Raw genomic sequence first — 57,671 nt, forward strand, 5'->3', positions numbered from 1 at the left:
CTTGCCGATCGGCGGCCCATGCAGAAGGTGCGGAGCCAGGGGCAGGAACAGGAGGAACCAAAGAGCAGACTCCAAAGGAATGCTGGGATCTTAACTTTTATTCATCTGTATAGTAACAGGGATCGGGAGGGTTTTCCATTGCTAATATGGAAAGGAGCATGTATAATGTGGAAAAAGATAAGTTTGTGTGTGGAGGGGTTTTTTATGGGGGTATTGCTTAAGCTGATGGATGAGCGGAGAATCAGTACTGCTAACTATATTACTTTTGTTAATCCGGCGCCTCATCCTGACAGGATTATGTCTGAACATGATTTTCTTTATATGATTGATGGGAGCTGGCGGATACGGGAGGAGGAGGAGGCTTTTGAGATGCATTCGGATGATCTTTTGATTCTTCCTGCGGGGAGGCATCATTATGGGGACGGGCTCAGTACGCCTCATAATAAGCACATGTATATTCATGTAATTCCTTTGGGGAGTGAACGGGCGGCGAATGTGAATGGTTCCGGCTTTGAGGAAGGTGAGCCGGGATGTTTGGCGGTGGCTGAGCCGGCTGAGGAGTTTGCAGAGTTCCATTCTTTGATACATTGTCAGAGCAATCCTCATATTAAGGAGCTTTTTCAGGAGATTATTGCGGAGTGCTGGGCTGTTTCTTCTTTCCGGGAGCAGAAGCTTTCTCTTTTATTGAATCTGCTTATGCTTGAGCTGAAGGAGCAGCAGGAGAAGCCTTATTGTTCTTCCTCCAACAGTATATTGGAAGAGGCTTCCCGGCTGATTCAGACTACGCCTCAGACTTTTTTTACAGGAAAAGAACTGGCGGAAAGATTTTATGTGTGCGAGCGCACACTTTCCAACCAGTTCAAAAAAGTTTATGGGAAAACGCTTTATGCTTATCAGATGGATGTGAAGCTGGAAATGGTCCGGCAGTTTCTTTTAAGCCAGCCGGAGGTGAAGCTTCATGAAACGGCTCTGAATTTCGGTTTCTGTGATGAATTCCATCTCAGCAGGACGTTTAAGAAAAAATATGGGGTGTCCCCCAGCAGATACCGGGAAATCAGCGTGGATTAGGCTGCATTTTTTCCAGCAGCTGTACCAGGTTATAGAGGGAATGGACTACCGCCAGGGGCTGTACCGTATGTTTCCCATCCTGCGTGTGGGTTCTCCTTCTGTCGATTAATATGGAAGGGATGCCGGCTGACGCCGGCCCTTCCACATCCTCATGATAGGAATTTCCTATGTAAATGGTATTCTCAGCTTCACCGCCGCAGCTGTGAAGCATTTTTTGATAGAAACGTCTGTCGGGCTTATATATTTTCAAATCTTCTGAGGAATAAATTCCATCAGGCTCCATTCCGTTTCTCCGGATATTCAGCCGCAAAGGCTCCGTGTCGGAATCGGCCCCGATGATGACCCGGTATTTTTTCTTAAGCTGGTTCACCGCATCTGCCGCTCCTTCAAAAGCCTTGCTCACTCCCAACGCTGTCCGCATATAATCCGCATCTTTGTTTCTGTTTCCTGTGATTCCATAGCGGGAATACAATACAGACAGATCCTTCCTGAAGATTTCCGCTTCTGTCAGATAACCGTTTCCATTGGCTTCTTCCTTATGCTGTCTGTGTAAAATCTTCCATTCCTCACAGAACAATTCAGGATTCACTCCGCATTCCGTCAGCTCCGGAATCCTCCGTACCGCTTCCCGATAACCGGCGCCGGCGGCAATCAATGTACCATAGGCATCAAAAATAATCAGCTTTTTCATGACAGCTCCTGTAACCATGCAGTCTTTTGGCTTAAATCAGGCCTTTCAGTTCAGGCAGCTTATCATCCCTTAAGAATACCGGGATCACATCCAGCGCGGCCTGTACCTGAATTGTCTGTCCTCCTTCATAAACGCTGCCGTCATGGACAGAAGTCCATTTGGAGCCTTCCGGAAGATAAACCTCTCTTTCATAAGAATCCTCATATAAAACGGGAGCCACCAGCATATCGCTGCCGTACATATACTGCTCCTTCATATCCCAGCAGCATTTCTGTTCCGGGAATTCATAGAACATCGGTCTCATTACCGGACGTCCCAGCGTATGGGCTTCTTCCATGAGTTTTCTGGTATAAGGTCTCATGGCTTCCCGGAATTGGATATATTTTACAAGGGTGGTGCAGTTCTCTTCACCAAAGCTCCATACTTCATTGTTCGCACCTGTGGGCTGCATGATCTCTCCTGCTTTGTTAACCACTGTTTCGGAAGGGGTACGATCGCCATGCAGACGCATTACCGGGCAGAAGGTTCCCCATTCAAACCAGCGGACAAGCAGTCTGCGGAAGGCATCGTCTTCCGGGTTTCCGCCGGAAAAGCCGCCGATATCCGTGGTCCACCAGGGGATTCCTGCGATTCCCATGTTCAGGCCTGCGCATACCTGTCTGCGGAAGGTCTGCCAGTCGGAATGAATGTCGCCGGACCATACAAGGGCGCCGTAACGCTGGCTTCCCGCCCATGCGCAGCGCAGCAGGTTCACTACATTTTCCTGCCCTGCTTCCGTCTGTCCTTCATAGAAGGTTCTGGCGTAGGCCTGAGGATAAATATTGCCAATCTGGGCATTGGTTCCCTGGTAGTACCGGTAATTATCAAAATCGTATCCGCTGTATTCCGGCTCCGCTTCATCCAGCCAGAATACCTTAATTCCGTAATCATAATAATTTTTCTTACATTTTTCCCATACATAGGAACGGGAACGGGGATTCGTGGCATCATAGAAGGTGCTGTTTCCATTATAAAGCATGGCGATATCCACGCCCTTTTCCGCCTTCACCAGCAGGCCCTTCTGCTTCATTTCCTCATAGTTTTCACTCTTCCAGTCAATCTGGGGCCAGATGGAAACCATGAGTTCGATTCCCATGTCCTTCAGTTCCTTCACCATCGCTTCCGGATCCGGGAAAAATTCTTCATCAAACCGGAAATCCCCCATCTTGGGCCAATGGAAGAAGTCACATACAATGACATCGATAGGAATCTTTCTTTCCTTATACTCTCTCGCCACCTTCAGCAGCTGTTCCTGATTCCAGTAACGCAGCTTGCACTGCCAGAAGCCCATGCCATATTCCGGCATCATGGGAACCTTACCCGTCGCATCGCCATAGGCCTGTTCGATTTCATCCGGGGTATCTCCGGCCGTGATCCAGTAATCCATCTGTTTGGTGCTTTCAGCATACCATTCCGTGGTGTTGGAAGCGAAGCTCACGCGGCCGACCGCCGGATTGTGCCATAGGAAGCCATAGCCCTGATCGGAAAGGACAAAGGGAACGCTCGCCTGGGAATTCCTGTGGGCCAGCTCCAGATTACAGTTCTTCACATTCAGGATATCCTGCTGATACTGTCCCATGCCGAACAGCTTTTCAGCCGGTTCCGAGGCAAAGGTAACCGTCAGATGGAAATCCCCGCCTATGATGGGCTTGAAGAAACGGTTTCTTTTATTCAATGCGCCGCCTTCTCCCGCCTCTTTCAGGAGCAGTTTTCCATTCTGGTTGTAAAAAGAGATATCACATTTTTTGGACCATCCGCTAACCTCCAGCACCGCCGTAATTTTGCCGTTTGTTATGACTCCCTTGTATTCCTCCACCTTGATTTCGGCTTTCACCGGTTCCTGGGGAAGGAGGGCATAATCCGTATCCTCCAGTTCTCCCAACACAGTGGAGCGCACACGGAAGCTGTTGGCTCCCCAGGGTTCTACGGAAAGCACTTCCCCGTCCCAGCGGTAAACCAGTGCATTTCCTTCCTGACTCATCGTATACATAAGCAAATCCTCCTATACAAAAAATGGCAAACCGGCTTGTCCGGTTCCGCCTCCTTTGAGGTTGGAACACACGGTTCACCTGTCTGCCATCATTATATTCATTCTTTTTGGATGATTCATTATATATTTTGACCGTTTTTTTAAGTATCCTGACCTTTTCTGTATTTCTGCGGAGTTGTGTGATAAAGTTTTCCAAACTCCGTGGTAAAATAATTTCCGCTTCCGAATCCTACATCCAGCGCGATCTTTCCCACCGGGTCATCCGTTTCCCTCAGAAGCCGTTCCGCTTTCTGCAGCCTGACTCTCTGCACATACTCCACAAAGGTCATATGGAAATTATCTTTAAAAAAACGGCAGAGATAACCTTCGCTCACGGACAGATACGCCGCAAGGGAGTTCAGCACAATACGCTGGGTATGGTTTTCTTCCACAAAACCTACGATTTTTCTTATCATCTCACTTTTTCTCGTATTTGTTTTTACCGGCTTGATTTCCCCCTTCTGCAGCATGAGAATATCATAAACCACCTGAAGAAGGTATGCACGGACTAGGACTTCATAGCCCTTTTCCTTTTCATCAAATACAAAAAATGTTTTATTGAGCATCTCAAACAAAGCTTTCTGTATGGAATTTTTTTCACGCAGAAGTATGAAATGTCCCTGTTCCTCTGAAAAAAGTGGATTCAGATACTTCTGTTCAATCCGGTCATTTGCCATGCCGGAAAGAAAGCTGTAATCAAATACCACCGCTCTGAACTCCAGCTGAGTGCCGAAGCAGTCATGGGAACCATGCAGCGCGTTAGGCTTTATGAGAAGTACATCTCCCTCTTCAATAATAAAGGGTTCCGCCTCCACCTGAAAATTAGCCTTTCCGGAGGTGATAAAAAAAATTTCAATTTCCGGATGCCAATGATAGCTCAGAGGCATCTCAAAATCTTGTTCCATTTTAGTTTCGTAGGCGCTCACCGGAAAAAGCAAATCCCCATGCTGCCTGTTTTCCCGTAACGGTCTGGATATCTTCATGTTTTTCTCTACTTGTAGTCCTCCACGTCAAATTCACGGTCTTTAAAATAATACTTCCGATCTTCCTCAGTAATTTTACGCAGAACCCGGCAGGGATTTCCCACGGCTATCACATCATCCGGCAAATCCTTGGTAACCACGCTTCCTGCGCCAATCACCACATTATTGCCAATGGTTACACCGGGATTGATCACCGTATTCCCGCCCAGCCATACATTGTCTCCGATAGTGACGCCGATACCGTACTCATAACCGGTGTTTCTGGAATCCGGATGCACCGGATGACCTGCCGTATAAATAGATACATTCGGGGCAATCTGCGCATTTTTCCCGATTACCACTTTTCCCACATCCAGAATTGTCAGATTGTAATTGGCAAAAAAGTTTTCTCCAACTTCTATGTTCCAGCCATAATCACAATGAAAGGGGGTCTCTATCCAGATATTTTCCCCGCATTTTCCTATGATTTCCTTTATAAGTGCCGCCTGTTCTTCCCCCTGTTCCGGGGACAGGCTGTTATAGCGGTATATCCTTTTCTTATTTTCCATCCTCTCCTCTGAGAGGCCGTCCAGCCACGCCTTATAGGGCAGCCCCGCAAGCATTCGTTCCTTCTGATTCATTCCATTCCTCATTTCCGCAGCGCATCCCCTTTTTCTGCCCATGGGATAATGCCGCTTATTTCTGCCTTTATACCTGCGAAGGAGTATTCGTCTCCGTTCTTTCTTCCATAAGCTGCAGCATCCGATTCTGTGCAAGGCATATCATCCCTGTTTCATAGTCCTCCTCCAGACAGGAAGAGACCTCCACCTGCACCCGGAATTTTCCGGAAAGGCGTCTGCACACATACTGCTCCAATCTTTCCGCCATTCCATCCGTCAGAAAATCTCCATACAGGACAAAACGGGAAGGGGCCACGATACAGGCAAACGTTGCCAGCAGGGCTTCCAGCTGGCATAAAACCTGGTTTTCCTTGTAATAATCCAGCTCTTCCCAGGGAACAGGAACGTAAACATCCCCCATCTCTCCCGCGAAATGGGAATTCCCGTAGTAAATACTTCCATCCAGAATCAGTCCTGCTCCCGGCAGAAAGGAGCGAGGAAAATAAATCCCTACCAGGGAGGTAACATCCATACCGCAATGCTTTCTGTAATAGCCATAGGCCATGGCATTGATATCATTTTCAAACAGGACGGGAACTCCGTACTTTTCCCGGATACGGGGCAGGAAATCGAGTCCCTCCAACCCGGAAAAATCATTTATGGTTACTACATCATCAATGGCTTCCCCGGGCAGTCCGAAAGCGATAAGCCCGATATTGCCAAAACCGGCAAAGACTTCATCTAGACAGCCGTCAAAGCTTTCTACACCGATTTCTTCCATATACCCCTGACGTTCCCACAGCTTCTGCCCTTTCAGATCCACAACAAGCGTATGAATATAATTCCTGCCCTCCAGCTGATGCCCATAGATAATCACCATAGTCCGGTATCCGTAACAATAGCCATACTGCATGGAAGGACGGCCTCCGCCGGAGGGTACCATTCCCAGTTCCTGAACCTCACCCTGCTCAAGCATTTCGGTAATCAGCGCATTAACTGTCACAACACTTAACCCCGTCAGCCTGGAAAGCTGCGGCTTTGTAGCCTTCCCTTCCCCTGATAAAACACGGCGCAGAGTGCTAATATTCAATTGTTTCATCAGTCTGGTATCTGCTTTCATCCTGTCACTCCCGGTAATATCTGGTGAACCTCCTGCTGCTTACGAAAGAAACTTTATAAAGGTCATTTATAATGTAATGGAAAATGAATGATTTGTCAATCTCAGAATATCCTGTGCATTTTAAGAAGATAATCAAGCAGGGAGAGACTCTTTTCTTCCTTTTGGTCTCCGCCGGTTCCTCCGGGGATAACGGAAGGCTTTGTTTTCCCGTGGAAATCGCTCCCCATTGTTTCCAGCATACCCAGTTCCTCCGCCAGCTTATGGAACCACTCTACGTCCTCTTTTTTATGATAACTGCTGTAAACCTCCAGGCCCGCCGCCCCCTTTTCTTTCATGGCGCTGATTCTTTCCCTGCTGCGGCCCACCGTATTGATCGGATGGGCGATTACCGAAATTCCCCCGGTATCCGCAATCAGCTTCTGCGCTTCTTCAAAAGAAGGATAGGACACCGGCAGATAAGCCGGTTTTCCCTGGGAGCAATAATCCCAGAAAAAATTCACATAGGGATTATCTGATCGTTCCCCGCCCTCTCTGTAAGGTGCCAGAAGAGGATTTTCTGAATTTCTGTCATCCGCCAGAGCCGCCTCCGCAATTGTTTCCCCTACCACAACCCCATCGCGGGACATGGCCAGGACCTTTTCCTCCTCAAAAAAAATACCTGTGTCTTTGAGAATTTTCATAACCTCGGACGAATTTTTCTTTTTCTGTGACAGAATATCTTCTTCCAGCTCCCTGTATCTGGGATCCTGAAAATCGATCCCATATCCCAGCAGGTGCAGATCCACTCCCTCAAAAATACAGTCAAGCTCTACAGCGGGAATTTCCCGGATTCCAAAACGGGAACAGGCCGTCATCATCCGTTCCACCCCTCTGACCGAATTGTGGTCGGAAAGAGCAACTACCTTAAGCCCGCTGTCGTGACATATTTCCGCCAGCCTCTCCGGAGAAAACTCTCCGTCCAGGCTAATCTGTGAATGCATGTGCAAATCCAGCCAGCTCATAGACTGCCTCTCTTCTGCCTGTCCAGCAATTCCTGCAGCGCTTCATCGCTGTCTTCGATCCAAACGTCTTCCTCCTCCGCATTCAGGCCCAGATATTCCCGTAAGGAGCAGGGCTCATCGCTGTTATTCCATGTGTCCACGTAATCGTCAATTTCTTCAAAGGTTATTTCTCCGTCCAGGTAACGTTCTTTAAATTTTTTCTCCATCTCTTCCTCTCTCTATCCTTTAAATTTGCTTTACTGCAACAAAGGTCACCACCTGTGTGACAAGTTCCACGGGGCCATATTCGCTTTATTATCTATCATCAGAAAAACTATACCTCTATCTGTTTAAATTCCGGTGCCTGGTTATTAGTATAACTGACTGCTGCAGTGCCTGTCAAACAAGAGAACTTATCCAGGGACTTATACCGACTGTAATGATTTTTACGGCTGATAATATCTTTTATATATCTCTACCTGGATTTTTCTAATCATCGACCAGATATTGCTGTCCTGATTGGACAGTACTGTCAGAGTGATATCTTCCTTCGGATAATATAAAAATTTTGCGGTCACTCCGTCATTGCTTCCGTCCTTATAGATGCAGAAAGGCATGTCCTCCTCCTCCAGCAAATAGAATTCGAATCCATATCCATTTTTCTTATATAATCCGGGAATAGACAGCCATTCCACCGTATTGGAGAACTCACAGTGAGGGCTAAGAAGCATCTCCGCATATTTTTCATTCAGAATGATGTGCTTACGGACTGCATCCAGAAAAAGATTCAGATCGCCGGCCGTTGTATAAACGCCTCCGTCAGGAGTCCCTACCGGAGGATAACAATAAATATTTTTTTTGTACCCCTTAAACCGCCCTTCTTCATCCAATATGCTTTTATAGCCCTCCGCCGTGTTTTCGTTAATCCCGTCCATTGAAAAAAATCCGGTTCTGTCCATACCCGCACGCTCGAAAATATTGCGGGTGAAATATTCCCTGTAATTAAGGCCGCTTGCTTTTTCAACCGCCATGCCCAGCAGGACAAAAGAGCAGTTGCAGTATCTGACATTTGTCCCTGCCCTGAAGTTCGGCTCTTTATAGGCAAAATTCTTCAAAAAGTCCCTGCATTCCCGGATCGCATAATTGGGGCTGTCCACAAACAGGGCCGAATAATCTTCTCCGGCCTCTTCGTCCGCGTCATCCGCTATACCGGAGGTATGATTCAGCAGATGCTCAATCGTCACGTCTTCGGGGATTTTAGTTCCGGATAAGTCAACGATATTTACTATCCTGTCCTCAAGCTTCAGCTTCCCTTCCTCCACAAGCTGCAGTACTGCTGCCGCCGTGAATATTTTGGTTATGGACGCCACATCAAACCTGGTCTCCGTATTATTAGGGATCCGGAAGGGACGGCTTGCATAACCATACGCTTCGTTAAAGATAGTTATTCCTTTTCTTTTCAGCATACACACGCCGCTGAAATTATGATTCTGAACGTATTCTTCGCAAATCTTTTCAAGATAATCTTTCATTTTTCATTCTCTTTTCTGTCTTTATTCTATTCTTTTTATCAACCGGGCTTTCTGCATACGAAACCGAGGCACTGCGGCAAAGCCGCACAAGGATTTTTGTGCCAGTCATATTTGTCCGGTTCGTCATAATTATCTGACAGATAATTATGATTTGGCAGATCTTCCGGGATACTGTGAAATTCCTCCATCCTCAGGATTGAAAAACCTGAGGATACAAGGGCATTTACATAATCCTGAATGCGCCAGTCATAAGTAACATCATCAGGAAACGGTCCGGTCTCTTCATAGGGCTTCCGTATAACAAATTTCCCCTCCTCCAAACTGCCTTTATCAAACGGCCTGCTCCACGGATGCGTATCAAACATGATATAAATGCCGCCTTTCTTCAAAATGCGGCTGAAATTTTTATACATGGCTGTCAAATCCCGGATCCATACATGTACGCCGTTAGAAGTGTATACCAAATCAAAAAAATCATTGTTCAACTCATTCAGACTCATGCTGTCACTATGTAAAAATTTGATATTATAATTTTTACCTTCTGCTCTTTTTCTCGCATTTTCAATCTGTCCGCAGGAGATATCCGCAGCAAAAACCTCCGCTCCCATTTCGCAAAAAGCGAAAGCCGCCACGCAGTCACCACAGGATGGGACACATACTTTCTTTCCCCTCAAATCCGGAAAATATTCCGCCAGTAATTCTGCCACGGCTTTCGGGAATCCCCTGTAAGGATCTTTGCCTATTTCCATAAAAATTTCAGCATAGTCAAGCTTTCCGAAGTGTTCATCTGAATAACTGTCCCATGTCTGTTCAATTTCGTTATGTTCCTGCATATAAAGCCTCCTTTTTCGGCTTCTGCCTTTCCCATCGCAAACAACTTTCTATACCAGGAAAAACTTCTTCTTCGTCCGTATCTCTTCCTTCCAGCGGAAGCAATCGTTTAAATGCAGCATGACATGACGGGTGGGCGGCATCAGCAGCAGACCGGCAACATCCTTCTTTCCCCAGAAATCAAGCAGCCAGAAGGACTCCTCCTGTCTTGTTACCCCTCCCTCATTCAGGATCCTGTCCAAATCATCACCGAATACCTTGCGCCGCATATCTTCCGGAGTGAGACTCTGCACCAGTTCCCTTGTCTGCCTGCCCACTTCGTTACGGTACTTCAGAAGCTCCTGTATATCCGCTTCTTTGCTTAACATCATTATTTCCTCATCCTGTAAGGCATTCCCAGTGTCCGTTATGGATACGTGAAGACGCTTTTTCCAATCTTCATTAAAGATTTGATTTCTTCTCCCAACCAATATATTCATGGTAAGATCTTCGATACGGGCAATATGCCATACCACCCAGCCAATCGTCTCATCCTTGGATTTCGGCATAACGGCATATTCCTGATCCGTCAAATCCCGGAATAAACCGTCCACTTCATTCTCACTTCCGCCTGCCATTTCCGAAGGAAACAGATTTTCATGGATTTCCAGAAATAATTTCTTTGCTTCCGGGAGTTTTTCCCTGTTACGTATCATGCGGTTTAAATCCTTATGCTTTTCACTAAGGCCTTCTCCAAAATATTTCATATTCTTCTCCCTTTTGCCAAACCACTGTGATGACTGAATTATATTTTGATTTTCGTCCATTTCCCGGAGCGGAACCTCAGGCTCGTGAGAATAAACCGAACCAGCTGATCGGCGCAGACACCAAACCAGATACCGATGATTCCCAGTCCTGCCGTATAGCATAACAGGTAGCTGGCGATAGGACGCACGATGGTTACGCTGACTGTGGACGCTATGGTAGTATAAATCACATCCCCCGCACCTCTCAGGCAGCCCATATAAATAACCTGCGCTATCTGCAGCAGCACTACGACAACGATAACCCGCATGATTTCCACGCCCATGGCGATGATCTCCGGTTCGGAAAAGAACAGATTATATAAGTATCCGCCGCAGGTCAGATATACCACGGCCAGGACAGCGGCTATCATCCGTCCGATATTCTGGCATATGCTTCCGTAGGTTTTAGCCATATCCACATTTTTGGCCCCCAGGCTCTGCCCGATCAGCGCTACGGCCGCCACCTGCATGCCGTCCCCGAAGGAGAAGGACAGGCTCATGACATTCATTCCCACCTGATGGGCAGCAAATGCCGCGGTTCCCATTTTCGCCGCCATGACCGCAACGGACAAAAATCCCACCCGGACAAGAAGCTGCTCCGCAAGGACGCTGGCCCCCAGCTTGACCATACTCTTCCCAACCTCCAGGGTGGGGCGTATTTTTTCTCTCCACATATACGGGAAGCTGATAAAATCATTTTTCCAGGCCGCCACGATACTCATGATACAGCCGACCATACTGCCGATTACCGTAGCGATGGCCGCTCCCGATACGCCCAGCGCAGGGAATCCGAAATGCCCTTCAATCAGCAGATAGTTGAAAATAACATTGACCACATTTGCCGCCACATTGGTTTTCATGGCGATTTTCGTATTGCCAGCCCCTCTCTGCGCGGCATTCACCGTCAGGGAAATTACCGTAAATATAATGAATCCCATGATAATTCGGAAATACTGTACCGCTTCCGTGTGGGACGCTTCCTCCGAACCGCACATGCGGATTATCGGATCCGCAAATATCACACAGGCCAGACTGACGATCACCGACATAATCAATACAAAAAAACAGGCCGCACACAGAACCTCATTAGCTCCTTTCTGATTTTCCTGGCCCTTACGCCGTGCGACCAGCGCCGAGACGGATACATTCACCGCGATAAAAACAGCCAGTCCGATAAACTTAGGCTGTGTAGTCAGGCCTACCGCCGCCACGGCATGGGCTCCCACCCTGCTGACCATCAGGGAATCCACCATTCCCACCAAGGCTACAAAAAATGATTCCAGTACAGACGGCCACGCCATCTTCAGCACCGTCTGTATGTTTTCTCTGCTGTACTTTTTCATGTCCTCCCCTTTCAGGCATTTTTTTACTATCCTGCCTTTCACTTATTTTATTGTACGTTACATTTCCGGGGCTGTCCATAAGCGAACCGTCAATTTTGCAGAGTGTTTTTCGGCAAAAAGCCGATTGACTGGCGATTCCCGGCGGATTATGATAAGCAGTGGCATAAAATAAGTTTTCAGGAAGGGCTTACTCCTATGGAAAAAATACGCTGCATTATAAAAAAAGATCCCGTTCTTATAATCTCGGGACTGCTGGCTGTCATCTCGGCATTCTTCATTCCGCCGGATGCCGCTTATCTTTCCTATATTGATTTCCGTGTGCTCGCTCTTTTGTACTGTCTCATGTGTGTCATGAACGGTTTTCAGGAAATAGGGCTGTTTCAAAAGCTGGCTGTTTTTATCCTTTCCCGGACAAAAAATACAAGGCAGCTGACAGCCGTCCTTGTATTCCTGTGTTTTTTCCTGAGTATGTTCATCACTAATGATGTATCACTGATCACCTTTGTTCCCTTTACGGTCCTGATACTGACTATTATCGGACAGACAAAGCTGATGATATATGTAATTGTCCTGCAGACCATCGCCGCCAATCTGGGCAGTATGCTGACTCCTGTGGGAAATCCCCAGAATCTTTATCTGTACAGCCTTTCCGGCATGGATATTTCTCTTTTTCTGAAAACCATGCTGCCCTATACCCTGCTTTCCGGGCTGATGCTCCTTCTCGCTCTTTTCTTAAAACCCGGAGAAGAGGTTTCCCTTCAGGCTGTTTTCACGGAAACGAAGGCTATGGCACGCAGGCCTCTGGCAGCTTATACCCTGCTTTTTCTTCTGTGCCTCGGCTGCGTACTCCGCCTGATTCCCTGGCAGGCCGTTCTTCTTATCCTTCTCGCTGTCCTGTTTTTCTTTAACCGCAGATTATTATTAAAGGCTGACTTCGGCCTGTTGTTTACTTTTGTCTTTTTCTTCCTGTTTATAGGAAACATGGGGAGAATACCGGCGATTGTGGGTTTTCTCCGCTCTGTTTTATCCGGGCATGAGCTTTTCCTGTCCATAGCCGCCAGCCAGGTTATCAGCAACGTGCCCGCGGCAATTCTTCTTTCCGGCTTTACCGGGAATTATCTGCCCCTGCTCGTCGGTGTGAATATCGGCGGCCTGGGCACACTCATCGCTTCGCTGGCCAGCCTGATTTCCTACAAACAGTATGCAGGGACCGCCGGCTGCCATAAGGGACGCTATATGCTGTATTTTACCGTGATGAATCTGCTTTTTCTGGCGGCTCTCGCCATTCTTGCCGCCCTGCTTTTATAGAGGATGCTTATCTCCGTGCTGCAGCCGCCATATATATCATGCTTCCGCCATGCCCTTCAGTATAGCCGCAGCCTGCCTGAAAAAGGCCTCCTCACGGAGGAAATCTTCTTTTCCCGCAGTCATGGTCAGATTGAGAACCCCTTCCTCCCCCAGCGTAGCCGCTCCGAAAAGCCTTTTTGCATTGGGGACAAGGGGCGGTGCAAAGATGAACTCCTTAAGCCGGTAAGCGCCGTATACGGATGGAATCGGCAGCTTTCCCAGATTGGTCACGCTGATGCCTTTGGGATTTCCATGATAGCCGAACATATCCCTCACCATGCCCGCCGCTTTGTTCTCATAACCGGCATAGCCGGAAAAGTAAGCCGCGTCTACCAGCGAAGGCCGCAGTTCTCCCATAAACCGGAGAAGAAAATATTTGTCCGATTCCCGATCCAGTTTTTTATAAATAAGCCGGTGTACCCTGCGCGCATTTTCCCAGAAATCCAGTGACGGATTGTAGGCATAGGTTATGGAAATTCCCGTGGCATAGTTTCCCATCCCCTCATACCCGTCCGGGCGCACGCTGGCCGCCAGGCCGATGCTTCTTTTTTCTTCTGAGGCCCGGGCTAAAGCTGTGACAAGAAGGCTGTTCAGGGTAACCTGATGCTCCCGGGCCCCGGTGAGCAGATTTTCGCATTCTTCTTTAGGAAAGGTTTCCAGTGAAATCCGGATATCTCTGTTTTCCCAATATTTCCGATGCAGCTCTTCATAATCTGCCCAGCCGAATACCCGTCCGCTCTTATCCCAGCTGCTGTTAAGCCGCCTCATCAGGAACTTCAGAGGCGGATTCAGCTTTCCTTTTGCTTCCTGTCCAGGGAACGGATACAGCTGTAAGGGACGGTACGGGATCTCTTTTCCCGCCAGCGCCGTCATAATGTCCCTGGTCAGACAGGCAAAGGACATGCCGTCCCCGGCCAGATGATGGCCGATTATAAGGAGCCGGCATTCCTCTTCCATAAACCAGGCGAAAAACCGAAGCAACTCTCCATCTTTCAGTGCAAAAGGAATGGATGCCTGGCTTTGGATCACCTCTTTCCAGTCTTCTTTTACGTCCATTTTCCGGATATGGATTTCCTTTTCCTCTCCGGTTTCATAGAAGGCACGGCCATCCTCTTCTAACAGTATCCTGCTCCGCAGCATCTCGTTCCTGGAACAGGCCTTCTTTACTGCTGTCTCCAGAGCCTGTATTTCCACCTTTCCTCCGATCACTGCCATGACAGAAACCTGGATACTCGGTGAAAACAGATGCGTTCTTTCTTTTTTGATTTCAGCCTTCATGGGCAAACTCCTTATATACTTCTGTTAACAGTTCCCTGATTTCTTCACGAGGCAGACTGGTGGTGTTCGTAGCGGCAATGGAGGCAATACCGTGGGTGAAAACCCATACCTTCACAAATAACCTGGCGTCTGCCTGCTCCGGCACTGCTCCCGCCAGTTCATAGATGCTGTTCATCCGGAAGCTGTCCGACATGCAGAGCAGCCGGAACAGATTTTTTTCCTGTCCGGCAAGCTCCACATACCGCAGCCCCATATACAGAAATAACGGTTCCCCATCGGGATTTTCCGTCATTTCTTTTGTAAAAAAAGCTCTTGTCCTCTCATAAACTTCTTTTTTCACCTCTTCCATATTCTGAAACACATGGAAAATCGGCTGGGTGGAGCAGCCCAGCCTGTGTGCCAGTTCGCGCGCCGTCACATGTTCGAATCCATTTTCCCTGGTCATTTCAAAGGCTGTTTCTATGATCTCTTCTTTGCTGAGTTTCGCTTTAGGGGGCATCTTCAACACCTCTTTTTTCTTTTTCATATCGTTCAGGCGTACAATAACATCGTTATATAACAATGTTATTGTACGCCTTTCTGCTTTCTTTGTCAATTGCCCTTTGTTTTTTCGCGGCATTGTCTGCCCGTTATCGGAAGAACTGTCAGGTTCCAGTATAGCATTGCATTACTGTGATATTAATGCAACGCTGTACCAACCTGCCGCCGTACACATATCTCGGTCCCTGTCCGCATATAGTTATAGAAAAAACTGTGAGGCCTGTATGCTTCCCTTCCTGGAACACATCAATCAACTGCTGTGGGGCTTTCCCGTTCTCATACTGTTATCCTCCGCCCATCTTTATTTTACCGCCAAATTAAAATTTCCCCAAAGACTTACCTTAAAAGCTATCCGGCTGTCCGTCACTCCTGAAAAAAATGCAAAGGGCGCCAATCTCTCAGGCTTTGCCGCCCTTGCCACCACTCTGGCCGCCACTCTCGGCACCGGGAATATCATAGGCGTTTCCACCGCCATTGCCATCGGCGGCCCGGGCGCTCTTTTCTGGTGCTGGATAACCGGGGTATTGGGAATGGCGACCTGTTATGCAGAATGCTACTTAAGCGTTCTGTTCAAAAAACAAAAACCGGATAAGACATATGTGGGCGGCCCTATGTATGTACTGGAACAGGGGCTGCACAGCAAACCTCTGGGAATTCTTTATGCCGCCTGTGCATTGTTTGCCGCCTTCGGGGTGGGCTGCACCACCCAGTCCTCTGCCATCACCGAGGCAGTGAATACCATAGCGCCGGTTTCTCCTCATATCATCGGTATTCTCGCAGCCTTTACCGCCGGGCTCGTCATCCTCGGCGGCGTGAAATCCATCGGCAAATTCTGCACAAGAATGGTTCCGGCCCTTGGCTTTTTCTATATTGGCTGCTGCCTGTACCTTCTGTTTCTGAACCGTCACTTTATTTTTTCCGGCCTTTCCCTGATACTTGGCAGCGCTTTTCAGACAAAAGCGGCCGCCGGCGGTTTCATCGGAAGCACGCTGCAGAGCGCAGCGCGTTTCGGCATTGCCAGAGGCCTTTTCACCAATGAAGCAGGTATAGGGACTGCCGCCATCGCCGCCGCTTCCTCGGAGACCAGGGATCCCAGGAGGCAGAGCCTCATTTCCATGACAGCCGTTTTCTGGGATACGGTTGTTATGTGTGCGGTGACGGGGCTTGTGATCGTTACGAATATCCAGAAAAATCCTTCCTCCATCCTGGGGTTCAGTTCCGCCAGCCTTACTTCCGCCGCTTTTACCTTCCTTCCCTTCGGCGGAGCTACCCTGCTCTCCCTGGCCCTTGTGGCATTTGCCATAACCACTCTCATAGGCTGGTGTTATTATGGGGAACGCGCCGCGGAATACCTGTTTGGCGAATCCGGTATTGTATCCTATCATTTATGCTATATCGTCATGATTTATATCGGCGCCGTCCTGCCCATGGATCTGGTCTGGGGAATGACGGATCTGATTAACGGAATCATGGTCTTTCCCAATGTAATCGCCCTATTTGCCCTGCGTAAAAAAATACATATTTAGCCCTGCGGCTGCCGCAGTACGGGATACTCTTCGGTTCTTTACAGACACACCCGTTCGGAGCACTGCCGCAGGAATAAAAAAAGGGTATCGGCAGAATATTATAATTCTTTCTGCCGATTCCCTTTTTTACGTTTCACACCAATCATACCGTTTATGCAGAAGCACGCTTATCGCCTGCGCTTCTTCAGCGCGTATAATACAGCACTCCCAGGGTTCCCGGGCCGCAATGGCTGGAAATCACACCGCCGGCCCTGGTTATCCGGATATCCTGAAATATATCAAGCGCCTCCAGATACTGCTTCACCTCGGCAATAACCGACTCCGGACATCCGGAATGAGTGATAAACACTCTGCCGGGATCCGCTTCCAGCAGGCTTTCCCGCATATCCTGCACATATTTCAGGATTACCTTATCCTGAGTCCCCCTGTATTTCTTTCCTGCGGCCATCTTTCCGCCCTTTACCTCAACTCTCGGCTTCAGGTTCAGCTTTCCGCCCAGAAGGGCCGTCACGGTGGAACATCTTCCGCCCATAGCCAGATAATCAAGCCGTTCTACTACAAAGCTGGCCCTCACCTTATCCCTGGCGCCTTCTATTTCGGCCGTGATTTCCTCCGCGCTTCGTCCGGCTTCCGCCAGTTCAGCCGCTCTCAGTACCTGAAGGCCGATTCCCGTAGACAGGTTTCCTGAATCGATAATAAACATCCGCTCATATCCCAGCTCTTCCTTTACAAGGCGGAGTACATTGCAGGTAGTTGACATTTCTCCTGAAATGCCTATAAAAATCACTTCGTCCCCATTTTCCACCATAGGCCTGATCAAATCAAGGGCACGATCGAATGCGACTGCCGCCGTTTTGGGTGTACGTCTGTTTTTTTCCGCCCAGGTATAAATCTCATCCGGTACAATTTCCTCTCCGTCGCAATAGCTTGTCATATCCAGTACTATATTAAGCGGAAGAATAGAAATTCCATGCTTTTCAATCAAATCCGGCGTCAGATCACAGGTACTGTCCGCCACTATTTTAATCTTACTCATCTCTGTCCCCTTTATTCCAAACGGTGTCCTTAACGGATTCTTTTAATGGATTGCCTTTTCCAGAATCCCCAGCCCCAGCGGATAAGGCCCTGTATGCACACCGATTGTTGCTCCGATCTGATAAATAGGAAGCCCGCCGATATTGTAATTAACAGAAAGCCTTTCCATAACCATATCCCGATAGCTTTCCGCTTCTGCCCTGTCGTAACCATATCCTATTACAATGGAATAATTTCCGATGTCATCCCCTCTTTCCCGGAGATAATCCAGAAGTAAATCCACGGTTTTCTGCATGGTCTTCCTTCTCACGCGCCCGATGCCGGAAGGGAAAATTTCTCCCTGCTTCAATGTAATAACGGGCTTAATCCCAAGCAAGGCTCCGGCCACACCGGCAACCTTTCCGATCCTTCCTCCCGCTTTCAGATATTCCATGCTTCCCACGGTAAAAAAGATACGTCCGGTGCTTTTGATTTCTTCCATTCTGGCTATGGTCTCCTCATAGCCGGCGCCGCTTTCCTGCATAGCCGCCGCTTCCAGGACTAAGAGCCCCTGCAGGACCGTATTGACAGTTGCGTCCATTACCCGGATCTGCGCCCGGGGATATTTTTCCAGAACCAGCCCCCTTGCAGACAGGGCCGACTGCATGGAACCGCTGAACTTAGTTGTTATACAGATACAGAAAACAGGAATGCCTTCCTTCACATAAGGCTCAAAGGCATCATAATAATCCTGAATTCCCGGAAGTGAGGATTTCGGATATACTCCCGGATTATCCACCATTCTCTGGTAGAACTCCCTCACTCCCACTTCTTCCACTTCCTTCAGATATGTCTTGTCATCAAAAGATACATAAAAAGGAACCACCCGGATATTTTTTTCCCTGGCCAGTTCGGGAGGAAGATCACAGGAGCTGTCGCTGATAATTTGAAATTGCTTGTCCATAATTTCCGCTTTCTTTACCTTCTGACTTTAAATATACATATAAAGTTTTACCACTATTTCGCTAAGTAGTAAAGGCTTTTTATAACTATACGGACTTAAAAATCCTGTCAGCCGCAGCTGTTCGGATCCCGGCCGTTACTGTCAGCCCTTCCACAGATGTCCCGCCTGAACGCATACCGGTTCCTCATCCACGCTCACCCAGACATCCATGCAGGAAGGATTATAAATCATTTTCATATCGGCGCTGTATACCAGGCTCCTGGAGGCGGTGATATAATCCTTGATTTCTATATTGGAGGCATACCAGATATCCTCCCGTCCGCCGGCCATTTTACAGAATTCTTCCATGACCTCCCAATTATCCGCACCGTCGAACTCAAAGCTGTGTCCCCAGATATAAAACAGCAGCATCTGCTGAAAATCCCGTGTCATAAACTGCTCCCACAGCTTTTTCAAATCTCCGTTATGATGGGCCGTAGGATGCCATTTCATAAAATCCTCCGGAATGGCAAAGCTGCCTGTAGCCTCCACGGTCCGGCTGTATTCCATGCCGCAGTTTCTCGCAAGCGCAATGACATGTTCCGAATAATCCCCGAAAGGATATGACATCCCCCTTACCGGATAGCCGCACAGTTCCTCCAGAGTCTGCTTATCCTCAAGAATTTCCTTAAGCAGGGCCGCATCCGGTATCTGCGTGGGAAACGGGTGCGTTACCGTATGTACGGAGACCTCATGGTTTCTGTAAACCCGGGCAAAGTCTTCTTTTTTCACATATTTGTCCCCTCCCAGGTTACCGCTGTTAATATGAAAGGTGCCCCGAATATGATATTTATCAAAAAGCTCAGCCAGACGGACATCAAAGATCTGTCCGTCGTCGTAGCTCATAGTAAGCGCACGTCTTACGCCTCCCGGAAATAAATTTGCTTTTACTGTCATCCTTCTTCTCCTCTCTGTGTCTCCTTCTTCATCCTCATACCCGTGGGAGTGACCGCCAGCCCTCCTTTGGAGGTTTCCCTGACGGACTGGGGCATCGCCTTCCCAATTGCATACATGGCGTCCACCACTTCATCAAAGGGAATATAGCTTCTCACCCCGGCCAAAGCCAGATCGGCGGAAAGCAGGGCGTTCATTGCTCCTGAAGCATTCCGCTTGATACAGGGAATTTCCACAAGGCCTGCCACCGGATCACAGGTCAGCCCCAGTACATTCTTAAGCGCCATGGCTGCCGCATGGAAAGCCATTTCCGGCGTTCCTCCCAGCATCTCCGTCACCGCTGCCGCTCCCATGGCCGCTGCCGCCCCGCATTCTGCCTGGCAGCCGCCTTCCGCTCCCGATACCGTTGCCCGGCTTCCCACAATGATTCCCACCGCAGACGCGGTAAACAGTGCATTAATCAGTGTCTGCCTGTCAAGTCCCCTGCTTTGTGCACACGCCAGCAGAACAGCGGGTACAATACCGCAGGAACCGGCTGTGGGGCAGGCTACAATACACTGCATGGAGGCATTGATTTCCGAACAGGAAAGCGCCATCCCCACAGCAAGGGAAGCCGTTTCTCCAAGCAGGCTGTTCCCTTTCCCGCGGTATTGTTCATATCTGCAGGCATTTCCTCCTGTGAGGCCGCTGACGGATTGTACCGGCTCTTTTCTCGCCGTAGAGGCAGAGCGCTCCATCACCGCCAGAGACTGATCCATCTGCTCCCTGAGTTCCTCTCTGCTCCTGCCGCTTCTTTCCATCTCCTGGTTTAAGGCGTATTCCCAAAGAGGCTGATCCCCCTCTTCTTTCAATTTCTGAATCAACTTTTCCGTATCCAGTATAAACATATCTGTGTCGTTTCCTCCGTTTTCGATAAACTCACCCTATATCTCCCGGATTCAGGAGCAGTACCTGCTTCACGCCATATACGCGCTCCAGCGCATTTTTCAGATGTTCCGGCAGTTCTCCGTCCAGCTCCATATACATACAGGCCGTCTTTCCGTCTTCCGTACGGTTTACCTGCATATTCCCGATGTTAATCCGATATGCGTAAAGGATGGCCGTAATCCCCGCAATGACTCCGGGCTCATCCGTATGTCTGGTAGCCAGAATGGGACGTTCCCCGGAAAACTGCACCTCCACTCCGTCAATTTCCGTAATGCAGATGCTTCCCCCGCCGATACTGCTTCCCGTCATGGTAAACACACTGCCGCTCTCCGTGGTGAGCTCCATATGCACCGTATTGGGATGCACCTCTCCCAAATCCGCAGGAATAAATTCTGCCCGAATCCCTTTCTGCTCCGCCAGCTCATAAGCGCCTTTGAGCCGTTCATCATCATACCGGATCCCCTGTATTCCTGCAAGAAGCGCTTTATCGGTTCCATGGCCGGCATAGGTTTCCGCAAAGGATCCGTGCATATAGAAAACCGCCTTTTTAATCTCTTCCCCGCACAGATGCCTGGCAAACAGTCCCAGCCTGGCCGCCCCTGCCGTGTGGCTGCTGGACGGTCCGACCATAACCGGCCCTATCATGTCAAAAACACCATAATGCTTCACTGTAAATACCTCCTGCTTCCTCCGCTTGCTTTCTGTATTCCCATAAGCCATAAAAAGCCCTGCAAACCTGTGATAAGCTGCAGGGCTCCTCTGTCATTATTATTGGAATATTTTGCTTATATTATACTGTTTCGTTCAATTACCTGTCCAGCATTTCTTTTTTTCTGCCATACCGGTCAGTCCTTTTGTCCGAAATGACACCGGAATAATTCATGCCGAAGGCAAAATCATAGGAGTGTCCTTCTTCATCGGTGTATACCCGCATATCGAACGCACAGTCCTCCGCCTGCTCTTCCACGGTTTCCATATCAGCCGGCATCTGCAGGGGAAGAAGTCCCTCCGGTTCGAACCGGCCTGAAATCACATCCAGCACCGCCTCCGCAGAGACTCCGAATTCCGTGAGGATGGCATCCGCATAAGGCTCCATTTCCGACATCACCACAGGATTTTTGACCGTCATGGAAACAATCACCGGCTTATCCTTCATCTGTTCTCTGGTACGGATCACCAGATCCAGATCCTCTTCATTGGCAGCGGTATTCGTCTTCCCATAATAGGAACGGTTCGTGAAATCCTCCAGCGGATCCCCTCCCGCCAGACTCACTTTTCTGGCGGCTTTCGCCGTATATGTGCGATACTGCAGAGTGACGGGCACATAACCGTTTCCTCCGGCCGTCCTGTCTTCGGGACTGTAGCCTATGGAAATCGGTGATTCCACAAAGCAGACAGCCGCATCCGCCTCTTCCGGGGTATCCACCACTTCAAACAATCCTTCCGCCGCTTTTTTCCCTGGCGGCGTTATATATGCTTCCGGAGTGATGCCGCTCATAAAATTCCTGTAGGGACGGATATGCCTGTCCGGTATATAAACCCTGCATTTTTCCTTCAGGGGAAGTACCCCGCCTTTATTTTTCAAAAGGACAACAGAACGAAGCTGGGACTCATACCCTTTTTGGACAAATTCCGGATTTCCCACTGTATTTATGGACTCCTCCAGATCCAGATAAGGATTTTCAAATAAGCCTGTACGGAATATATTCATAAGAAGCCTCACCGCGGAACGTTCAAACCGCTTCCGCATGGCCTCCTCCCCATATATTTCACAGCCCAAGCGATAGGCTTCCAGAACCGGCTGCACGTCGTTATTGCCGCCGAACTGATCCACGCCTGCTTCCAACGCTTTCAGATGCCGCTGCGCTTCCGTGAGCCCCTCCACGCCCCAGCATTTACCGGCGAATTCCTCTTCCGTCGAGCCTTCATCATGCGTAATTCCCCAGTCCGTGCATACCACACCGTCATACCCAAGCTGTTCCCTGAGTAAATCACCGATAAGATAACGGCTGAAGGAATTTCCCACATTTTCTCCATTCACCTTATCCTGTCCATAGGAAACGGTATAGTACGGCATCACCGCGCTGGCGCATTCTGTTCCGTCCTCCAGCTTAAAGGCGCCCTCCGTAAAAGGCTTCAGATGCTCATCAAAATTATTTCCCGGATATACCGCATATTTGCCGTAAGCATAGTGGGCATCCCGGCCCGCCTCGCAGGGGCCTCCGCCCGGGAAATGCTTCACCATGGTGTTTACACTGTCTTTCCCCCAGCCGTCCGGGCTTCCTTCCGTAGTCTGAAAGCCGTCGCAGTAGGCTTTTGTCATGGCGACGGTAAGCTCCGTATGTTCCCCGAAGGTGTCCGGGAACCGCATCCAGCGCGGCTCCGTAGCCAAATCTATCTGGGGCGACAGTGCCGTGGCGATTCCCAATGCCCGGTACTCCCTGGAACCGATTTTCCCGAATTCCTTTACGCTCTCCGGATCAAAGGAAGCGGTGAGACCGATGCCGTTGGCCCATTTGGATATGGGTTCGCCTGTAATCCCCATAAATTCAGCCCCGCTTCCGCTCCCATGCCTGGGATCCGAACTGTTATTGGCAGGAATCCCGAAGCCGGTATTTTCCGCAAGGGCCTGCATCCTGTTATTCCAGCGCACCGCAGTTTCCGTATCCTTTAATCCCATAATCAGCACATGCCGAACCTTGTCTTCTGTCAGGAACTTTTTCTGCTGATCAGTCAGCGCCCAGGGTTCTTCCCCGCTTTCTTCCAAGCTTTTGCCGCCGTACGTCGCCGTGAATGGGCCGGGGCCGCTTTGGGCCGGAATAATCTGGTGGGCGCTGTAAAGCATCAGCCCCGCAATATCTTCCACGGGCAGCCTTGCCGCCAAATCTTCAGCCCGTTCTCTTGCGCTGAGTCTCCAGTCCTCATAAGGAACCAGCTCTCCGGTTCCCAGGAAATCCTTGAACGCATGTCCGTCCACTGTCAAAATATTCACTTTGCTTCCGTCGGACACCCCCAGATCTTTGCCTTCTTCATTCCGAATCAGACGATAACCATCCATCTGCTTTTCTTCCCACAATTTTTCCATGCCTTCTCCTTCCATATCATAGCCGTTTGAATCTATTCTTTTATTATACAGGAGGATTCTTCCGGATGCCAGAGGATTCTTGCCATATAAATTTGCAGAGAGTAACATTTTGATTAACTATCTAACTTTTGGGTCGATATATATTAATATTTGAGTTTTATTAAATTTATAGAAGGAGATATCATGTCTAAATCAATTGCACGAAAACTATCTTTTGCCATCATCATCGCAGTTATGTTCTGTACTCTTTCAATTGGTATTATCAGTTTTATTTTTTTCCGAAATGCATCCATAGACAGCAATGCCCAGCGGGCGCTGAATATTGCGCAGTCTGCCGCAGCTATTGTAAATTCTTCTGATTTTACCCAGATCATTGATACATTAGAAAAAAACGACAATTGGTATCATGCCAAACAGGCGCTGGACAAAGTAAAAACCGACACAGATGTAGCTTTCCTCTATGTACTTGATGCAAGGATATCGGATAGCGCGACCTATTATATAGAAGGTTATAATCCCGCTACCGATTTTGAGGAATTCGATTTGGGAACCAAAGAAAGCATTGATGCTTATGATGAGAATCTGTTTAAGACCGTCTCTTCCGGTCAGGCGCGTGTAACCGGTGTCTATAGTGCCGGAGGTTACGGCAAAACAGTTACCGGCTATGCTCCGATTAAAGACGGCAGCACGGTTGTAGGCGTCGTTGGAGTTGATATCAGCCTTGACGATGTGATGCAGGAAGTCTATATGTTTGCTCTGCGTCTTTTTCTCATTGTGGTAATATTCTGCATCCTGTTCGGCTTTGTCAGTGTGAGACTGGTCAACAATTATTTAGGAAAGCCCATCGTTGAACTCACAAAGGCCGCAGACTTGCTGGCAGAGGGCAATGTGGACATCAACATTTCGATGCAGCGCAATGACGAAATCGGACAGCTGGCAGCATCCTTCCAGACAATGATTCACGGCATCCAGGCTCAAATATCCGTTATGGAAGAGCTTGCCGACGGTAATTTGAACATCACTCCCAAGCTCAGAAGCGAACAGGATGCCATGAATAAGGCTCTTGAGAAAATGATTCATAAGCTGAATGTAATGTTCCGTGAAATCCTCTCCAGCGTCAATCAGGTTTCCGGCGCGGCGAACCAGATTTCAATGACTTCTCAGCAGCTGGCCAGCAGTTCAATCCAGCAGACCTCATCAATCGAGCAGTTCGCCGGAAATGTCGCCCATGTCTATGAACAGAGCGAAGTAACTCTGAGCAAAACCTCCGATGCCCATTCTGCCGACAGCGATGCAGGGAGCATTATTCAGGAAAGCACCGAGCTGATGCAGGATATGACAGATGCAATGAACGACATCAACAAAAGTTCCCTGGAGATTTCCAATATCATCAAAACCATTAACGATATTGCATTTCAGACCAATATTCTGGCGCTCAACGCAGCGGTGGAAGCAGCCCGGGCAGGACAGCATGGCAAAGGCTTTGCCGTAGTCGCCGATGAAGTCCGCAACCTCGCCGCAAAAAGCGCACAGGCAGCCCAGGAAACCTCCTCCCTGATTGAAAGAAGTGCAGAGAATGTCAAGCACGGGAATAAAATCACTAATACGACCAGAGAAAGTCTGGGCAAGGTAGAAAATATCTCCCGGCGTATTTCAGAAGTACTCCGGCATATCGACTCTGCCGCTGAACTGCAGAAGGAGACGATTGTCGGCATGAACCAGTCAGTAGAACAAATCTCCTCCCTGGTACACAACAATTCCGCTCTGGCCGAAGAATCCGCCGCATCCGCAGAAGAGCTTGCAGCGCAGGCGAATCTTCTCAATCAGATTGTATCAAACTTCAGGCTGCGCAATACTGAAAATGCAAACTCTCGTTAATTATCGAATCATCCGCATGTGATATTTACATACGTGCTGCATCAGCGGCCTGACCGAAAGAACTGTTTCACACAGTCCTCCCGGTCAGGCCGTTTTTGATTTATTGATACAGGCAGCGCTGAAAAGGTTAGAAACGTGCGCCGCCGGGCGCACGAAAAAACAGAACCATCAGGAGAATGAATCCTGATAGTTCTGCTCTATAATTATCTTTATTTCATTATCGGTTCGGATACCTGTCGTTTCCGACCGGATGGAAACGGCTTCTTACAGACCTGCCTGAGCAGCAACCTCTGCTGCGAAATCGTCAACCTTCTTCTCAAGACCTTCGCCTGTTTCAAAACGAACGAATTTCTTAATGGAAAGAACTGCACCGTTTTCTTTGGCAACCTGCTCCACATACTTGGCAACAGTCAAATCACCATCTTTTACGTAAGCCTGCTCAAGCAGACATACTTCCTTCAATTCCTTTGCAAGACGGCCGGAAATCATCTTCTCGATGATATTAGCAGGCTTGTTCGCATTTTTAGGATCATTCTGTGCCTGAGCCATGAGGATTTCTTTTTCATGCTCTTTATATTCTTCAGGAACATCTGCTGTAGCCACATACTTGGGAGCCAGAGCGGCAACCTGCATTGCTACATTGGACAGACACTCTTTAACAGCATCATTAACAACATCCGTATCGGCTTCTACAATAACACCGATTCTTCCGCCGCCATGAATATAAGAAACAACACAGCCATGCTCTGCCGTAACTTTCTCAAATCTTCTGATATTCAGGTTCTCACCGATAGTAGCGATCTTCTCTACCAGAGCTTCCTTAACAGTCTTGGCAGGATCCGCATTCCATGCTTCAGCCATGAAAGCGTCGATATCAGCCGCGTCAGTATTCACTGCCTGCTCTGCAACAGCTGCAACAAATTCCTGGAAGCTTTCATTCTTTGCCACGAAGTCTGTTTCGGAGTTAACCTCAACAACCGCTGCGGATGTATCTCCCTTTACTGCGATACGGCAAAGACCTTCTGCTGCAATTCTTCCGGCTTTCTTCTCTGCTTTAGCCTGTCCGTTCTTTCTCAGGAACTCCATAGCCGCTTCCATATCGCCGTTTGTCTCATTTAACGCTTTCTTGCAGTCCATCATACCTGCGCCGGAAAGCTCTCTTAATTCTTTTACCATTGCTGCTGTGATAGCCATTCTATTTTCCTCCGCCTTTCTGTATCATTCTTGTCTGTTATGCTTATTCTGCTGCTTCCGCTTCCACTGCAACTTCTTCGATGTCTGTTGCTTCCGTGGCAGCCAGAGCTTCTTCATCATAAACAGCTTCGCCCTGATTTGCTTCGATAACTGCGTCTGCCATCTTGGATGTGATTAATTTAACTGCTCTGATAGCATCATCATTACCAGGAATGATGAAATCCAGTTCTTCAGGATCACAGTTGGTATCACCGATACCAATCAGGGTGATTCCCAGGATATGAGCTTCCTGTACACAGATTCTTTCCTTCTTGGGATCTACTACAAAAATAGCATCAGGGATTCTGGTCATATTCTTAATGCCGCCCAGGTTTCTCTCCAGCTTTTCCCATTCTTTCTTAATCTGGATAACTTCCTTCTTGGGAAGAACATCAAATGTTCCGTCTTCGGCCATGGTCTCGATCTGTTTCAGTCTTTCAATTCTGCTTCTGATGGTCTTGAAGTTGGTAAGCATACCACCCAGCCATCTTTCATTTACATAATACATACCGCAGCGCTCTGCTTCAGCCTTAACAGCGTCCTGAGCCTGCTTCTTGGTTCCTACGAAAAGAATGGTTCCGCCCTGTGCTGCAATTTCGGAAACTGCATTATAAGCTTCGTCAATCTTTCCTACGGACTTCTGAAGATCAATGATATGGATACCATTTCTCTCTGTGAAGATATAAGGAGCCATTTTAGGGTTCCATCTTCTTGTCTGATGTCCGAAATGAACACCTGCTTCCAGTAACTGCTTCATAGAAATAACGCTCATGTTTCTTACCTCCGTTTGGTTGAATTCTTCCGTATGCTTCTCTGGAATACTCAGCTTCCATTCCCAGCCACTTCCGCGTTAAAGAAGCACCGGACTGGAAATCCACATACGTGATTTTTGGTCACAACATTTGGATTATAGCATAAAAAATCCCCCTGTGCAAGGGGGATTTACCAAAATCAGCCTGATTCTGCTGATTTCCGTTTATCAGGACTTCATGCTTTCTTCCAGCTTCTTAACTTCTTCAAAAACAACATTATTTCTTACTTTAATATAAGTGCCCTTCATTCCGGAGGAACGGGACTCGATGATTCCTGCACTCTCAAACTTTCTCAGGGCATTGACTATAACGGAACGGGTAATACCGGCTCTGTCCGCTATCTTACTCGCTACCAGAACTCCCTCCAGGCCATTCAGTTCCTGAAAGATGTGGATAATAGCCTGTGTTTCCGAATAGGACAGCGTTCCTATGGCAGATTTGACAACCGCCAGCTTCCTGCTTTCCTCCGCACTCTCTTCGCTGACAGACCTCAGCATTTCCAGGCCAACTACTGTAGTTCCATATTCACAGAGAATAATATCATCTATATCATAGGTCTCTCCATGGCGGTAAAGAAAAAGGGTGCCGAGACGCTCTCCCGCAATCTCGATGGGAGAAACAACCGCCGCGAATTTCATGATAGACTGATTTTCAAATCCCAATGTCGCCAGATTAACATTTTCCTTGGTGGAAAGGACGGAAAGAAGCCTCTCATTCAGCATAGGATCTATAAAGCTACCCACTTCGTCCTTAAGCAGCTCTGCAATAACCTCTTTGTTATCCGCTGTGGCAATTCCCAGTACTTTGCCTTTACGGCTGATTACCAGTACATTGGATCCGAGAATTTCCCTCATAACCTTGCATATATCATTAAAAGCCACCTTACTGGAATTGTTGTTGTGAAGCAACTTTCCTATTTTCCGTGTTCTGTCCAGTAGTTGAACGCTACTCATGTTAGTTTTTCCTCCGGCAGAATGCCCAAACTTATGACACTATTGTAGCACAGACACCCGTCAGACGCAACGCATTTTGTCACTCTGACCGTTGCAGCACTTGTATACCGGACGACCCAGGCACTAACAGCCATACTGAGCAGTTCTTATACTTCTTCCGTTTTCTTCTCCATCACATAACCACATTCTTCATTATAGCAGACCAGCTTGTTTCCCTTTTCCAGCATAATGGAACCGCACTGGGGGCATTTTTCTGCCGAAGGCTTCTGCCACACCATAAAATCACATTCCGGATTTCCGATACAGCCATAGTATTTTCTGCCCTTCTTTGTCTTTTTCAGCACGATGTCTTTCCCGCATTTGGGACAGGCCACTCCAACCTTCTCAAAATACGGCTTGGTATTGCGGCATTCCGGGAAACCGGGACACGCCAGGAACCTGCCGTGAGGGCCATATTTAATTACCATTCTCCTGCCGCACAGCTCGCATTCCTCATCCGATTCTTCGTCCGCAATCTGTACCTGTTCCAGATCCTTTTCGGCCTGCTGAACCGCTTCATCCAAATCCGGGTAAAAATTGGACACAACCGTCTTCCAGTTCACGCTTCCTTCTTCCACACCGTCCAGAAGCGCTTCCATATTGGCCGTGAAGTTCACATCAACAATCGTGGGGAATGCCTCCTTCATCATGGAGTTTACCACTTCACCCAGCTCGGAAACATAAAGATTCTTATTTTCCTTTACTACATATCTTCTTGCCAGAATGGTCGTAATTGTGGGAGCATAGGTACTCGGGCGGCCGATTCCCTGCTCTTCCAGCGCCCTTACCAGAGATGCTTCCGTATAATGTGCCGGGGGCTGGGTAAAATGCTGATCCTCCTGGAAGCTGTCGAAGGTGAGCTTTGTATTCTTGTCAATTCCCTTTACCAGAGTATTATTTTCCGCCTTCTCGTCATCCTCCTGTGTATAAACGCTCATAAAGCCATCAAACCGGATTTTGCTTGCCGCTACTGTAAAACGGTGGCCTGCAGCATCGATCTTCACTGACGTCGTCTCATAAACAGCCGGAGTCATACGGCTTGCAACAAACCGTTTCCAGATAAGCTGGTACAGTCTGAACTGATCCCTGGAAAGCGATTCTTTCAGTTCCAGCGGGATACGGGAAATGTCGGTGGGACGGATCGCCTCATGGGCATCCTGTATTTTCTGGCCGCTCTTCTTCTCCTGGCTCTTTGCTCCCGTATATTCCGGGCCGTAAGCCTTTTCAATATACAGCGCAGCCTGATGCTCCGCTTCCTCGGACACACGGGTGGAATCCGTACGAAGATAGGTGATAACACCCACCGTGCCGTTCCCTTTTATATCAATTCCTTCATATAGCTGCTGTGCAAGGCGCATTGTTTTCTGGGTGGAAAAATTCAGCACTTTGCTGGCTTCCTGCTGCAGCGTGGATGTGGTAAACGGAAGAGGCGCTTTTTTTACCCTCTCGCCCTTCTTCACATCGGTTACCTGATAAGCCGCGCCTTCCAGCTCCTTCTTTACCTTTTCCACATCTTCCGCACAGGTCAGGTTCTGCTTCTGGCTCGTAGTGCCATAGTATTTGGCTGTCAGCAGCTTTTTTTCGCCGGGAATCTTAAAGGAAGCATCCAGCGTCCAATATTCTTCCGGTATAAATGCGTTAATTTCATCTTCTCTGTCACAAATCATGCGAAGCGCCACGGACTGTACACGCCCGGCGCTCAAGCCTCTCTTGACCTTCGCCCAGAGCAGCGGGGAAATACGGTACCCCACCATACGGTCAAGCTCACGCCTGGCCTGCTGGGCATCCACCAGTCCCATATCTATTTCCCTCGGGTGCTTCAGCGATTCCTTCACCGCATTCTTAGTTATTTCGTTAAAAGTGATCCGGTAAATTTTCTTTCCGTTTTTTTCCAGGTTCAGCGCGTTGGTCAGATGCCAGGAAATCGCTTCCCCCTCACGGTCAGGGTCCGTTGCCAGATATACTTTTTCCGCTTTTTTAACCTCCTTGCGAAGATTCGCCAGGATATCCCCCTTGCCGCGGATGGTAATATATTTCGGTTCATAATCATGCTCAACATCAATTCCCAGCTGGCTCTTAGGCAGATCCCGTACGTGACCGTTGCTTGCGGCCACCTCATAATTCGGGCCAAGGAACTTCTTGATTGTTTTTACCTTTGCAGGTGATTCCACTATTACAAGATATTTTGCCATATAGACCTTTTATCTCCTTCTCCTTTGCGCCGATGGGAGTTTCTCTATACTCCTGCGCAACTCATACCAAATGTATCAGATAATGTAAGGCTGTTAACCCGTTCCCTTCGATCGCCGGACATACGCTAAACAGCCAGCAATCGTGAACCACTATACACCATATTTTCTGCCGTGGCAAGGAATTTTATAAAAATCTCATGTTTATTTTAGGAATTTACAACTTTTCACCGGACAGGAAAAAATAGCCTCCTTCCTGTTTTACCGCACCTTCCATCTGCAGCTCCAGCAGGTTCTGCAGAAGCTGGGGAAGGGACATGGAAATCCCTTTTTTCTTCATCTCTTCATAAATATTGTCTGCCGCCCGTGGAGTGAAATCAAGGAAGCTTTTCACTCCGTCCTCAGCCGGTTCCTCTTCGGCAGACCCGTCTGAGGCTGCCGCATTCTTCCGGAATTTTTTCCGGTTTTTGGCAAGCTCCTCCAGAAGTACATCAGGGCTGCAGGCCATGCACGCTCCCTGTCTGATAAGCTCATTACAGCCGCTGCTGAGGGCATCCGTTATCCTTCCGGGGACCACAAATACCTCTTTTCCCTGTTCCAGTGCCATATCCACTGTAATCAGGGTGCCGCTCTTCATTCTGGCCTCAACCACCAGGACAACATCGGAAAGCCCGCTTATAATCCTGTTTCTTACAGGGAAATGAGCTGCCTTGGGAAGCATTCCCGGAGGGAATTCGGACAGAATGCCTCCTTGTCCCGGTATCCTGTCATAAATTTTCCTGTTTTCTTCGGGATAACAGATATTCACCCCACAGCCCAGAACGGCATAGGTCTTTCCTCCGGCCCGGATGGCCGCTTCCTGACTGATTCCGTCAATCCCTCTGGCAAGCCCGCTGATAATATTCACTCCGGCGCGGGAAAGCGCCGATGCGAACCAAGAAGCCACATACCTGCCGTACTCCGAGCACATTCTTGCGCCTATCACGGCCGCCGCCGGCTTCGTCTCTTCCGGGAGTTCACCCCGGACATAGATTCCTGCCGGCGGATCCGGAATGGAAGAAAGCCTGCGCGGATACTCCGGATCAGAAAGAGGGATGAAACGGATTCCTCTTGACCAAAGCTTCTGATATTCCCTTTTTACATCTTTTTCCTGTCTTGCTTTCAGGAAATTCATGAGCTGGGAAGGACGGAGCATTCCGGCCAAAGCTTTTTCTTCCATTCCATATACCTTTTCGGCACTTCCTGCTTCCCTGATAAGGCGCAGAACTGTAATTCTTCCTATTCCTTCTATATTACATAGCCAATAAGAAAATTCCTTTTCTTTTTCCATCCGTTCATTCTTCACTGCTTTTCCTCCAGTATTTTCCGCCCGCCATGCGGTAACAGGCGGCTTCACTCAAATGAATTTTCCCGATTTGATCCTCCCCGTCCAAATCCGCCAGCGTACGGGCCAGCCGCAAAATCCGATGATATCCTCTCGCGCTCAATCCGAGCGTATCAAAAAGCCGTTCCATATACTGCTGCTCAGAAAGCCCAAGACGGCAGAAAATACGGATATCTCCCGCTCCCAGCTGTGAATTGAACCGGATAGGCATCCCTTTATAGCGCTCCTCCTGCCTGGCTCTCGCTTCCATTACCTGTGCTGCCAGCTGTCTGCTGTCACTGCCATTCTTTTTTCCGCTTCCCGTCAGTCCCGCAAATTCCATCCTCGGCACCTCCGTGCAGATATCCATGCGATCCAGAATAGGGCCGGAAATCCGGCTCAGGTATCTCTGTACCTCTCCCGGCGTACAGCGGCACTGGTTCCGATCCGGATAATATCCGCAGGGACAGGGATTCATGGCCGCCACCAGCATAAAATCCGCCGGATAGCTGAAGGTTCCGCTGCTCCGGGCGATCTGGACCCGGTGCTCTTCCATGGGCTGCCTGAGCAGATCCAGCGTTTCCCTTCTGAATTCCGTCAGCTCATCCAGGAACAGAATCCCTCTGTGCGCCAGACTGATGACACCCGGACGGGGAATCCTGCCGCCCCCGGTGAGGGCATGTCCGGTAATTGTATGATGCGGGTTTACAAATGGCCTGTCCGTAATCAGGCCGGTTCCTTCCTCCAGCATCCCCGCCACACTGTAGACCTTGGTTACCTCCAGCTGTTCCTCCTTGGATAAGGGCGGCAATATGGAAGACATGCTCCGTGCTATCATGGTCTTTCCCGTCCCCGGAGGCCCGATCATGAGCAGATGGTGGAACCCGGCGGCTGCCACCACCGCCGCCCGCTTGGCGCTTTCCTGTCCTCTGATTTCCCCGAAATCCAGGCCCGGCCGTTTTCCTGCGGAACTATTCCCGTTACAGACCGGTTCCGTTTCATCCCCATCCTTTCCTTCATTCTGCAAAAGGCTGTCCAGAAGAGCCGCCAGATTACCGGCCCCGGTTATACGGATACCTTCCACCAGCCTCGCTTCCTTTGTATTTTCCAGAGGTATGATACAGCGGCTCATTCCCTGTTTCTTCCCCTCCAGAACCATGGGGAGGATCCCGCGTACCGGTTTGATATCGCCATTAAGGCCCAGTTCTCCCGCCATCAGTGTATTCTCTACATATTCCTGGGGAAGTATGCCAAGAGCCACAAGAATCCCCGCCGCCACAGGCAGATCATAGGCGGTTCCTTCCTTATGAAGGCTTGCGGGGGATATGTTTACGGTGATGCGCACAGGCGGAAGCGTCACCTCCGCATTTTTAAGCGCCACACGGATTCGTTCCCTGGCCTCCTTGACCTCACTTCCCAAAAGGCCGACCATCTCAAAGCCCGGCAGCCCTCTTGATATGTCCACTTCCACCCGGGCCAGATAGCTTTCCATGCCATGCAGCCCTCCGGTATAAATTGTACTGTACATTAGATTTCTCCTTATAAGGAATAGGATTTCGCTCACGCGAAGACAGAAATAACAGAAATACAAGAAATATAAGAATATTTGAATCAGAACAAAAATCAGACAAAAGCAGAAAAAATTCTACCGCGGGACAGGAATCTTCTGCAGGAGCTCCATATACCCTGTTTCCTCCCTGCCCGAGTCTTTTCCCGGCGACAGTGCTGCAGTCCTGACAGGAGGCTCAGACAAAGGAAGAAAAGGGAGGCTGGACTGCATACTGCAATTTTCTTATGTATACCGGTTACAGGTAATGAACTTCCATTTTTTCAAAACCTTCCCGCAGCTTCGTCAGCGCTCTTTTTTCGATGCGGGAAACATAGCTTCTGGAAATATTCAGCTTTTTTCCTATTTCACGCTGTGTAACCTCTTCTCCTCCGCACAGCCCGTAACGCAGACAGATAATCTCTTTTTCCCTGTCGGTCAACAGAGAATTAATCAGGCCCGACAGCTTTCCCAGACTTCTTTCCAGTTCCATCTGGTCCACGATATCCGGCTGTTCCTGAGGCGTCACATCCAGCAGGCTGATTTCATTTCCTTCCCGGTCAGTACCGATAGGATCATAAAGCGAAACCTCCCGGGATGTCTTTTTTTTGCTTCTGAGCATCATCAGGAGCTCGTTATCTATGCACCTGGCCGCATAAGTGGCCAGCTTGCTGTTTTTGGATGCATCAAAGGATTCCACCGCTTTGATCAGGCCTATTGTCCCGATGGAAATCAGGTCCTCCATATCTTCATCCACGTTCTGATACTTTTTTGCGATATGGGCTACCAGCCGCAGATTTCGCTCTATTAGTACCTGCTTGGCTTCCCTGGCTTTTACGCCGTCACTCCCCCGCAGCGCTTCCAGACACGCGCTTTCCTCCTCTTTCGACAGTGGTTTCAGAAAGGTTTTCAAAAGGAGCCCCCATAGTCAATTTAATACTATTCTATGTGACGAATGGGGTTATAGTGCCAGTACTTTTCGAAACCTTTTAATCGAATAAAAATTCAGAAAGAGCATAATTGCTCACATCTATACCAAAATCCGTCAGCCGGAACCAGGTATCCTCCCTGCCGTCCGCGCCTTTTTCCACCCGGACAAGAAGCCCTTCCTTCACCAGCTTATCAATGGCAGCCGCATAAATATTTTCCAGACTTTCCCCGAACTCCTCATAAAAACGGCGGGCCGAAACCCCATCCGTCATACGCAGCCCCAAAAACATAAATTCCTCCATCTGCTCCTGCACGGAAAGCTTCTGCACCGACAGCTTCAGATGTGTTTCCATCCCTCTCTCCCCGGAAAACTCCAGATACCGTCCCATATCCGCCGTATTGCTCCACCTCACATTACCGAGCAGGGACGCCGCTCCCACACCGAACCCCGCATAATCACTCCGCTCCCAGTAAGAAACATTATGACGGCACGCAAACCCGGAAAGCGCATAATTAGATATCTCATAACGCCCATACCCCGCTTTTCCCATAATCTCCTTCGTCCGCCCATACATCACCCGATCCTCATCCTCCGTGGGAAGAGGCAGCCGCCCGGCTTCCGCCCCATCCCCGCTTTTCCCATAATACTCAAAAAAAGGAGTCCCTTCCTCAATAATAAGACTATAAGCAGAAATATGCTCCGGTTTCAGCCGAATCACCTTCTCAAGCGTCTCCGCCCACCCCTCAGGACTCTGCCCCGGAAGCGCGCTCATCAGATCCACATTAATATTACCAAACCCTTCCTTCCGCGTCATCTCATAACTGCAAAGAAAATCCTCCCAGGTATGAATCCGCCCCAAAGCCTTCAATTCCCTATCATCCGCCGACTGCAGCCCCATACTGAGCCGGTTCACCCCCGCCAGCCGATACCCCGAAAGACTCTCCCTCGTCACAGTCCCGGGATTCACCTCCATAGTAACCTCCACCCCGTCCCCACCGAAAGAAAACTCCTCCCGCAGGCATTCCATGATAACACCAATCTGTTCTCCGGAAAGCAAAGAAGGCGTGCCTCCGCCAAAAAATACAGTCCTCACCTCATGCCCTCCGTAAAGAGACGCCTGACCCCGAATTTCCCTCATCAAAGCCTCAACATATTCAGTTTTCATCTCATCATCACCGGGAGCCGAAAGAAAATCACAATAAAGACATTTGCGAACGCAAAAAGGAACATGTAGATAGATACCAAGGGACCGCCTGCCGCTCTCACCACTTCGCTGCATACTTCTCATTCCACCCTCCAAGAAAACCCCTTCCATCTGCCTTCCAGCATACCAGAAAACCACCCATCTGAAAAGAGTCCTGATTATTAAAACTTTCTAAACTAAAATCCAACTAATCAACATAAATTCCCAACTCATTTAAACCTGGCCTACTCACTTCCCTGAGTGTTCTTTTATAACTATCAAAAAACTACCGCGGCCGGATCCATCCCGCCTTTGGATATGCCGTCCCCGGCGTCGTCTTTCCGGCCTGTGTCCGGCGGCGTTCCCTATGGTTGGAAGGCGGCATCTCGAAAAAAGGGAGCTGTTTCTTACTATTTTGATCCTCAACTCCACTGCCCGCCCTTAGCGGCGCTGTAAGCGACTAAAGTCGCTCGACGACCAAAGGGAGGAGTTCAGCCGCGTTGGCAGCGGAGTTGAGGGACAAAATAGTTAGAAACAGCCCCTTTTTTTGTCTGCCGCCGCCCAACCATAGGGAACACCGCCGGACACAGGCCGGAAAGACGACGCCGGGGACGGCATATCCAAAGGCGGGATGGATCCGGCCTCACAACCTACTTCTTATCATCCAACTTCAAAACACTCATAAAAGCCTCCTGAGGAATCTCCACATTCCCCACCTGGCGCATACGCTTCTTACCTTCCTTCTGCTTCTCCAGAAGCTTCTTCTTACGCGTAATATCACCGCCATAGCACTTGGCAAGCACATCCTTACGCATGGCTTTCACCGTTTCCCTGGCAATAATCTTGCCCCCTACAGCGGCCTGAATGGGAATTTCAAACAGATGTCTGGGAATTTCATCCTTCAGCTTCTCACACATCCTGCGTCCCCGTTCATAGGCGCTGTCCCTGTGGACGATAAAGGACAGGGCATCCACCTCTTCCCGGTTAATAAGGATATCCAGTTTTACCAGCTCCGACCTTTCATAGTCCTTCAACTCATAATCAAAGGACGCATAGCCCTTGGAACGGGATTTCAAAGCATCAAAGAAATCGTATATAATTTCATTCAGAGGCAGCTCATATTTCAGAAGCGCTCTTTTCTCTTCCATATATTCCATGCTCAGATAACGGCCCCTGCGCTCCTGGCACAGTTCCATAATAGAACCGATAAATTCGCTGGTCACCATAATTTCCGAACTGACAACAGGCTCTTCCATATATTCTATTACGGAAGGATCCGGCAGGTTGGAAGGATTCGTCAGCTCCATAACCTCTCCGTTTGTCTTATGCACCTTATAAACAACGCCGGGAGCCGTCGTCACTAAATCCAGATTATATTCTCTCTCCAGCCGTTCTTCGATCACTTCCAGATGAAGAAGCCCTAAAAAACCGCAGCGGAAACCGAAGCCCAGAGCCGCAGAGGTTTCCGGTTCATAAAAAAGGGAGGCATCATTCAGCTGCAGCTTCTCCAGCGCATCCCGCAGATCCGGATACTTGGCCCCGTCCGCCGGATACATACCGCAGTATACCATGGGATTTACCTTCTTATAACCTGGCAGAGGGTTCGCGCAGGGATTCCGGGCATCCGTCACCGTATCGCCCACAGCGGTATCCTTTACATTTTTAATGGAAGCGGTAATATAGCCAACCATTCCGGCAGATAACTCGTCACAGGGGATAAACTGCCCTGCCCCGAAATACCCCACCTCGACCACCTCTTCCTGTGCACCGGTAGCCATCATACGGATGGAGGTTCCCTTGCTCACCCTGCCTTCCATAATACGGCAGAAAATGATAACCCCTTTATAGGAATCATACAGGGAGTCAAAAATCAGAGCCTGCAGGGGGTTGTCCGCACTTCCGCCGGGAGCCGGGATCTTGTTCACAATCTGCTCCAGAACCTCTTCAATGCCGACACCGTTCTTGGCGGAAATCAGAGGCGCGTCATGGGCCTCCAAACCGATTACATCCTCGATCTCTTCTTTCACGCGATCGGGTTCCGCGCTGGGAAGATCTATTTTATTGATTACGGGGAAAACATCCAGATCATGATCCAGCGCCATATAAACGTTAGCCAGAGTCTGGGCTTCAATTCCCTGTGCCGCATCCACCACAAGCACGGCTCCGTCACAGGCAGCCAGCGACCGGCTCACCTCATAATTAAAATCCACGTGGCCGGGCGTATCAATCAGGTTGAAAATATACTCTTCCCCGTTTTTGGCCTTGTATACGGTACGTACAGCCTGGGATTTGATGGTAATGCCCCTCTCCCTTTCCAAATCCATATTATCCAGCACCTGTTCCTGCATTTCCCTGCTGGTCAGAAGGCCGGTCTTTTCAATGATCCGGTCCGCCAGTGTCGATTTACCGTGATCAATATGGGCAATAATACAGAAATTCCTGATTTTACTCTGATCTATAGACATAAAATTCCTCCAACTCTTTTGCATATACGGAAGCACATGTGAAACTCACATGTGAGTTTCACATGCACAAGTATAGCAAAATCAGTGAAGTCGGTCAATACAAACCCTTACCGGATAATTCCAGATCCAGGATGTGCGCTATAGGGGCACAGGCATTTTTGATTTCTTCCACCGTATTCGTCTGGGCGCCCAGCTCGATCAGGAGGGAGCGGGGCCTCAGATGCATGTTGTAACGATAGCCCTTCAGATAGATCCTTCTGGTCAGTCCGGGATAATATTCATTGGCAATTACCTGCATCTGGAAAGAAAATGCCAGGTTTTCATCTATGTATGGATTCTGCAGATAATCAATATCTCCATGTGCCTTGGTATAGGAAAGCCCGTTAAAAAACATAAACTGAGCCGTCTGCTTCCCGTTCAGATCCATTACCAGCTTCCTGCCCTCCAATACTTCATCCCTGTGCAGATCGATCACCACTTCGATTGTGGGATTCTCCGCCAGCACCTGTTCAATGGCAGGAAGGGAGTTGGAATAGGCATAATCTCTGGATTCCACGTCATACATACCCATATGGTGGATTACGTTATAGCCGTATTCCTCCCGCAGAATCTGCGCCAGCAGTTCTCCCGCCCCCATTATCGTGGTGGATATATCCCCCGGCACGGAATCCACAAAATCCTCCTGGGAATGGGTATGGTAAATTAAAATCTGGGGTACATCCGGATTTTTGGTGATTGCCATGGTCTTTCCCAGCAGGGCGTCCAGGTTCAGCCGCTTGGGATTGGCCTCCGTAGTGGCGTCCACCGCGTAGAATTCTTTGATCAGGGCATCAAAATCCTGGTAATAGCTCCAGTTATATTCCTGGCTTCTTCCTGCCGCCTTTATAAACCCAAACTGATCCGGGGCTGGCATCTGGACTTCCTGCTGCTCACCGTCCTGATCCTGGCCTGTCTGATTTTCTTCCTGGAGCAGCTGTGTCATATTATCATCCAGACGGATCTTTCCCTCCGATGTCTCCGGCACCTCCAGCGCATCCCCGTCTTCGCTTTCCGTGTACTCGCTCGCCCCTTCCAGAAGCAGGATCTTTTCATAGGTACTCCCGCTTTCCGTCTGCAGATTTTCATTATCCTGGCTGCCGGCATACGCAAAAAGAGGGACCTGCTGGCCCAAAATCTGCTCAAACCACCCTCTCCCTGAAGCACTGCCCTTATCCGCAAAAGCAAAAGAAGGCAGCCAGATATTAAGCACACCTTCCTGCGCCCTGGCTGCAAACACTTCTTTCCACGAGAAATGTTCTCCCTCCCCTTCACCGACCGAGCTGCGGCCGGAAAACAGGAAATCCCCCATTGCGATAATAAGAAGTACAAGCACACATTTATGAAAAATTTTTCTTCCATTCCATTTTTTATTCATAGAAGAATATATGCACCTGTACTTCTTATTTATGCAGATTATTACGCAATATCCAAAGCTATATTTATTGCTTCCGAAATGGTAAAGCTGAGGCGTTTCACAGTTTCATCGATATCCTTGCTGGTTACGTACATATTATTCAGTTCCGACAGCGCTTTGGGATGTTCCCTATTGAAAAAATATCCCTCTTCCCCGCTTTCCTGTATCATGCTTTCAATGGCATCCCCTACGATCGTCGCGGCATCCACCACTGTGGGCACCCCTATCGCAATTACAGGAATTCCCAGGCTTTCCTTATTAATAGCATTCCTGTGGTTTCCCACACCGGAACCCGGATGGATTCCCGCATCGGAAACCTGGATAGTCCGGTTAAGACGTTTCGTGCTCCGGGCCGCCAGGGCATCCACAACAACCAGTGCATCCGGTTTTGTCTGCTCCACAACACCCTTTACGATTTCTGCGGTTTCCATTCCCGTCATAGCCATAACCCCGGGGACAATACTGCTTATCATGTGCATTTTTTCGCAGCCGTAGGCCGCTTTCCCGTATTCCTTTATCACATGCCTGTTGATGAACAGATTATCCACCACTTCCGGCCCCAGGGCATCTGCCGTGACATCCCTGTTGCCAAGTCCCACGACAAGAATGGACTGTTCCTTCTCAATATCAGGGATTAAATTTCTCAGCTGTTTGGCCAGTTCCTCAGAAACCTCCCTGTGATAGTCCTCGTCCGGTTCTATCAGCGCCGGCGCTTCCAGCGTGACATAGGTGCCCATCGGTTTTCCCATGGCCTTTGCTCCATTTTTGGTGTCAATGATGACACGGGTAATCTGAACCTCACTTTTGGGGTTATGAAATTCTTCCACCCGGACCCCCCGTAATTCTCCGTCTGCATCCGTAATGCTTTCTCTGGCTTCCAATGCCAGGTCTGTTCTAACCTGAAAACAACTCATCTGTACTCTCCCGCTCTACACTTTACTTTACATTATGCGTCCGTCTCATTCTTGCCCGCTGACATTCTTCGGGATTTGAGCTGCGCAAAATGTGATATGCCTATTTTTTGCAAAAATAAATAAATTATGTATTGACATATAACTGGTCGTCCGATAGAATATATTCGTATGTTTCCATTAGAACGACCGTGTCCGGGTTTAATGAAACATTTTCATAAGGAATAAGAAAAATTCACTTGAAAATGGAGGTGAAAATCTTGGCTAACATCAAATCTGCTAAGAAGAGAATTCTGGTTAACAGAACCAAAGCTGACAGAAACAAAGCTATCAAGTCTGGTGTGAAAACTTCTATCAAGAAGGTATACACAGCTATTGAAGCTGGTGATAAGAGCGCAGCACAGTCTGCTCTTCTCGCTGCCACATCTACTATTGATAAGGCAACAACCAAAGGTGTATATCACAAAAATACAGCATCCAGAAAAGTGTCCCGTCTTTCCAAAGCTGTAAACCAGATGGCATAATTCAGATATACAGAGTGTATGCTAAAATCCCCATCCTATACCGTCATGTAGGATGAGGATTTTTTTCATTTTATTCTTCTCTTTTGTCAGAAAAATATTTGACTTTCCCTTCTTCATCTAAATAAAGGTAAAATCTTCCTTCTTCGATTTCCAGATAAAGAGGATACGTTCCTCCTTCTTCAAAGCATTCCAGAAAGGCAATCTGATTATCCTCCAGAATTTTTTCCGCTTCCTCCGCCGTACTGCCGGTCTCACACTGTTCCAGCAGAGCCCATATGTCCTCATCGGAAAGCTCGAAGATATCTATAGGAACGAAACTGTCCGAATATTCTCTTGTGGCAGGCTGCAGCATGTCTCCTTCCAGCTGAATGGTTCTGGCTTTATCACCAAGCTCCAGGCCGCAGGCCAGCAGGGTTCCGTCCTTCAGCTGTACAAACAGATTATCATTATAGCTGGTATTATAGGTCATGAATTCCGGCATCTCCGTCCGGCTGTCCTGAAACATCATCCGTTCCGGCCATACCATTTTCACATTGTCCAGTACCTTTTCCGGAGTCCGTACATAATCATCTCCTGTCACCTCTGTCCCGCACTGCCCCCATATATTAAGGCCCCATGTATACAATTCTCCATCCTTTGTTATGGCGGCTCCGGTCCAGTTTCCGGTAGTTGCATAAACGCAGTCCTCCAACATGAGATGCGGCCTGGTATACATCATTTTGCGGGGATTTTCCGGCCATTCCTCTTTATACCAATAGCCATCCGAATAGGAGGTCGCGGAAAGAGCCTTATATTCTCCCCACCACCAGACACTGCCGTCCTCCTTCAGCGCTACGACAGAATACATACCGGCCCGTGCAAAGGCCACCTGTTCCATAAGAAGCATGGGTTCCAGTACCTGTGAATTTTCTCCGAAATCATCAAACAAAGATTCCGTTCCCGGCTCTTTTCCTAATACCCCCATCATATTCATACCCATGCCGTACAGTTTTCCGTCTTCCGTCAGATATATGGTGAAATAGCCGTTCGTGGATTCATCCACGGAAACTACGTTTTCCGCTATCTTTATCGGTTCCTGATAGAGAACCTCCAGGTCATCCACTCTTCCTATTCCCAGCTGGCCATAGCTGTTGCGGCCATATCCCCACAGCACCTTGTCATCATCAATAAAAAAATGATTATCCACAGTTACACGGTTTGTCATATGATAACGTTCCAACTGAAAGGGTTCGTCCAGATAAAGTTCCTCCACCGAATCTACGCGGAAGACTTTTACAGGCTGAGCCGTTTCCGTCTTCTGCTCGTTTCCGGAATCACTTTCCGCCAGAGCTGTGCCGTCTTCCCTTTGATTCCCGCTGTCTTCTCCCGCAAATACCACCGTCATAGACAGGAACAAAACCGCTGCCAAAAGCACGAAGGCCGCAAAGTACCCGGTCTTTTTCTTTTTATCCGTAAAAAGATTATTCAGCCGCTCCTTCATTGTCTTTTTCCCTGATGAGAACCCGGCTGTATATGAAGTACCGTTTCCCTGAGCCAGTTTTATAAGCATGCTTCCATAGCGTTTCTTTTCTTCCGGATCCATATTTCCGGCGGCACGGCTGTCACAAACACATTCCACATCAAAGAAAGCCATTCGTTTCATGATCCGGAGAACCGGATTAAACCAGTAAATGTCGCAGACTGCTACCATAAGAAGCTTGTACCACAAATCACCGTATTTGTAATGGCACAGTTCATGGCGCAGCATTGCCTCCAGCTCCGGCGCATTACAGGAATTCCTGTCAATCAGCAGCACCGGGCTCCTATATCCGGTTACCATCGGGGTAAAAACATCGTCGCTCACTAATATCGGAATTGCCTTTTTTATGCCATAATCCTGAAAAAGCCTTTGCGCGAGCAAATCCGTCCTTTTATCCCTGCATGGACGGGCGGCTTCCAAAATACATTTTCTGGTATGCAGATATTGGGAAATATGGAATCTTGCGGTAATCAGCAAACCCGCCAGCCAAATGCACGCCAGAAATAGTCCCGAAGGCAGCCGGCCATGAGTCATGGTGTCTTCTTTCTGCGGGAGTTCTTCCATCTGTCGGATATCTTCCGTCCGCCGGACGCCTTCTGAGCTTTGGATGCTTTCTGCCTGTCGGGCGTTCTCCGCCGCAGAATCCGCCGCATTTTCATTTCCGGCAGCTGGTGATAAAGCCTTTGGAACGGTTCCTGTACCTGCAGCTGGGCCTGCCTCTATTTCTTCTTCCGGGCTTTGCAAATCACCCTGCTTTTCCTCAGCGGCAGGGAGACTCACCCGCAGCAAAGGTAGCCGCTCCGAAATGTCCGCAAAAGAAACACTTACAGGGATCAGCAGCCTGAGCGCCAGAATCAGCCAGACAAGCTTTCTCCACCGATATCCTGACCCGCTCCCTAAAAATATGGAAAGAAGCCATACCAATCCTATTAAAAGATCGGCAAACAAGGTTATTTTCAAAATACCAGGCAGGAATCCTGTCATCTCTTTTTTCCTCCGGAGGGTGTATGCTTCCCTGTTTTACTGTCTATAAAATCCTGAAGGCAGGCGATATCTTCATCACTCAGTTCTTCTCCGTCATACAGGGCTGTGGCGAAGTTGGATATGGAGCCTCCGAACATACGCTTTAAAATATGCCGTCCGGTTTCTTTTAAATAAGGTTCCTTTTCCACACGGGCGCTGTAATAATTGATTTTGCCTCTCTTCTCCCTTTCTACGAAGCCTCTTTCCTCCAGCCGGGAAAGAAGGGACAGAATCGTACTTGGCAGCACTTCCCTGCCTTCATCCATCCTTTCCTCAATCTCCATTCTGGTAACCGGCCCTTCGGCATCCCAGATAATCATCATTAATTCCAGTTCCGCATCAGGCAGTTTCTTCATATTAAATAATCCCCCGTTTCAAATTAGTCATTTGTCTAATTAAAGAGTATAACAAATCATATAGATTGTCAAATGTTTTTCTACATTTGTCTCGTTTTCTTTCCGACCGTCTTCCTTTTTCCAAAACGGTCTGCTTACGATATCTCTTTCTTTTCGCCCGATCCAATAATAAGCGTTATATATGCAAAATCATGGGAATACTTAAAAAAATCGCAAAAAAAATGATCCATTCTCTGTTTTTGGTGTATTATAGATGTAGACAAGGAGGATATTACTATGCTGGAAGAACATGTAATGCTGCAGTTTTTAAGAAAATTTGATGAATATCCCTTTCTGGTTAAAATGGACGGAAAGGAATATCTCATCGGGGAAGGGGATCCCACTTTTACCGTTCAATTCAATAAAGAGATTTCTCTTTCCGATTTAGCGACAAGTACTTCTCTTGCACTGGGAGAAGCATATATGAATCATGATCTGGAAGTCGAAGGCGATTTGTACAATGCATTGGATCATTTTCTGGGACAGATGGGAAAGTTTTCAGCAGATCATAATGCCTTGAAAAAGCTGATACACACTTCTACCGCAAAGAAAAACCAGCAAAAGGAGGTAAGCAGCCATTATGATATCGGAAACGATTTCTACAAATTATGGCTGGATGAGACACTGAGCTATTCCTGCGGCTATTTTCTTCACGAAGATGATACCCTGTATCAGGCGCAGGTCAATAAGGTGGATTACATTCTGCAGAAGCTCTGTCTGAAAGAAGGTATGACCCTGCTGGATATTGGCTGCGGCTGGGGTTTCCTGCTGATTGAGGCCGCTAAAAAATACAAAATAAAGGGAACCGGAATCACCTTAAGCCAGGAGCAGTACAGGGAATGCCAGACCCGGATTAAAAAAGAGGGGCTGGAGGATTATCTGACTGTGGAGCTGATGGATTACCGTGATCTTCCCAAATCACATCTGACCTTCGACAGAGTGGTAAGCGTAGGTATGGTGGAGCATGTAGGCCGGGAGAATTATCAGATTTTCCTTCATTGCGTCAGCCAGATCATGAAACCCGGTGGATTGTTTCTGCTTCATTTTATCAGTGCGCTGAAGGAATATCCGGGAGATCCCTGGATTAAAAAATATATTTTCCCCGGAGGAGTGGTTCCCAGCCTGCGTGAAATGATTTCCGGCATGGCGGAAGAACAATTCCACACAATGGATGTGGAAAACCTGAGACTCCATTATAACCGTACTCTTCTATGCTGGAGAAAGAATTATCTGGAGCATCTGGATACGGTCAGAAGCATGTTTGATGAAAAATTTGTACGCATGTGGCACCTGTATCTGGCCGCCTGCGCGGCAACCTTCTATAATGGGATTATCGACCTGCATCAGATCCTTATGACAAAAGGGATAAATAATGAACTTCCTATGGTCAGATGGTATTAAAGATCAGACGGTATAATATTTTACAGCAGGAATTCAAATATATATGCGCGGACGTTTCGTTCGCTGTACGCGACAAAAAAGGAGAGACCTCTCACAGGGCCTCTCCTTTTATTTCCTTTATAAAAGTGCCAGGTCTGGCATCTATTTCCACCCATGCAGGCTCGAAGCCGCAGCGTATCGCGTTACGGACAGATTTCAGGTTGGCCCAGGCAGCGCAATAAAAGGGTACCTTCCCTCTTTCCAGAATTTCCAGTGCAAGCCGGCTTGTCAAAGCCGCCGCAATCCCCTGCCTTCTGTATTCCGGCAGAACATCAACTCCTATCTGCCACATGGTATCACAATCCGCGGAACACCCCGCCAATCCCACCAGCTTTCCTTCATGCCAGGCCCCTGCGGCAAGAACATCCAGTTCCCTGCGCTGGCTGCTTAACGCATTGCTCCACTGAGGAAAATAAAGTGACTCTAAATCTTCAGGAAAAAGAATCCTGATTTCGTAATCACAGGGCATGGCCCGCAGACGCTCGCTGTCCGGCAGAAAATATTCTGCCATAAAACAGATCTGCCGATCATCTCTGGCAAACAGATCGTTGAGAAGATACAGGTTAGGCGTCCCGAAACAATGACCAATCTGAAACCTGCCCAGATATTTTTCCACTTCGTCTGAAACAGACGGATCTACAGAAGCCACAATATTGCTTCCATAGGATATCAGCATGCAGTAAGACGGAAGCTCCAGATATTTCCTTGCTTTTTCATTTGCTTTGGATATCACTGTCCTGTTCTGTCCGCTGGTGAAATCCTCCGGGCGGCAGTTGGCATCTATCGCGGATTGTTCCAGTGCGATACGCATGATTTCTTTTCTTGTCATTTCCTTTTTTCCCTCCTGCCATTGGACTGTCTGCTTACTTTCTGTCTCCTCTGGTTTTGGACAAAGCATACTATTTTTTCCGCAATACCGCCATCCCCGCATAATGCCGGATCGTAAATTCCTCCGGCGCAATTGTTTCCAGCAGACGGCGGTGTTCTTTGGTAAATGCTTCTACCTCTTTCTCAGAAAGCGATGCTCCGATTCCCCGGCAGGCCCGGATACGTCCATCCCAGCTTTCTCTTGTGAAGGGTATCTGCAGATCGTAGATTTCATTGCTTTCCACCGTAAAATATTTTCCATAGGCTTCAGGCACAGCAATATAATGTCTGGTTTCTCCCTTCCCGGTCCAGGAAGGATTATACTTAAGCACCAGTTCTTCGCTGGCTCCGGCAATGGGATCCTCCTCCGGCAGCCAGGCCATATACAGAATGGCAAAACGTCCGGAAGGCTTCAATACCCGGGCAAGCACCGGGGCAAGCTGTTCATGCTTAAAATAGAAATAGCACTGGCATGCCGTTACCACATCAAAGCTTCCATCAGGGAAATCCAACTGTTCCGCAGGCCCGCTCAGGAAACGGATATCCATACCGGCCTCCTCCGAAAGTTTTTCTGCCGTCTTAATCTGGTTTTCAGAGATGTCCATTCCGGTAAATTCTGCGCCATAAGGATAGAGGTATCGGGGGAGCACGCCTGTACCCGTACCCAGATCCAGAACCTGCTGCCCTTTGATGCAAAGGCCTGCATCAAGAATTCTCCTGTAAAATTCCGGCGGATAAATATCCCTGTATTTTGCATAGTCACCGGAGGTTTTCCCCCAGTCAAACCCTTTACCTCCATCAATTCTTTTATCGGTAATCATAATTTATCCCCCTCTTTCACCGGCGCCGTCAGCTCTATATGGTTTCCTTCGCTGTCCTCAAATTCAGAAACCCAATTATTTCCTATTCTTTTGCATTCAAAAATTACCGGCAGACCCTCCAGCTTACTCTTCAGAATATCCAGGCAGTCCACTTCCAGGCTGGGCAGGCAGTTACTCCCGTAGGTATGAGCTTCCCCAGCTTTTTCATAAGCGAAGAGCCCCAGCCGGAATCCATTCACATCAAATACACTGTAAAGCTCATCCCTGCCGGTCACGGGCTGCTCCAGGAAGGATTCATAAAACCGGATGGCTCTGTCCATATCCTTTACACAAAGATACAAAGAACGGATCGTACAATTCATATTCTGCCCCTTTCCTAATTCCGCTTATTATCACACTATTATCTTACACGAAAGGTTCCGCCGCTGCAATCTGCTGCTCCCCTGCCTTTCCTTTAAAACATCTACAGCATATGCCGCATCGTTTTCTGCGTATCCCTGTATCCCATTTTTTCATATAGTCCTTCCGCAGAAAAATTGCCTGCCAGGACTCCGAGCTCTATGTATTCCAGTCCTCTTTTTACGGCCCAGGCTTCCGCCTCCTTGAGCAAACTGGTCCCGATGCCTTTTCCACGGTGCTTTTCATCAACTGCCAAATCCATGATACAGGCAAAACGATGCGGAATGAAGCACTCATAAGGCGGCGCAGACTTTTGCTGGACCATAAGAAAGCCAACCATTTTCTCTTCCTCCCAGGCGGTAAGGATATCTGCTTCTTCGCTTTCCATATTCATTCGTATAAATGATTCGTCCTGAGAAGCCGGACGGATAAATTCCGGCTGGATTTCCGCCATCGCGGCAAAAAGCTGCCTGTAAAGTTCTTCAATCTCCGGAATATCCTCAGCTGCTGCAATCCTGATTTTCATACTGCTCTCCTCCTGTCATTTCTATATTGTTAAAATTTTTGGAATTGGAATAAGTATAAACTGAATTACTCCTGAAAACAAGTAATTGCGGCTGAAAACAGCCCTGAAAGCAGTCTCATTCCATGGAAAGCCCTGTGCAATAGCCTGAAAAACACACAGTCTGCCGGATACAAGGTAGATTATCGGCAGACTGTATGTTAAAATATATCATAAATATTTTCAAAAAACGATAATCAAAGGAGGTGTTCTCCATAAAATTCCGTACAACGCTTTTTCGTGCAAAGGATCCTTTTGACACGGAAAGTACCAATGCTGTTTTTTTCCGGGCAGTGAAGGAAAACTGCCGGTTTCAATATGATAACTGCAAAGAGTACCGTTCCATTCTGGATTACTATGGTGTAAAGCCGGAATCACTCTGCAGTTATGAGGATATCGCAAAAATACCCTTTTTACCGACCCTGCTTTTCAAACATCATAAGCTGTTTTCCGTTTCCCCCCGGAAAATGCTCATACGTGCGACCTCTTCCGGCACGAAGGGGGTATTCAGTGAAATCGGCTACGATACAGGCGGTTTATTCTGTGCCTTAAAAATGGTGCTGAAAATAGGCGGGCTCCGCCATCTCTTTTCACCTGTCCCCTGCCATTACGTGGTTTTCGGCTATAAGCCCCATAAAGGCAACCGGACAGCTGTTACTAAAACAGCATTCGGGGCGACTCTGTTCGCCCCGGCAATAAGCCGTTCCTTCGCCCTGAAATATCAGAATGGAGCTTATACCCCTGATTTAGAGGCTATGATCCGGGCCATTCAAAAGCACAGCAGTTCCCGTTTTCCCTTACGATTTATGGGCTTTCCTTCCTATACTTATTTTGTCCTGCAGATGATGGATGAACGGGGGATACGTCTGAAACTGAAAAAAGGTTCCAAAATTATGCTGGGAGGCGGCTGGAAGCAGTTTTATACCCAGCAGGTTGATAAAAAAACCTTTTATGAACTGGCATACAGAGTACTGGGAATCGGGGATGAAGATATCGTGGAATTTTTCGGTGCGGCGGAGCATCCCATTCTTTATTGTGACTGTAAAAACCATCATTTCCATGTACCCGCCTACAGCCGCGTCATCATAAGGGACGTAAATACCCTCCAACCCCTTGGAAACGGAAAAACCGGGCTGATTAACCTGATAACGCCCATGATAAAAGCCACTCCCATACTCAGCGTTATGACGGATGATTTGGGTGTTCTGCATGACGGATGCGAATGCGGCTGCGGAATCCATTCCCCTTATCTGGAGGTCATCGGACGTGTCGGACTGAAGGATATCAAAACCTGTGCTGCCGGAGCGGCAGAACTTATTTCGGAGATAAAATTATGATACTGGCTAAAGGAAAGCTTTATGATTCCAGCGAACAGGGACGCATCCTGTCCGGTATGGAAGAAGAAATCAATCATACTCTTGCAGAGAAAACGCTGTCTGCAGATACGGTCATTACCGCAATTGATGCTCTTGGCAAAAAGATTGCGGACGGTGTATTTGATGAAAAAATCGCAGGGCTTGCCATGGACGGCGCTGAACGGTACAAATCCCTTGCCGCCGTCATCCTGAGCCGGGAAAACATAGAATATAAACTCCATATGGAGCTGGGTGAGGATTTTTTTGTCCCGTTCAGGACAAAGCCTCCCCATGATCAGAAAAGTATCTGTGTCCGCGCCATGCCCTTAGGAACCCTTCTGCACATAGCCGCAGGGAACGTTGACGGTCTGCCGGCCTTCAGCCTTGCGGAAGGGCTGCTGACAGGAAACATAAACATAGTGAAGCTGCCTCAGGCCGATGACGGCCTTTCCCTCATGATCATTACAACCCTTATCGAAATCGAGCCTGCCCTCAGTGACTTCATCTATGTTTTCGATACTCCTTCCGACGATTTGCCTGCCATGAAAAGGATGGCCGATATGGCAGACGGAATTGTGGTATGGGGCGGAGACGCCGCCGTTTCCGCAGTAAGGCAGTTTGCACCTGCCGGGGCGAAGCTGATCGAATGGGGACACAAGCTTGGGTTCGCGTATATTTCCGGTTACCAGGATAAGGAACGGGAATTGAAAGCCCTGGCGGAACATATCGCATCCACCAAACAGCTTTTATGCAGCTCCTGTCAGACTATTTTTCTGGATACCCACAGCCTTGACGAGCTGCATCATTTCTGTGAAGATTTCCTGCCTTATCTGGAAACCGCTGTCTCACAATATCCCTCTCCCAGCCTGGGAGGCGCCGCCGAAATTACGCTCCTGAAATACACGGATACCCTGGAAAAAATCCTGCGGGGTACACAGGAAGCCGATACAGCAGATTTCCGTGCAGATGGCTGCAGCCTGACCGCCTGCCGGGACAGTGAGCTTGAGCTCTCTTATATGTTCGGCAACTGCTATGTAAAAAGACTGCCAAAGGAAAATATCATATCCACCCTGCGGAGGAAAAAGGGGTATCTTCAGACTGCCGGACTTATTTGTCCTGCCGGGAAACGGGAGGAACTGACAGAACTGCTGGCCAGAGCCGGTGCAGTGCGGATTACCGGCGCGGGAAACATGTCGGAAGATTTCTGCGGGGAAGCTCATGACGGAGTTTATCCGCTCAGACAGTATACACGCATTGTTAATATAGAATAAAATTGACAGGCCGCTTACTTCTGCGGCCTGTCTGTTTTATTCCTATGCTGTTTTCTGATTACCAGAGCCGTCGCCGCAGCTGCAAGAATAAGAAGTGCTGTAAGCAAATATACCGGCGTATAGTTAATTTTACCCGCAATAAATATACTCGTGGGACCATCCGCCCCGCCGATTATGGATATTGCAGAGGCCTTCTTCCGCCAGCCAAGCACACTCGCTATAATACCCAGCACACTGCATGCAGATAATACCCAGAAAAGTATTTTTGTTCCTTTTTTCATATATATCTCTCCTTTTATCTCAGCTGTCCGCTTTTGTCATTCTTCCTACTACTGAACAGCTGGAAAATACTGATTGACCAGTTCTTTCACTTCCACACAGCCCCGTCTGTCTTTATCGAAAAACCCAAAACACGCATCAGGTTATAATAAATCATCTCCTGCACCTTGTCTGATGGGTGAAGGCCGTCATTTCTGCAGCCCTTCCCAAATATAATATCATCAATCTTTTTCCCCGTGAAGAAAAGATAATCCATAATATAATTATAGTTATCCACTATAAGGATATCTTCCGCCTCTGCCACATCAATAATAGTATTGGCAACGTCCTCCAAATGATAAAGCCTGTTTTTATAGGATTCATTCTCTGCGGTAGATGGATTGGGGGTAAACACTGCAACCGGCTTATTTTTCCCTTTAAAATAACGTATCATCCAGATAAGGTTGCTGCGCAGCTCATCCATTCCATTTACCCTTTTACGATCGTTCGCCCCCAGAAATAAAAATATGATATCATCCTTATCTTCCTGAAAAACAGAGGGTAAATGATTCTTCAGCTGAAAGGAAAAAGCGCCTCCGCATCCGTTATTCACCACCGTACAGCCCGGGTATTTATCATCAATATAGTTTTGAAAACGGCTCCACCAGCTGTTTGGCGCAGCACGCCTTACAAAAACATCCTCCCCGTCATGCAGTATCACTTCCTCCGTGCTATAGCTGTCAGAACTGCCCGCGCCTGCAGCCAGGCTGTCTCCAATGATATTAATCTGCGCCCCCTGTCTGATCAATCCCCTGATCACCGCTCTGTCATTCATTTTTCCCTCCGATATCCGTTCTAATGAGCCCGCAGATCCCAATCCTGAAAAGGGAAACCGCTGCTGCCCCAGGAATACACAATATAGTATTTTTCATCTTTCTTTTTCTCCTGCGGAATGGAAAATTCCTCCCGGCCTTCCAGCGGCCCTATCCCGGTACCTTCCTGGCGTTCCACAATAAAATGCCATTTATCCTCCCGATACGGCAAATAGTAATCCTCCAGTTCTTCCATCGTCCATTCACTCCGGAGAAGGAGCGCCGCAAAGTACTGCATTTTATTCCCGTTTCCAACCAGATTCCCTGCCAGGAAACGGCTGTCGCACACAACAGCGCCTTCCGGCAAAGGAACCTGTACCATTTCCTCATACAGCTTCTTTGCTATATGGTCATTCACTGCCGGAGCAATGATAAATGAAAGAAGGAAATGAAAAGCAATGATTCCCGGGAGCAAACTCATTATTATGATTCCCATTACTTTTCCGGCTTTTTTCATCTTTTCTCCCATTGATTTCCTCAGCAGATGCTTTCGATCACCTGCTCCACCGTAAGCTTCAGTTCATCCGGAATATCTTCCCTGTGGGAAAAAAGAACCATATATTCCTCTTTTTCCTCATCCTCCATGGCAGCGCTGATATTCTGCAGGTGCAGCCTTTCCCCAATCCTGCGCACCAGTTCATGATGTATGATACAGTCATCCGTTCCCACATGAAAAATTCCCGCCGCCCCGGTATTCACAATATGGGATACATACCCCGCTATCTGCTCATCCGTGGCAATATTGATATACAGCTTTGTCCAGACCTGTACCTGTCCTTCGCCTGCGGCGCCGGCATACAGGCTGCGGATTCTCGGGCAGTCTCTGCCCCATACCATAGGCAGGCGCAGGATCATGCAGCGCTCTCCCAATTCCTGCATAAGCATAGACTCACATTCCGCCTTAAACCTTCCGTATTCACTTTCTGCCTCCGGCGCATCCTCTTCATAATGGGGTCTTTCCCCATCCTTATCGAATACATTGGCGGTGGAAATATAACATAACCGGCTGTTCGGAAGCTTCTTCATTTCCTTTGCCAGCTGTCTGTGAAAAGCAAGCTGATCGGCAAACTCTCCCCGAAGGCTTGATATAATCCATTCCGGCTCAGTCTTTTGTAAAAGAATCGCCGGAGCCAGCGGATCTCTGACATCCAAAAATACCATCCTGGCTTCTGTTTCATAGGCAGCTCTGCTATGAAAATAGGTTCCATATACTGTATTTTCCTGTTCCAATCGTTTTTTTATCGCAGCCCCGACAAAACCGCTGGCTCCTAATACCAGAATATTTCCCATCTTTTTACTCCATTTCATTCAGGCAGGCCTGAAGCAGGTCCGCAAATCTGGCTATATGAATGCCGTCCACAAAGGAATGATGTACCTGTACGGAAAAAGGCAGGATCATTTTTCCATCCCGTTCGAAATATTTCCCCCAGTCAAACAGCGGGGTAGCCGCTTCGTTGTTCCCGGAATAAGTATGGGAAACATGGGTAAAAGAAATCCAGGGCATACCGGAGAACTGAAAAAGATCATTTCCCATGGGCCCTGTAAAATATTCCTTCTGTGCGCTGACTGTCTCTTCAGCCGCCTTCACATATTCTTCCAGAGAATCCTTCATGGGTACATTAACCACTTTAAACAGCTCTTCCCCCTCGTCCATATAAGTAAAGGAAGTGTCAATCCGTTCAAACAAAACCACTTCTCCATCCTGGAAACGGTATCGGAATTCTTCGCATTCATTCGCACATTTGGAAACAATATATACGAAGGAAAAAGTGAAGGAATAGCCCTTTTCTCTGATTATTTTCAGGAAATTGGTTATATCCAGTTCGAAGCTGACTCCATACTGGGGCTGCATACTTTTTCTGAATACCTCGCAGTGAATGGCTCTCTTCCAGTTCTTCAGGTCAATTACTTTATAAGCCGACATTCGTTAATTCTCCTTCTCTCATTCCTAATTTCCTGCATTGCTCCCCGGCGATCACAGCAGGATATTTCTTTCCAGCCATCCGGCCACACCATCCCGATCATTGTCTGCGCAGATTTCATCCGCGGCTTCTTTTACCTCTGAGATGGCATTTTCAACCGCAATACCCCTTCCGCATTCCCGCAGCATCCGGATATCATTATAATCATCCCCAAAGGCTGCGATCTCTTCCGTGCTGATGTGATAATGGGCGGCAAGCGTCTTCACGCCGTTCATTTTACAGGCCTGCTTATTCATTACCATAGCAACTGCGTTTTCGGAAAGCTGTATATAAAGATCGGGCGTAAGAAACGGCTTGAATTTCTCTATTTCTTCCAATGATGTGGCTTCCAGAAGAATTTTATCGGCGGGCGCTTCCGGCAGATCTGTAAAATCCGTAAATGTATATGGGATATCCTTCCATATGTTCCCGGGATTAAAATTGGCATACAGACAATCCTGTATTTCTGCGGACACATGAAGATCGGGGAAGGCCTCCAGAAGAGGAAAAATACATTTTTCCGGATTGGGAATTCCATATCCGTCAAGCATTTTTTCTCCCAGCCTTACCACAGCGCCATTATGATAGATAGCGGCATCACAGGAGAAAAATGGCAGAAAACTCTTCACAGCCCTCACCGGGCGCGCTGTTGCTATTACAAAAACAATGCCTTTTTCTCTGCATTGCTGAATGATTTGCTGAGAATATGCCGATACACTTTTATCTGTCCTCAGGAAAGTGCCATCCAGATCCGTCACTATCATTTTAATATCCATGTTTCCTATCCTCCGCAACTGATATGTTCAGTCATCCAAATGAATGGCATGCAGACGGAATTTAATAACACCGTCCGCACAGGTAAAGTCTATCGTGTCTCTGGCACTGCCGCCTAACAACCGATAATCACCGCCGCTGCGGGCTGCCTCACACAGACTGTGAAGAACGGACATTGTTTTCGGGCAAAAACCGGAGGGACATTCATACATACAGGAAAAGATATCTCCTTCTTCAAATCCCATTCTGCAGCCCCCGTCCCTGATAACCTTAATTTCAAATTTCCAGTCTTCCTTAATGGTTTTCTTCATCGGCCTCTCCTTTTACCTGTTCCCTGCGGCATATTCTCCAGGATTCACATCCAACACCACACGCATGGGAGCCGCCATGGCATCCTCCCTCCGGCACACCCATTTTTCATGATGAATCCCTTCTACCGTATTGCCGTCTTCAATAATATCACCGTATTCAAAAAGATAAGCCGCCAGGTTCCTGAGAAAAATCACAACCTCATTGGGTTCCAGGTTCCGGCAGTGGAATTGTAGATCAGGAAGCCCTATGGGAGTGAGTCCAAGAGTATCAAAAAGAAGCTCGTCCGTGCCGCTTATGGTAAAGAAACGGATATTGAGGCCGCCGTCAAGAAAATGAAGCTCCTCCCGGTTCCAGGAAGGCTTCAAATAGGTTTCCCTCGGCACCAGATTCTGACTGTGAGGCCAGTAAATTCCGATACATTCAGGAAAAAGCTCCAGTATAGCATCAGCATAAGAAGCCAGAATGCCGTATTGCTCCATGGCAGGCAGACCGGCTGCCAGCATATTGCTTGCCATTATGGAATAGCGGCATTTTTCCAGAAATCCATCCTTGTCCGGGCAGGCCCAGAACTGGGCTTTTACATATTCATCAAATTGTTTGCTGTCGAACTCGTCCGCTCCGTAAATCATCAGCTGGGAGGGCAGATCCTGATTCTCCTTACTGTAGTGAACCTGATGATCCCACAGCACAAAGGACTTCAGTCCTGCAGGGTCTTCCGGCATTTTCTGTTCCTCCGACAGTTCGGTCACTCTTCCGAATTTTTCGGAAAGCTTGCTGCAGAATTCTTCCGCAGTGGGCATAACTATCGGTTTTTCAAACAAGGGGATAAAGAAATATACCGAAGACCACTTATCAACGAATGCATTTTTGTTATTTTCCATAGTTGTTTTCCTTTCTGTCCTGCTGTTCAGTCATTCTTCACTCGATTCCGGGAAACGAATTCCTATCTCTTTTTCTTTTCTCCACTCCGGCACAGGGACGTCATCTCCCCAATATTCATCAACCGCACCTATTTTATCCCCGTCCATCCGGATAAAGGATACGACATGAAAAGACAGGGAGTCATCCTTTGTGTGGACGTGAACAGCCATTATATTAAGATCTCCCGCCTTTTCCAGCCGTTCCACTTCTCCCGTCCATTCTCCGGGATATTCGCAGTTGGCACGGATAAATTCATTCACGGTAAATTGTTCCCGGGTATTATGCCATCGGATGCACGCATCTTCTTTGAAAAAATAAGGCAACTCATCCGCCTGCTGTTCCAGAACGGCTCTCCAGTATTTCTCCAGGAATTCTTCTTTGTCAAAAGCCTTCATCTCCGGTTCTCCTTCCTGCTTACCACCACTGTTTCAGAATCTCTTTTGTCTTCATTCCGTTCTTCTTCACGGCCTGCCTCCAGCCGAATTCCGCAGCAGCTTTGTAGGCAAATCTGGGAAAATCCATCTGGACAAAGACTGTTTCTCCGGCTCTTTGTGCGGCGCTGTCCTCTGCAAGACGGCAAAGCGCTTTTCCAAGGGATGCACCCGGCCCGCGGCCCGCAGGCACATTGGCAAGCGCAGAGACCATTCCGCCGCCTCCGGCCCCGATTCCGTATCCCCACTCCAAACCGCTGCGGCAGCACCAGTTTTCCATCATCTTAATGGCCACGGCATTCTGGCAGCCTTCATAAAAACCACAGTTAAGTATGGCATAAACTGTCCGCTTTTTCTTTTTCTCCCGGATCACCGTCTCCAAATCCAGCAAGGCGCTGACCATATGTGAGGGGATTCCGTCCACGTACAAGGGGAAGGCAAAAATCAGGACATCACTGTCTGCTGCCTCCTGCAGCTGTTCCGGCTGCGGGTGCGGGGTAAAAAAATGCAGTTCACAAAGAGAAGCATCGCTTTTCATATATCCTTTTAATTGGGATAAAATCACTCCGGAAGCGCTGTCCCTGCGTTTCGGGCTTCCGTTTATCAATGTAATTTTCATACAAGCCCTCCTGCTTCTTCCGGATTGCCGCAGAAAGTCACCTGTTTTACCTCACAGTACAGATTATCTGCCATTGCATCCACCCATTCCCGCGCGGTTTCTTTCTCCTGCTCCGTAAGATCCTCTCCGTAAAAAACAACTCTTAATGCCAATGTTTTCCGATATCTCTGACGATGATGCATTTCCCCGTTTTTTATAACAAAATAGGGGAGGATATAAGGTATGCTCCTGTCCAGTACATTCTTAACAAAAGGGCCGGGGCCTCCGAAGCAGCAGCGGCTTATCAGTATAATTTCCCCGCTGCCTGCCAGCAGCCTGCCCATTTCATTGTATTTATCCTTAAGGATGCACTTCCCCGGCGTTTTGAGCCAGCAGCCAAAACAGCCTATACAGGACTTTATAGAACCATCGTCACAAATTTCAATTATATTTTCATCCTTTACTGCGGGCATTGCTCCGGCGGGCAGGTCATGAATAACCAGCCTCTTCTCGTGTTGTCTCAATTCTTCTTTCATGCTGATACCTTTCGTCCGCTCAGATAAAAACGGCCTATCCTTCCAGTTTTTTTCTCAGGTCTTCCATATACTGTTTTTGCTGGTTTCTAAGATAGATTCCCACAAACGGCTTCATCCAGAATTTTTTTACCTTCACATCTTCAGTGAAATCCGCCCTGGCGCCTGCCGTTATTTTCTCAAAGGTTCCAATCCAGTGTCCCTGCATATTTTCATTTTCCATGTCGAATTCGTATCTTTCCATAGGCTCATAAGCCGTTATGGT

At 48.2% G+C, this 57,671-nt stretch carries 56 protein-coding genes (1 of these 56 only partly in view); 8 read left to right on the plus strand and 48 right to left on the minus strand.

Going from position 1 to position 57,671, the window contains the following annotated elements; genetic code table 11:
- Positions 1–165: 165 nt before the first annotated feature.
- Complete coding sequence (locus BLA28_RS28710) at positions 166–1,068, plus strand: helix-turn-helix transcriptional regulator (RefSeq protein ID WP_069157306.1); 903 nt, start codon at positions 166–168, stop codon at positions 1,066–1,068.
- On the opposite strand, the gene BLA28_RS28715 is transcribed toward BLA28_RS28710, so the two are convergent.
- From BLA28_RS28715 to BLA28_RS28765, 11 genes are all read right to left on the minus strand, one after another.
- Positions 1,055–1,759 (minus strand): HAD family hydrolase, encoded by a 705-nt coding sequence (locus BLA28_RS28715; RefSeq protein WP_169897315.1) that lies wholly within the window; start codon positions 1,757–1,759, stop codon positions 1,055–1,057. The two genes, BLA28_RS28710 and BLA28_RS28715, sit on opposite strands and share 14 nt — an antisense overlap.
- Before the next feature lie 31 nt (positions 1,760–1,790).
- Positions 1,791–3,788 carry a glycoside hydrolase family 31 protein gene (locus BLA28_RS28720; protein ID WP_069157304.1) on the minus strand — a complete coding sequence of 666 codons (1,998 nt, stop codon included), beginning with the start codon at positions 3,786–3,788 and terminating at the stop codon, positions 1,791–1,793.
- Between the two features lie 140 nt (positions 3,789–3,928).
- Positions 3,929–4,810 (minus strand): AraC family transcriptional regulator, encoded by an 882-nt coding sequence (locus tag BLA28_RS28725; protein WP_009253083.1) that lies wholly within the window; start codon positions 4,808–4,810, stop codon positions 3,929–3,931.
- Positions 4,811–4,818: 8 nt separating this feature from the next.
- Positions 4,819–5,430 (minus strand): sugar O-acetyltransferase, encoded by a 612-nt coding sequence (locus BLA28_RS28730; RefSeq protein WP_016360256.1) that lies wholly within the window; start codon positions 5,428–5,430, stop codon positions 4,819–4,821.
- A 67-nt stretch (positions 5,431–5,497) separates the two neighbouring features.
- Positions 5,498–6,529, minus strand: a complete 1,032-nt coding sequence (locus tag BLA28_RS28735) for an ROK family protein (protein WP_069157303.1) — start codon at positions 6,527–6,529, stop codon at positions 5,498–5,500.
- 101 nt (positions 6,530–6,630) lie between these two features.
- A complete protein-coding gene (locus BLA28_RS28740) occupies positions 6,631–7,530 on the minus strand; it encodes a PHP domain-containing protein (protein WP_069157302.1) in 900 nt (299 codons plus the stop codon).
- Entirely contained in the window at positions 7,527–7,736 is a 210-nt protein-coding gene (locus BLA28_RS28745; protein WP_009253087.1) for a hypothetical protein, read from the minus strand. The genes BLA28_RS28740 and BLA28_RS28745 overlap by 4 nt, the downstream gene beginning before the upstream one ends.
- A gap of 219 nt (positions 7,737–7,955) precedes the next feature.
- Positions 7,956–9,041, minus strand: a complete 1,086-nt coding sequence (locus BLA28_RS28750; RefSeq protein WP_069157301.1) for a serine hydrolase domain-containing protein — start codon at positions 9,039–9,041, stop codon at positions 7,956–7,958.
- 38 nt (positions 9,042–9,079) lie between these two features.
- On the minus strand, positions 9,080–9,874 hold the full coding sequence (locus BLA28_RS28755; RefSeq protein ID WP_069157300.1) for a class I SAM-dependent methyltransferase: 795 nt from the start codon (positions 9,872–9,874) through the stop codon (positions 9,080–9,082).
- Between the two features lie 48 nt (positions 9,875–9,922).
- On the minus strand, positions 9,923–10,618 hold the full coding sequence (locus tag BLA28_RS28760; protein ID WP_069157299.1) for a DinB family protein: 696 nt from the start codon (positions 10,616–10,618) through the stop codon (positions 9,923–9,925).
- 38 nt (positions 10,619–10,656) lie between these two features.
- Positions 10,657–12,000, minus strand: a complete 1,344-nt coding sequence (locus BLA28_RS28765; RefSeq protein WP_069157298.1) for an MATE family efflux transporter — start codon at positions 11,998–12,000, stop codon at positions 10,657–10,659.
- A gap of 195 nt (positions 12,001–12,195) precedes the next feature.
- Here BLA28_RS28765 and BLA28_RS28770 point away from each other — a divergent pair, with 195 nt between their 5' ends.
- On the plus strand, positions 12,196–13,308 hold the full coding sequence (locus BLA28_RS28770) for an SLC13 family permease (RefSeq protein ID WP_069157297.1): 1,113 nt from the start codon (positions 12,196–12,198) through the stop codon (positions 13,306–13,308).
- A 36-nt stretch (positions 13,309–13,344) separates the two neighbouring features.
- Here the strand turns inward: BLA28_RS28770 and BLA28_RS28775 are convergent, their stop codons facing one another.
- Positions 13,345–14,625 (minus strand): condensation domain-containing protein, encoded by a 1,281-nt coding sequence (locus BLA28_RS28775; RefSeq protein WP_069157296.1) that lies wholly within the window; start codon positions 14,623–14,625, stop codon positions 13,345–13,347.
- Complete coding sequence (locus BLA28_RS28780; RefSeq protein ID WP_069157409.1) at positions 14,615–15,124, minus strand: TetR/AcrR family transcriptional regulator; 510 nt, start codon at positions 15,122–15,124, stop codon at positions 14,615–14,617. The genes BLA28_RS28775 and BLA28_RS28780 overlap by 11 nt, the downstream gene beginning before the upstream one ends.
- A 265-nt stretch (positions 15,125–15,389) precedes the next feature.
- Here BLA28_RS28780 and BLA28_RS28785 point away from each other — a divergent pair, with 265 nt between their 5' ends.
- Positions 15,390–16,691 carry an alanine/glycine:cation symporter family protein gene (locus BLA28_RS28785; protein WP_044971904.1) on the plus strand — a complete coding sequence of 434 codons (1,302 nt, stop codon included), beginning with the start codon at positions 15,390–15,392 and terminating at the stop codon, positions 16,689–16,691.
- Positions 16,692–16,875: 184 nt separating this feature from the next.
- On the opposite strand, the gene BLA28_RS28790 is transcribed toward BLA28_RS28785, so the two are convergent.
- From BLA28_RS28790 to BLA28_RS28815, 6 genes are all read right to left on the minus strand, one after another.
- The gene (locus tag BLA28_RS28790) at positions 16,876–17,727 is read right to left on the minus strand and encodes a DegV family protein (RefSeq protein ID WP_069157295.1); all 852 of its coding nucleotides are present in this window, start codon (positions 17,725–17,727) and stop codon (positions 16,876–16,878) included.
- A 42-nt stretch (positions 17,728–17,769) separates the two neighbouring features.
- Entirely contained in the window at positions 17,770–18,669 is a 900-nt protein-coding gene (locus BLA28_RS28795) for a DegV family protein (RefSeq protein WP_176726816.1), read from the minus strand.
- A 141-nt stretch (positions 18,670–18,810) separates the two neighbouring features.
- Positions 18,811–19,605, minus strand: coding sequence for a polysaccharide deacetylase family protein (locus BLA28_RS28800; RefSeq protein ID WP_069157293.1), 795 nt, complete (start codon positions 19,603–19,605; stop codon positions 18,811–18,813).
- Positions 19,602–20,489, minus strand: a complete 888-nt coding sequence (gene sdaAA / locus BLA28_RS28805) for an L-serine ammonia-lyase, iron-sulfur-dependent, subunit alpha (protein ID WP_044971909.1) — start codon at positions 20,487–20,489, stop codon at positions 19,602–19,604. The genes BLA28_RS28800 and sdaAA overlap by 4 nt, the downstream gene beginning before the upstream one ends.
- Positions 20,490–20,520: 31 nt before the next feature.
- On the minus strand, positions 20,521–21,198 hold the full coding sequence (gene sdaAB / locus BLA28_RS28810) for an L-serine ammonia-lyase, iron-sulfur-dependent subunit beta (protein WP_069157408.1): 678 nt from the start codon (positions 21,196–21,198) through the stop codon (positions 20,521–20,523).
- 139 nt (positions 21,199–21,337) lie between these two features.
- On the minus strand, positions 21,338–23,614 hold the full coding sequence (locus BLA28_RS28815) for a glycoside hydrolase family 3 protein (RefSeq protein ID WP_069157407.1): 2,277 nt from the start codon (positions 23,612–23,614) through the stop codon (positions 21,338–21,340).
- A gap of 183 nt (positions 23,615–23,797) precedes the next feature.
- Here BLA28_RS28815 and BLA28_RS28820 point away from each other — a divergent pair, with 183 nt between their 5' ends.
- Positions 23,798–25,492 carry a methyl-accepting chemotaxis protein gene (locus tag BLA28_RS28820; RefSeq protein WP_071699673.1) on the plus strand — a complete coding sequence of 565 codons (1,695 nt, stop codon included), beginning with the start codon at positions 23,798–23,800 and terminating at the stop codon, positions 25,490–25,492.
- Positions 25,493–25,756: 264 nt separating this feature from the next.
- On the opposite strand, the gene tsf is transcribed toward BLA28_RS28820, so the two are convergent.
- The 11 genes from tsf to gpr all read right to left on the minus strand — a co-directional run bounded on the left by tsf (position 25,757) and on the right by gpr (position 40,573).
- A complete protein-coding gene (tsf, locus tag BLA28_RS28825; protein ID WP_069157292.1) occupies positions 25,757–26,686 on the minus strand; it encodes a translation elongation factor Ts in 930 nt (309 codons plus the stop codon).
- Between the two features lie 43 nt (positions 26,687–26,729).
- Positions 26,730–27,497, minus strand: coding sequence for a 30S ribosomal protein S2 (rpsB, locus tag BLA28_RS28830; RefSeq protein ID WP_044971910.1), 768 nt, complete (start codon positions 27,495–27,497; stop codon positions 26,730–26,732).
- Positions 27,498–27,704: 207 nt separating this feature from the next.
- Positions 27,705–28,490 carry a GTP-sensing pleiotropic transcriptional regulator CodY gene (codY, locus tag BLA28_RS28835; protein ID WP_044971911.1) on the minus strand — a complete coding sequence of 262 codons (786 nt, stop codon included), beginning with the start codon at positions 28,488–28,490 and terminating at the stop codon, positions 27,705–27,707.
- Positions 28,491–28,636: 146 nt separating this feature from the next.
- Positions 28,637–30,721 carry a type I DNA topoisomerase gene (gene topA / locus BLA28_RS28840; RefSeq protein ID WP_044971912.1) on the minus strand — a complete coding sequence of 695 codons (2,085 nt, stop codon included), beginning with the start codon at positions 30,719–30,721 and terminating at the stop codon, positions 28,637–28,639.
- A 214-nt stretch (positions 30,722–30,935) separates the two neighbouring features.
- The gene (gene dprA / locus BLA28_RS28845; protein ID WP_081329981.1) at positions 30,936–32,063 is read right to left on the minus strand and encodes a DNA-processing protein DprA; all 1,128 of its coding nucleotides are present in this window, start codon (positions 32,061–32,063) and stop codon (positions 30,936–30,938) included.
- Complete coding sequence (locus tag BLA28_RS28850) at positions 32,053–33,609, minus strand: YifB family Mg chelatase-like AAA ATPase (protein ID WP_044971914.1); 1,557 nt, start codon at positions 33,607–33,609, stop codon at positions 32,053–32,055. The genes dprA and BLA28_RS28850 overlap by 11 nt, the downstream gene beginning before the upstream one ends.
- A 277-nt stretch (positions 33,610–33,886) precedes the next feature.
- On the minus strand, positions 33,887–34,540 hold the full coding sequence (gene sigK, locus BLA28_RS28855) for an RNA polymerase sporulation sigma factor SigK (protein WP_016360251.1): 654 nt from the start codon (positions 34,538–34,540) through the stop codon (positions 33,887–33,889).
- Positions 34,541–34,616: 76 nt separating this feature from the next.
- Entirely contained in the window at positions 34,617–35,837 is a 1,221-nt protein-coding gene (gene hemW, locus BLA28_RS28860; RefSeq protein WP_069157405.1) for a radical SAM family heme chaperone HemW, read from the minus strand.
- 554 nt (positions 35,838–36,391) lie between these two features.
- Positions 36,392–38,206: a translation elongation factor 4 gene (gene lepA / locus BLA28_RS28865; RefSeq protein ID WP_009253115.1), complete on the minus strand. Its 1,815-nt coding sequence runs from the start codon at positions 38,204–38,206 to the stop codon at positions 36,392–36,394.
- Between the two features lie 94 nt (positions 38,207–38,300).
- A complete protein-coding gene (locus BLA28_RS28870; RefSeq protein ID WP_050018692.1) occupies positions 38,301–39,620 on the minus strand; it encodes a stage II sporulation protein P in 1,320 nt (439 codons plus the stop codon).
- A gap of 41 nt (positions 39,621–39,661) precedes the next feature.
- Positions 39,662–40,573: a GPR endopeptidase gene (gpr, locus tag BLA28_RS28875; RefSeq protein ID WP_009253118.1), complete on the minus strand. Its 912-nt coding sequence runs from the start codon at positions 40,571–40,573 to the stop codon at positions 39,662–39,664.
- Between the two features lie 257 nt (positions 40,574–40,830).
- On the opposite strand from gpr, the gene rpsT reads away from it, so the two are divergent.
- Positions 40,831–41,094: a 30S ribosomal protein S20 gene (gene rpsT, locus BLA28_RS28880; RefSeq protein ID WP_009253119.1), complete on the plus strand. Its 264-nt coding sequence runs from the start codon at positions 40,831–40,833 to the stop codon at positions 41,092–41,094.
- A gap of 70 nt (positions 41,095–41,164) precedes the next feature.
- Here the strand turns inward: rpsT and BLA28_RS28885 are convergent, their stop codons facing one another.
- Together BLA28_RS28885 and BLA28_RS28890 are read right to left on the minus strand one after the other, a co-directional pair.
- Positions 41,165–43,597, minus strand: a complete 2,433-nt coding sequence (locus BLA28_RS28885) for a M56 family metallopeptidase (protein ID WP_069157291.1) — start codon at positions 43,595–43,597, stop codon at positions 41,165–41,167.
- Positions 43,594–43,992 carry a BlaI/MecI/CopY family transcriptional regulator gene (locus BLA28_RS28890; protein WP_009253122.1) on the minus strand — a complete coding sequence of 133 codons (399 nt, stop codon included), beginning with the start codon at positions 43,990–43,992 and terminating at the stop codon, positions 43,594–43,596. The genes BLA28_RS28885 and BLA28_RS28890 overlap by 4 nt, the downstream gene beginning before the upstream one ends.
- Positions 43,993–44,268: 276 nt before the next feature.
- Between BLA28_RS28890 and BLA28_RS28895 the strand changes: the two genes are divergently transcribed.
- Positions 44,269–45,432, plus strand: a complete 1,164-nt coding sequence (locus tag BLA28_RS28895; protein ID WP_069157290.1) for an SAM-dependent methyltransferase — start codon at positions 44,269–44,271, stop codon at positions 45,430–45,432.
- A 91-nt stretch (positions 45,433–45,523) separates the two neighbouring features.
- On the opposite strand, the gene BLA28_RS28900 is transcribed toward BLA28_RS28895, so the two are convergent.
- From BLA28_RS28900 to BLA28_RS28915, 4 genes are all read right to left on the minus strand, one after another.
- Positions 45,524–46,300 carry a GNAT family N-acetyltransferase gene (locus BLA28_RS28900; protein WP_069157289.1) on the minus strand — a complete coding sequence of 259 codons (777 nt, stop codon included), beginning with the start codon at positions 46,298–46,300 and terminating at the stop codon, positions 45,524–45,526.
- Between the two features lie 70 nt (positions 46,301–46,370).
- Positions 46,371–47,159, minus strand: a complete 789-nt coding sequence (locus tag BLA28_RS28905) for a class I SAM-dependent methyltransferase (RefSeq protein ID WP_069157288.1) — start codon at positions 47,157–47,159, stop codon at positions 46,371–46,373.
- The gene (locus BLA28_RS28910) at positions 47,156–47,521 is read right to left on the minus strand and encodes a VOC family protein (protein ID WP_069157287.1); all 366 of its coding nucleotides are present in this window, start codon (positions 47,519–47,521) and stop codon (positions 47,156–47,158) included. The genes BLA28_RS28905 and BLA28_RS28910 overlap by 4 nt, the downstream gene beginning before the upstream one ends.
- 101 nt (positions 47,522–47,622) lie before the next feature.
- Positions 47,623–48,084, minus strand: a complete 462-nt coding sequence (locus BLA28_RS28915) for a GNAT family N-acetyltransferase (protein WP_069157286.1) — start codon at positions 48,082–48,084, stop codon at positions 47,623–47,625.
- A gap of 242 nt (positions 48,085–48,326) precedes the next feature.
- Here BLA28_RS28915 and BLA28_RS28920 point away from each other — a divergent pair, with 242 nt between their 5' ends.
- Both BLA28_RS28920 and BLA28_RS28925 read left to right on the plus strand, forming a co-directional pair.
- Complete coding sequence (locus BLA28_RS28920) at positions 48,327–49,457, plus strand: LuxE/PaaK family acyltransferase (protein WP_176726815.1); 1,131 nt, start codon at positions 48,327–48,329, stop codon at positions 49,455–49,457.
- Positions 49,454–50,746, plus strand: a complete 1,293-nt coding sequence (locus BLA28_RS28925) for an acyl-CoA reductase (protein WP_069157285.1) — start codon at positions 49,454–49,456, stop codon at positions 50,744–50,746. The genes BLA28_RS28920 and BLA28_RS28925 overlap by 4 nt, the downstream gene beginning before the upstream one ends.
- 14 nt (positions 50,747–50,760) lie before the next feature.
- On the opposite strand, the gene BLA28_RS28930 is transcribed toward BLA28_RS28925, so the two are convergent.
- From BLA28_RS28930 to BLA28_RS28985, 12 genes are all read right to left on the minus strand, one after another.
- Complete coding sequence (locus tag BLA28_RS28930; protein WP_069157284.1) at positions 50,761–51,027, minus strand: sodium ion-translocating decarboxylase subunit beta; 267 nt, start codon at positions 51,025–51,027, stop codon at positions 50,761–50,763.
- Between the two features lie 86 nt (positions 51,028–51,113).
- Positions 51,114–51,839, minus strand: coding sequence for an SGNH/GDSL hydrolase family protein (locus BLA28_RS28935; RefSeq protein WP_069157283.1), 726 nt, complete (start codon positions 51,837–51,839; stop codon positions 51,114–51,116).
- A gap of 20 nt (positions 51,840–51,859) precedes the next feature.
- Positions 51,860–52,333, minus strand: coding sequence for a hypothetical protein (locus BLA28_RS28940; RefSeq protein WP_069157403.1), 474 nt, complete (start codon positions 52,331–52,333; stop codon positions 51,860–51,862).
- A 20-nt stretch (positions 52,334–52,353) separates the two neighbouring features.
- On the minus strand, positions 52,354–53,166 hold the full coding sequence (locus BLA28_RS28945; RefSeq protein WP_169897316.1) for a sugar nucleotide-binding protein: 813 nt from the start codon (positions 53,164–53,166) through the stop codon (positions 52,354–52,356).
- A gap of 4 nt (positions 53,167–53,170) precedes the next feature.
- Positions 53,171–53,800 (minus strand): chloramphenicol acetyltransferase, encoded by a 630-nt coding sequence (locus BLA28_RS28950; RefSeq protein WP_069157281.1) that lies wholly within the window; start codon positions 53,798–53,800, stop codon positions 53,171–53,173.
- Positions 53,801–53,851: 51 nt separating this feature from the next.
- Positions 53,852–54,613, minus strand: coding sequence for an HAD family hydrolase (locus BLA28_RS28955; protein WP_069157280.1), 762 nt, complete (start codon positions 54,611–54,613; stop codon positions 53,852–53,854).
- A gap of 27 nt (positions 54,614–54,640) precedes the next feature.
- Entirely contained in the window at positions 54,641–54,922 is a 282-nt protein-coding gene (locus BLA28_RS28960; RefSeq protein WP_069157279.1) for a TIGR04076 family protein, read from the minus strand.
- 12 nt (positions 54,923–54,934) lie between these two features.
- Positions 54,935–55,804 carry a DUF4261 domain-containing protein gene (locus BLA28_RS28965; RefSeq protein WP_069157278.1) on the minus strand — a complete coding sequence of 290 codons (870 nt, stop codon included), beginning with the start codon at positions 55,802–55,804 and terminating at the stop codon, positions 54,935–54,937.
- Between the two features lie 30 nt (positions 55,805–55,834).
- The gene (locus BLA28_RS28970; protein ID WP_069157277.1) at positions 55,835–56,239 is read right to left on the minus strand and encodes a nuclear transport factor 2 family protein; all 405 of its coding nucleotides are present in this window, start codon (positions 56,237–56,239) and stop codon (positions 55,835–55,837) included.
- Positions 56,240–56,258: 19 nt separating this feature from the next.
- The gene (locus BLA28_RS28975) at positions 56,259–56,894 is read right to left on the minus strand and encodes an NADPH-dependent FMN reductase family protein (RefSeq protein ID WP_069157276.1); all 636 of its coding nucleotides are present in this window, start codon (positions 56,892–56,894) and stop codon (positions 56,259–56,261) included.
- Complete coding sequence (locus BLA28_RS28980) at positions 56,891–57,409, minus strand: flavodoxin family protein (protein ID WP_069157275.1); 519 nt, start codon at positions 57,407–57,409, stop codon at positions 56,891–56,893. Before BLA28_RS28980 ends, BLA28_RS28975 begins: the two co-directional genes overlap by 4 nt.
- A gap of 34 nt (positions 57,410–57,443) precedes the next feature.
- Positions 57,444–57,671, minus strand: the 3' portion of a protein-coding gene (locus BLA28_RS28985; RefSeq protein WP_069157274.1) for an SRPBCC family protein. It continues 213 nt past the right edge of the window; the window shows 228 of its 441 coding nt (coding positions 214–441); its start codon lies beyond the right edge, outside the window — the gene reads right to left on this strand; the stop codon is at positions 57,444–57,446.

Source organism: Eisenbergiella tayi, assembly GCF_001881565.1.
In the GTDB taxonomy this organism is placed as follows: Bacteria; Bacillota; Clostridia; order Lachnospirales; family Lachnospiraceae; genus Eisenbergiella; species Eisenbergiella tayi.

What these genes read in the sequence shown, in the direction of transcription:
- topA (WP_044971912.1), bottom strand. Translation starts at nt 30,721, where the DNA reads ATGGCAAAATATCTTGTAATAGTGGAATCACCTGCAAAGGTAAAAACA.
- BLA28_RS28800 (WP_069157293.1), bottom strand. Translation starts at nt 19,605, where the DNA reads ATGACAGTAAAAGCAAATTTATTTCCGGGAGGCGTAAGACGTGCGCTT.
- BLA28_RS28745 (WP_009253087.1), bottom strand. Translation starts at nt 7,736, where the DNA reads ATGGAGAAAAAATTTAAAGAACGTTACCTGGACGGAGAAATAACCTTT.
- BLA28_RS28715 (WP_169897315.1), bottom strand. Translation starts at nt 1,759, where the DNA reads ATGAAAAAGCTGATTATTTTTGATGCCTATGGTACATTGATTGCCGCC.
- BLA28_RS28980 (WP_069157275.1), bottom strand. Translation starts at nt 57,409, where the DNA reads ATGAAAGAAGAATTGAGACAACACGAGAAGAGGCTGGTTATTCATGAC.
- BLA28_RS28925 (WP_069157285.1), top strand. Translation starts at nt 49,454, where the DNA reads ATGATACTGGCTAAAGGAAAGCTTTATGATTCCAGCGAACAGGGACGC.
- BLA28_RS28905 (WP_069157288.1), bottom strand. Translation starts at nt 47,159, where the DNA reads ATGATTACCGATAAAAGAATTGATGGAGGTAAAGGGTTTGACTGGGGG.
- BLA28_RS28755 (WP_069157300.1), bottom strand. Translation starts at nt 9,874, where the DNA reads ATGCAGGAACATAACGAAATTGAACAGACATGGGACAGTTATTCAGAT.
- BLA28_RS28735 (WP_069157303.1), bottom strand. Translation starts at nt 6,529, where the DNA reads ATGAAAGCAGATACCAGACTGATGAAACAATTGAATATTAGCACTCTG.
- BLA28_RS28975 (WP_069157276.1), bottom strand. Translation starts at nt 56,894, where the DNA reads ATGAAAATTACATTGATAAACGGAAGCCCGAAACGCAGGGACAGCGCT.
- BLA28_RS28850 (WP_044971914.1), bottom strand. Translation starts at nt 33,609, where the DNA reads ATGTACAGTACAATTTATACCGGAGGGCTGCATGGCATGGAAAGCTAT.
- BLA28_RS28820 (WP_071699673.1), top strand. Translation starts at nt 23,798, where the DNA reads ATGTCTAAATCAATTGCACGAAAACTATCTTTTGCCATCATCATCGCA.
- BLA28_RS28970 (WP_069157277.1), bottom strand. Translation starts at nt 56,239, where the DNA reads ATGAAGGCTTTTGACAAAGAAGAATTCCTGGAGAAATACTGGAGAGCC.
- hemW (WP_069157405.1), bottom strand. Translation starts at nt 35,837, where the DNA reads ATGCAGCGAAGTGGTGAGAGCGGCAGGCGGTCCCTTGGTATCTATCTA.
- lepA (WP_009253115.1), bottom strand. Translation starts at nt 38,206, where the DNA reads ATGTCTATAGATCAGAGTAAAATCAGGAATTTCTGTATTATTGCCCAT.
- BLA28_RS28935 (WP_069157283.1), bottom strand. Translation starts at nt 51,839, where the DNA reads ATGAATGACAGAGCGGTGATCAGGGGATTGATCAGACAGGGGGCGCAG.
- BLA28_RS28890 (WP_009253122.1), bottom strand. Translation starts at nt 43,992, where the DNA reads ATGAAGAAACTGCCTGATGCGGAACTGGAATTAATGATGATTATCTGG.
- tsf (WP_069157292.1), bottom strand. Translation starts at nt 26,686, where the DNA reads ATGGCTATCACAGCAGCAATGGTAAAAGAATTAAGAGAGCTTTCCGGC.
- sdaAA (WP_044971909.1), bottom strand. Translation starts at nt 20,489, where the DNA reads ATGTTTATACTGGATACGGAAAAGTTGATTCAGAAATTGAAAGAAGAG.
- BLA28_RS28775 (WP_069157296.1), bottom strand. Translation starts at nt 14,625, where the DNA reads ATGAAGGCTGAAATCAAAAAAGAAAGAACGCATCTGTTTTCACCGAGT.
- BLA28_RS28895 (WP_069157290.1), top strand. Translation starts at nt 44,269, where the DNA reads ATGCTGGAAGAACATGTAATGCTGCAGTTTTTAAGAAAATTTGATGAA.
- BLA28_RS28915 (WP_069157286.1), bottom strand. Translation starts at nt 48,084, where the DNA reads ATGAAAATCAGGATTGCAGCAGCTGAGGATATTCCGGAGATTGAAGAA.
- BLA28_RS28885 (WP_069157291.1), bottom strand. Translation starts at nt 43,597, where the DNA reads ATGACAGGATTCCTGCCTGGTATTTTGAAAATAACCTTGTTTGCCGAT.
- BLA28_RS28725 (WP_009253083.1), bottom strand. Translation starts at nt 4,810, where the DNA reads ATGAAGATATCCAGACCGTTACGGGAAAACAGGCAGCATGGGGATTTG.
- codY (WP_044971911.1), bottom strand. Translation starts at nt 28,490, where the DNA reads ATGAGTAGCGTTCAACTACTGGACAGAACACGGAAAATAGGAAAGTTG.
- BLA28_RS28740 (WP_069157302.1), bottom strand. Translation starts at nt 7,530, where the DNA reads ATGAGCTGGCTGGATTTGCACATGCATTCACAGATTAGCCTGGACGGA.
- BLA28_RS28940 (WP_069157403.1), bottom strand. Translation starts at nt 52,333, where the DNA reads ATGAAAAAAGCCGGAAAAGTAATGGGAATCATAATAATGAGTTTGCTC.
- BLA28_RS28930 (WP_069157284.1), bottom strand. Translation starts at nt 51,027, where the DNA reads ATGAAAAAAGGAACAAAAATACTTTTCTGGGTATTATCTGCATGCAGT.
- BLA28_RS28785 (WP_044971904.1), top strand. Translation starts at nt 15,390, where the DNA reads ATGCTTCCCTTCCTGGAACACATCAATCAACTGCTGTGGGGCTTTCCC.
- BLA28_RS28710 (WP_069157306.1), top strand. Translation starts at nt 166, where the DNA reads ATGTGGAAAAAGATAAGTTTGTGTGTGGAGGGGTTTTTTATGGGGGTA.
- BLA28_RS28720 (WP_069157304.1), bottom strand. Translation starts at nt 3,788, where the DNA reads ATGTATACGATGAGTCAGGAAGGAAATGCACTGGTTTACCGCTGGGAC.
- BLA28_RS28780 (WP_069157409.1), bottom strand. Translation starts at nt 15,124, where the DNA reads ATGCCCCCTAAAGCGAAACTCAGCAAAGAAGAGATCATAGAAACAGCC.
- BLA28_RS28795 (WP_176726816.1), bottom strand. Translation starts at nt 18,669, where the DNA reads ATGGACAAGCAATTTCAAATTATCAGCGACAGCTCCTGTGATCTTCCT.
- gpr (WP_009253118.1), bottom strand. Translation starts at nt 40,573, where the DNA reads ATGAGTTGTTTTCAGGTTAGAACAGACCTGGCATTGGAAGCCAGAGAA.
- BLA28_RS28760 (WP_069157299.1), bottom strand. Translation starts at nt 10,618, where the DNA reads ATGAAATATTTTGGAGAAGGCCTTAGTGAAAAGCATAAGGATTTAAAC.
- BLA28_RS28765 (WP_069157298.1), bottom strand. Translation starts at nt 12,000, where the DNA reads ATGAAAAAGTACAGCAGAGAAAACATACAGACGGTGCTGAAGATGGCG.
- BLA28_RS28815 (WP_069157407.1), bottom strand. Translation starts at nt 23,614, where the DNA reads ATGGAAAAATTGTGGGAAGAAAAGCAGATGGATGGTTATCGTCTGATT.
- BLA28_RS28900 (WP_069157289.1), bottom strand. Translation starts at nt 46,300, where the DNA reads ATGACAAGAAAAGAAATCATGCGTATCGCACTGGAACAATCCGCGATA.
- BLA28_RS28910 (WP_069157287.1), bottom strand. Translation starts at nt 47,521, where the DNA reads ATGAATTGTACGATCCGTTCTTTGTATCTTTGTGTAAAGGATATGGAC.
- BLA28_RS28955 (WP_069157280.1), bottom strand. Translation starts at nt 54,613, where the DNA reads ATGGATATTAAAATGATAGTGACGGATCTGGATGGCACTTTCCTGAGG.
- rpsB (WP_044971910.1), bottom strand. Translation starts at nt 27,497, where the DNA reads ATGAGCGTTATTTCTATGAAGCAGTTACTGGAAGCAGGTGTTCATTTC.
- BLA28_RS28750 (WP_069157301.1), bottom strand. Translation starts at nt 9,041, where the DNA reads ATGAAAGATTATCTTGAAAAGATTTGCGAAGAATACGTTCAGAATCAT.
- BLA28_RS28945 (WP_169897316.1), bottom strand. Translation starts at nt 53,166, where the DNA reads ATGGGAAATATTCTGGTATTAGGAGCCAGCGGTTTTGTCGGGGCTGCG.
- BLA28_RS28730 (WP_016360256.1), bottom strand. Translation starts at nt 5,430, where the DNA reads ATGAATCAGAAGGAACGAATGCTTGCGGGGCTGCCCTATAAGGCGTGG.
- BLA28_RS28960 (WP_069157279.1), bottom strand. Translation starts at nt 54,922, where the DNA reads ATGAAGAAAACCATTAAGGAAGACTGGAAATTTGAAATTAAGGTTATC.
- BLA28_RS28770 (WP_069157297.1), top strand. Translation starts at nt 12,196, where the DNA reads ATGGAAAAAATACGCTGCATTATAAAAAAAGATCCCGTTCTTATAATC.
- BLA28_RS28950 (WP_069157281.1), bottom strand. Translation starts at nt 53,800, where the DNA reads ATGTCGGCTTATAAAGTAATTGACCTGAAGAACTGGAAGAGAGCCATT.
- BLA28_RS28870 (WP_050018692.1), bottom strand. Translation starts at nt 39,620, where the DNA reads ATGAATAAAAAATGGAATGGAAGAAAAATTTTTCATAAATGTGTGCTT.
- BLA28_RS28790 (WP_069157295.1), bottom strand. Translation starts at nt 17,727, where the DNA reads ATGAGTAAGATTAAAATAGTGGCGGACAGTACCTGTGATCTGACGCCG.
- BLA28_RS28965 (WP_069157278.1), bottom strand. Translation starts at nt 55,804, where the DNA reads ATGGAAAATAACAAAAATGCATTCGTTGATAAGTGGTCTTCGGTATAT.